General features: G+C 60.5%; 52 protein-coding genes, 4 tRNA genes and 2 pseudogenes (1 of these 58 running past the window's edge). 46 read left to right on the top strand and 12 right to left on the bottom strand.

Features of this window, described 5'->3' with window-relative positions; all coding sequences use genetic code 11:
• From F8N85_RS25955 to F8N85_RS26015, 13 genes are all read left to right on the top strand, one after another.
• On the top strand, positions 1-404 hold a 404-nt coding region (locus F8N85_RS25955; protein WP_150806371.1), incomplete at its 5' end, for a transposase.
• Between the two features lie 394 nt (positions 405-798).
• Positions 799-1,446, top strand: a complete 648-nt coding sequence (locus F8N85_RS25960; protein ID WP_150806372.1) for a TetR family transcriptional regulator C-terminal domain-containing protein — start codon at positions 799-801, stop codon at positions 1,444-1,446.
• A gap of 92 nt (positions 1,447-1,538) precedes the next feature.
• Positions 1,539-2,252 (top strand): response regulator, encoded by a 714-nt coding sequence (locus tag F8N85_RS25965; protein ID WP_150806373.1) that lies wholly within the window; start codon positions 1,539-1,541, stop codon positions 2,250-2,252.
• 5 nt (positions 2,253-2,257) lie between these two features.
• On the top strand, positions 2,258-3,028 hold the full coding sequence (locus F8N85_RS25970) for a substrate-binding periplasmic protein (RefSeq protein ID WP_150806374.1): 771 nt from the start codon (positions 2,258-2,260) through the stop codon (positions 3,026-3,028).
• Entirely contained in the window at positions 3,025-5,301 is a 2,277-nt protein-coding gene (locus tag F8N85_RS25975; RefSeq protein ID WP_150806375.1) for an ATP-binding protein, read from the top strand. Before F8N85_RS25970 ends, F8N85_RS25975 begins: the two co-directional genes overlap by 4 nt.
• 210 nt (positions 5,302-5,511) lie before the next feature.
• Positions 5,512-6,924 (top strand): amino acid permease, encoded by a 1,413-nt coding sequence (locus F8N85_RS25980; protein WP_150806376.1) that lies wholly within the window; start codon positions 5,512-5,514, stop codon positions 6,922-6,924.
• Between the two features lie 368 nt (positions 6,925-7,292).
• Complete coding sequence (locus tag F8N85_RS25985; RefSeq protein ID WP_150806377.1) at positions 7,293-8,084, top strand: enoyl-CoA hydratase/isomerase family protein; 792 nt, start codon at positions 7,293-7,295, stop codon at positions 8,082-8,084.
• Between the two features lie 52 nt (positions 8,085-8,136).
• A complete protein-coding gene (locus F8N85_RS25990) occupies positions 8,137-9,297 on the top strand; it encodes an acyl-CoA dehydrogenase family protein (RefSeq protein ID WP_150806378.1) in 1,161 nt (386 codons plus the stop codon).
• Positions 9,298-9,315: 18 nt separating this feature from the next.
• Positions 9,316-11,415 (top strand): acetate--CoA ligase family protein, encoded by a 2,100-nt coding sequence (locus F8N85_RS25995; RefSeq protein ID WP_150806379.1) that lies wholly within the window; start codon positions 9,316-9,318, stop codon positions 11,413-11,415.
• 10 nt (positions 11,416-11,425) lie between these two features.
• Complete coding sequence (locus F8N85_RS26000) at positions 11,426-13,039, top strand: 5-guanidino-2-oxopentanoate decarboxylase (RefSeq protein WP_150806380.1); 1,614 nt, start codon at positions 11,426-11,428, stop codon at positions 13,037-13,039.
• A gap of 24 nt (positions 13,040-13,063) precedes the next feature.
• Positions 13,064-14,254, top strand: coding sequence for a pyridoxal phosphate-dependent aminotransferase (locus tag F8N85_RS26005; RefSeq protein ID WP_150806381.1), 1,191 nt, complete (start codon positions 13,064-13,066; stop codon positions 14,252-14,254).
• Positions 14,247-15,662 carry an aldehyde dehydrogenase family protein gene (locus F8N85_RS26010; RefSeq protein WP_150806382.1) on the top strand — a complete coding sequence of 472 codons (1,416 nt, stop codon included), beginning with the start codon at positions 14,247-14,249 and terminating at the stop codon, positions 15,660-15,662. Before F8N85_RS26005 ends, F8N85_RS26010 begins: the two co-directional genes overlap by 8 nt.
• A gap of 34 nt (positions 15,663-15,696) precedes the next feature.
• On the top strand, positions 15,697-16,830 hold the full coding sequence (locus F8N85_RS26015; protein ID WP_191636265.1) for an MFS transporter: 1,134 nt from the start codon (positions 15,697-15,699) through the stop codon (positions 16,828-16,830).
• Between the two features lie 459 nt (positions 16,831-17,289).
• Here F8N85_RS26015 and F8N85_RS26025 read toward each other — a convergent pair whose 3' ends face one another.
• Positions 17,290-17,730, bottom strand: a complete 441-nt coding sequence (locus F8N85_RS26025) for an Rrf2 family transcriptional regulator (protein ID WP_128871508.1) — start codon at positions 17,728-17,730, stop codon at positions 17,290-17,292.
• A 176-nt stretch (positions 17,731-17,906) separates the two neighbouring features.
• Between F8N85_RS26025 and F8N85_RS26030 the strand changes: the two genes are divergently transcribed.
• The 6 genes from F8N85_RS26030 (at position 17,907) to greB (ending at position 24,322) form a co-directional block, all read left to right on the top strand.
• The gene (locus F8N85_RS26030) at positions 17,907-19,508 is read left to right on the top strand and encodes an ABC transporter substrate-binding protein (protein WP_150806385.1); all 1,602 of its coding nucleotides are present in this window, start codon (positions 17,907-17,909) and stop codon (positions 19,506-19,508) included.
• Positions 19,509-19,577: 69 nt separating this feature from the next.
• Positions 19,578-20,537, top strand: coding sequence for an ABC transporter permease (locus F8N85_RS26035; RefSeq protein ID WP_150806386.1), 960 nt, complete (start codon positions 19,578-19,580; stop codon positions 20,535-20,537).
• Between the two features lie 3 nt (positions 20,538-20,540).
• Positions 20,541-21,368, top strand: a complete 828-nt coding sequence (locus tag F8N85_RS26040; protein ID WP_150806387.1) for an ABC transporter permease — start codon at positions 20,541-20,543, stop codon at positions 21,366-21,368.
• A gap of 2 nt (positions 21,369-21,370) precedes the next feature.
• A complete protein-coding gene (locus F8N85_RS26045) occupies positions 21,371-23,032 on the top strand; it encodes an ABC transporter ATP-binding protein (protein ID WP_150806388.1) in 1,662 nt (553 codons plus the stop codon).
• A gap of 9 nt (positions 23,033-23,041) precedes the next feature.
• On the top strand, positions 23,042-23,752 hold the full coding sequence (locus F8N85_RS26050; RefSeq protein WP_150806389.1) for an NAD(P)H-dependent oxidoreductase: 711 nt from the start codon (positions 23,042-23,044) through the stop codon (positions 23,750-23,752).
• 96 nt (positions 23,753-23,848) lie between these two features.
• Complete coding sequence (greB, locus tag F8N85_RS26055) at positions 23,849-24,322, top strand: transcription elongation factor GreB (RefSeq protein WP_150806390.1); 474 nt, start codon at positions 23,849-23,851, stop codon at positions 24,320-24,322.
• Between the two features lie 43 nt (positions 24,323-24,365).
• Here the strand turns inward: greB and F8N85_RS26060 are convergent, their stop codons facing one another.
• Both F8N85_RS26060 and F8N85_RS26065 read right to left on the bottom strand, forming a co-directional pair.
• Positions 24,366-26,870 (bottom strand): ABC transporter permease, encoded by a 2,505-nt coding sequence (locus tag F8N85_RS26060; RefSeq protein ID WP_150806391.1) that lies wholly within the window; start codon positions 26,868-26,870, stop codon positions 24,366-24,368.
• Positions 26,870-27,553, bottom strand: a complete 684-nt coding sequence (locus F8N85_RS26065; RefSeq protein ID WP_150806392.1) for an ABC transporter ATP-binding protein — start codon at positions 27,551-27,553, stop codon at positions 26,870-26,872. The genes F8N85_RS26060 and F8N85_RS26065 overlap by 1 nt, the downstream gene beginning before the upstream one ends.
• A gap of 10 nt (positions 27,554-27,563) precedes the next feature.
• Between F8N85_RS26065 and F8N85_RS26070 the strand changes: the two genes are divergently transcribed.
• The 3 genes from F8N85_RS26070 to F8N85_RS26080 all read left to right on the top strand — a co-directional run bounded on the left by F8N85_RS26070 (position 27,564) and on the right by F8N85_RS26080 (position 29,613).
• Positions 27,564-28,169: an arylesterase gene (locus F8N85_RS26070; RefSeq protein ID WP_150806393.1), complete on the top strand. Its 606-nt coding sequence runs from the start codon at positions 27,564-27,566 to the stop codon at positions 28,167-28,169.
• Positions 28,170-28,224: 55 nt separating this feature from the next.
• On the top strand, positions 28,225-28,518 hold the full coding sequence (locus F8N85_RS26075) for a hypothetical protein (protein ID WP_150806394.1): 294 nt from the start codon (positions 28,225-28,227) through the stop codon (positions 28,516-28,518).
• Between the two features lie 129 nt (positions 28,519-28,647).
• The gene (locus F8N85_RS26080) at positions 28,648-29,613 is read left to right on the top strand and encodes a L,D-transpeptidase family protein (RefSeq protein WP_150806395.1); all 966 of its coding nucleotides are present in this window, start codon (positions 28,648-28,650) and stop codon (positions 29,611-29,613) included.
• A 127-nt stretch (positions 29,614-29,740) separates the two neighbouring features.
• Here the strand turns inward: F8N85_RS26080 and oprI are convergent, their stop codons facing one another.
• Complete coding sequence (gene oprI / locus F8N85_RS26085) at positions 29,741-29,992, bottom strand: outer membrane lipoprotei OprI (protein ID WP_003172710.1); 252 nt, start codon at positions 29,990-29,992, stop codon at positions 29,741-29,743.
• A gap of 642 nt (positions 29,993-30,634) precedes the next feature.
• Here oprI and F8N85_RS26090 point away from each other — a divergent pair.
• The 3 genes and pseudogenes from F8N85_RS26090 to F8N85_RS35875 all read left to right on the top strand — a co-directional run bounded on the left by F8N85_RS26090 (position 30,635) and on the right by F8N85_RS35875 (position 33,286).
• Positions 30,635-30,916, top strand: coding sequence for a GNAT family N-acetyltransferase (locus tag F8N85_RS26090; protein WP_150806396.1), 282 nt, complete (start codon positions 30,635-30,637; stop codon positions 30,914-30,916).
• A gap of 441 nt (positions 30,917-31,357) precedes the next feature.
• Positions 31,358-32,425 (top strand): annotated as a pseudogene (locus F8N85_RS35870) (HAMP domain-containing protein); the annotation flags it as partial.
• Positions 32,423-33,286 carry a methyl-accepting chemotaxis protein gene (locus tag F8N85_RS35875; RefSeq protein ID WP_412072511.1) on the top strand — a complete coding sequence of 288 codons (864 nt, stop codon included), beginning with the start codon at positions 32,423-32,425 and terminating at the stop codon, positions 33,284-33,286. The pseudogene F8N85_RS35870 and the gene F8N85_RS35875, both read left to right, overlap by 3 nt.
• A 285-nt stretch (positions 33,287-33,571) precedes the next feature.
• Here F8N85_RS35875 and F8N85_RS26100 read toward each other — a convergent pair whose 3' ends face one another.
• The gene (locus F8N85_RS26100; RefSeq protein ID WP_150806397.1) at positions 33,572-34,342 is read right to left on the bottom strand and encodes a hypothetical protein; all 771 of its coding nucleotides are present in this window, start codon (positions 34,340-34,342) and stop codon (positions 33,572-33,574) included.
• A 366-nt stretch (positions 34,343-34,708) separates the two neighbouring features.
• Here F8N85_RS26100 and F8N85_RS26105 point away from each other — a divergent pair.
• The 4 genes from F8N85_RS26105 (at position 34,709) to F8N85_RS26120 (ending at position 35,121) form a co-directional block, all read left to right on the top strand.
• Positions 34,709-34,784 (top strand) — tRNA-Glu (locus F8N85_RS26105).
• 2 nt (positions 34,785-34,786) lie between these two features.
• Positions 34,787-34,862 (top strand) — tRNA-Gly (locus F8N85_RS26110).
• 104 nt (positions 34,863-34,966) lie between these two features.
• Positions 34,967-35,042 (top strand) — tRNA-Glu (locus F8N85_RS26115).
• A gap of 3 nt (positions 35,043-35,045) precedes the next feature.
• A tRNA-Gly gene (locus tag F8N85_RS26120) sits at positions 35,046-35,121 on the top strand.
• Between the two features lie 145 nt (positions 35,122-35,266).
• On the opposite strand, the gene F8N85_RS26125 is transcribed toward F8N85_RS26120, so the two are convergent.
• Positions 35,267-36,115 (bottom strand): LysR family transcriptional regulator, encoded by an 849-nt coding sequence (locus F8N85_RS26125; protein WP_150806398.1) that lies wholly within the window; start codon positions 36,113-36,115, stop codon positions 35,267-35,269.
• 114 nt (positions 36,116-36,229) lie between these two features.
• Here F8N85_RS26125 and F8N85_RS26130 point away from each other — a divergent pair, with 114 nt between their 5' ends.
• The 3 genes from F8N85_RS26130 to F8N85_RS26140 are packed head-to-tail and all read left to right on the top strand — an operon-like array spanning position 36,230 to position 39,156.
• On the top strand, positions 36,230-37,207 hold the full coding sequence (locus tag F8N85_RS26130) for a hypothetical protein (protein ID WP_150806399.1): 978 nt from the start codon (positions 36,230-36,232) through the stop codon (positions 37,205-37,207).
• Between the two features lie 30 nt (positions 37,208-37,237).
• Positions 37,238-38,233 (top strand): 2OG-Fe(II) oxygenase, encoded by a 996-nt coding sequence (locus F8N85_RS26135; protein WP_150806400.1) that lies wholly within the window; start codon positions 37,238-37,240, stop codon positions 38,231-38,233.
• A gap of 2 nt (positions 38,234-38,235) precedes the next feature.
• On the top strand, positions 38,236-39,156 hold the full coding sequence (locus tag F8N85_RS26140) for a DMT family transporter (RefSeq protein ID WP_412072510.1): 921 nt from the start codon (positions 38,236-38,238) through the stop codon (positions 39,154-39,156).
• Positions 39,157-39,179: 23 nt separating this feature from the next.
• Here the strand turns inward: F8N85_RS26140 and F8N85_RS26145 are convergent, their stop codons facing one another.
• The 3 genes and pseudogenes from F8N85_RS26145 to F8N85_RS26155 all read right to left on the bottom strand — a co-directional run bounded on the left by F8N85_RS26145 (position 39,180) and on the right by F8N85_RS26155 (position 40,612).
• Positions 39,180-39,818, bottom strand: a complete 639-nt coding sequence (locus tag F8N85_RS26145) for a LysE family translocator (protein WP_150806401.1) — start codon at positions 39,816-39,818, stop codon at positions 39,180-39,182.
• 1 nt (position 39,819) lies between these two features.
• Positions 39,820-39,966 (bottom strand): annotated as a pseudogene (locus tag F8N85_RS26150) (2OG-Fe(II) oxygenase); the annotation flags it as partial.
• A 19-nt stretch (positions 39,967-39,985) separates the two neighbouring features.
• On the bottom strand, positions 39,986-40,612 hold the full coding sequence (locus tag F8N85_RS26155) for an alanyl-tRNA editing protein (protein WP_150806402.1): 627 nt from the start codon (positions 40,610-40,612) through the stop codon (positions 39,986-39,988).
• Positions 40,613-40,703: 91 nt separating this feature from the next.
• Here F8N85_RS26155 and F8N85_RS26160 point away from each other — a divergent pair, with 91 nt between their 5' ends.
• The gene (locus tag F8N85_RS26160) at positions 40,704-41,708 is read left to right on the top strand and encodes a LysR family transcriptional regulator (protein WP_150806403.1); all 1,005 of its coding nucleotides are present in this window, start codon (positions 40,704-40,706) and stop codon (positions 41,706-41,708) included.
• 58 nt (positions 41,709-41,766) lie between these two features.
• Here F8N85_RS26160 and F8N85_RS26165 read toward each other — a convergent pair whose 3' ends face one another.
• Together F8N85_RS26165 and F8N85_RS26170 are read right to left on the bottom strand one after the other, a co-directional pair.
• Positions 41,767-42,165: a PA2817 family protein gene (locus F8N85_RS26165; RefSeq protein ID WP_150806404.1), complete on the bottom strand. Its 399-nt coding sequence runs from the start codon at positions 42,163-42,165 to the stop codon at positions 41,767-41,769.
• A gap of 92 nt (positions 42,166-42,257) precedes the next feature.
• On the bottom strand, positions 42,258-44,705 hold the full coding sequence (locus F8N85_RS26170; protein WP_150806405.1) for an acyl-CoA dehydrogenase: 2,448 nt from the start codon (positions 44,703-44,705) through the stop codon (positions 42,258-42,260).
• 247 nt (positions 44,706-44,952) lie between these two features.
• Between F8N85_RS26170 and F8N85_RS26175 the strand changes: the two genes are divergently transcribed.
• The 4 genes from F8N85_RS26175 (at position 44,953) to F8N85_RS26190 (ending at position 48,122) form a co-directional block, all read left to right on the top strand.
• Complete coding sequence (locus tag F8N85_RS26175; RefSeq protein WP_150806406.1) at positions 44,953-45,612, top strand: transglutaminase-like domain-containing protein; 660 nt, start codon at positions 44,953-44,955, stop codon at positions 45,610-45,612.
• Positions 45,613-45,656: 44 nt separating this feature from the next.
• Positions 45,657-46,280: a glutathione S-transferase family protein gene (locus F8N85_RS26180; protein ID WP_150806407.1), complete on the top strand. Its 624-nt coding sequence runs from the start codon at positions 45,657-45,659 to the stop codon at positions 46,278-46,280.
• Positions 46,281-46,413: 133 nt separating this feature from the next.
• Positions 46,414-47,346, top strand: a complete 933-nt coding sequence (locus tag F8N85_RS26185) for an ABC transporter ATP-binding protein (RefSeq protein WP_150806408.1) — start codon at positions 46,414-46,416, stop codon at positions 47,344-47,346.
• Positions 47,343-48,122, top strand: a complete 780-nt coding sequence (locus tag F8N85_RS26190; protein WP_150806409.1) for an ABC transporter permease — start codon at positions 47,343-47,345, stop codon at positions 48,120-48,122. The genes F8N85_RS26185 and F8N85_RS26190 overlap by 4 nt, the downstream gene beginning before the upstream one ends.
• A gap of 21 nt (positions 48,123-48,143) precedes the next feature.
• Here the strand turns inward: F8N85_RS26190 and F8N85_RS26195 are convergent, their stop codons facing one another.
• The gene (locus tag F8N85_RS26195) at positions 48,144-48,659 is read right to left on the bottom strand and encodes a DUF2062 domain-containing protein (protein ID WP_150806410.1); all 516 of its coding nucleotides are present in this window, start codon (positions 48,657-48,659) and stop codon (positions 48,144-48,146) included.
• Between the two features lie 135 nt (positions 48,660-48,794).
• Here F8N85_RS26195 and F8N85_RS26200 point away from each other — a divergent pair, with 135 nt between their 5' ends.
• From F8N85_RS26200 to F8N85_RS26240, 9 genes are all read left to right on the top strand, one after another.
• Entirely contained in the window at positions 48,795-51,029 is a 2,235-nt protein-coding gene (locus F8N85_RS26200) for a DNA internalization-related competence protein ComEC/Rec2 (protein ID WP_150806411.1), read from the top strand.
• An 87-nt stretch (positions 51,030-51,116) separates the two neighbouring features.
• Positions 51,117-51,755 carry a MotA/TolQ/ExbB proton channel family protein gene (locus tag F8N85_RS26205; protein ID WP_191636266.1) on the top strand — a complete coding sequence of 213 codons (639 nt, stop codon included), beginning with the start codon at positions 51,117-51,119 and terminating at the stop codon, positions 51,753-51,755.
• The gene (locus F8N85_RS26210; protein ID WP_150806413.1) at positions 51,752-52,180 is read left to right on the top strand and encodes an ExbD/TolR family protein; all 429 of its coding nucleotides are present in this window, start codon (positions 51,752-51,754) and stop codon (positions 52,178-52,180) included. Before F8N85_RS26205 ends, F8N85_RS26210 begins: the two co-directional genes overlap by 4 nt.
• Complete coding sequence (lpxK, locus tag F8N85_RS26215; protein ID WP_150806414.1) at positions 52,180-53,190, top strand: tetraacyldisaccharide 4'-kinase; 1,011 nt, start codon at positions 52,180-52,182, stop codon at positions 53,188-53,190. The genes F8N85_RS26210 and lpxK overlap by 1 nt, the downstream gene beginning before the upstream one ends.
• A 22-nt stretch (positions 53,191-53,212) precedes the next feature.
• Complete coding sequence (locus tag F8N85_RS26220; RefSeq protein WP_042728811.1) at positions 53,213-53,398, top strand: Trm112 family protein; 186 nt, start codon at positions 53,213-53,215, stop codon at positions 53,396-53,398.
• Positions 53,395-54,159, top strand: a complete 765-nt coding sequence (kdsB, locus tag F8N85_RS26225) for a 3-deoxy-manno-octulosonate cytidylyltransferase (protein ID WP_150806415.1) — start codon at positions 53,395-53,397, stop codon at positions 54,157-54,159. Before F8N85_RS26220 ends, kdsB begins: the two co-directional genes overlap by 4 nt.
• A complete protein-coding gene (locus F8N85_RS26230; RefSeq protein ID WP_150806416.1) occupies positions 54,159-54,623 on the top strand; it encodes a low molecular weight protein-tyrosine-phosphatase in 465 nt (154 codons plus the stop codon). Before kdsB ends, F8N85_RS26230 begins: the two co-directional genes overlap by 1 nt.
• Entirely contained in the window at positions 54,620-55,639 is a 1,020-nt protein-coding gene (gene murB, locus F8N85_RS26235; protein WP_150806417.1) for a UDP-N-acetylmuramate dehydrogenase, read from the top strand. The genes F8N85_RS26230 and murB overlap by 4 nt, the downstream gene beginning before the upstream one ends.
• Positions 55,640-55,761: 122 nt before the next feature.
• Positions 55,762-56,087, top strand: partial view of an NTP transferase domain-containing protein gene (locus F8N85_RS26240; RefSeq protein WP_150806418.1) — the 5' portion only. The gene runs 265 nt beyond the window's last position; 326 of the gene's 591 nt are visible here — the first part of the coding sequence; it begins with the start codon at positions 55,762-55,764; its stop codon lies off the right edge, out of view.

Raw genomic sequence — 56,087 nt, forward strand, 5'->3', positions numbered from 1 at the left:
TGTGTGCATACCGCAAGACGGATGAACAAAGGATGGAAAGCGAGCGCAAGTTACAGAGAACTGCACAAAAAAAGCAAAAACAGAAGCAGCTTCAATCACAGACAGTGGAGGCAGCAGGCTACGTTGTGGTGGTCACGACCTTGGACTGCCTGAGTGCGCAAGAGGTCTTGGCCCTTTATCGGCACCGCTGGCAGGTGGAGTTGGCGTTCAAGCGGATGAAGTCATTGCTAGGGTTATCGCGCTTGAGAAAGAAAAACCCGGAAGGCGCGAAAGCCTGGCTGCAAGGGAAATTATTAGTGGCTTGCCTTATTGAGCGGTTGATCGCCACAGGCGAGCATTTTTCCCCTGTCGAGAGCGAGGGGCATTCAAGAAAACGTGGCTCAGAGGCGTTGTCGCTGGCGTGAAATGGCCTTTATCCATTGGTTGCTTTGTAGCGTGATCAGTCCCCGCTTGTCGTTGTTTACGTGTCTTGAGAAATGGGATTACTTCAGTCGTGCACTGCGCGAATCCCCGCGAAAAAAGCGGGGATACCAGCAAGATGAGCTATGGAGCGAGAGATTTGGTTAGCGCCTATGGGGGCTTGCCCCCGCTGGGCTGCGAAGCGGCCCCAAAACCTGCCACCCCATTGTGTCAGGGAAAACATGTCTTCAGGATTTACGACGGCTTCGCCGCCGAACGGGGGCAAGCCCCCTCGCCACAGGAGCACCCTCGCCACAATCTGCGCTCTTGTTGTACAGTCGTTCAGCTCAGTGGCTGCAAAAGACCAGCCCAACGAACGTTCCAAGGAGATTGATCACCATGACCCAGGAAGCCCGCTTTTCCCGAATGGAGCCGGAGTTGCGCAAGGCCAACCTGATCGAGGCGACGCTGGTGTGCCTCAAGCGCCATGGCTTCCAGGGAGCTTCGATCCGCAAGATCTCGGCTGAGGCGGGGGTATCGGTCGGGTTGATCAGCCATCACTACTCTGGCAAGGATGAGCTGGTGGCCGAAGCCTATATGGCGGTCACCGGGCGAGTCATGAGCCTGTTACGCGACGCCATGGAGCAAGCCGCACCCAATGCCCGTGAGCGTTTGTCAGCGTTTTTTCGCGCGTCGTTCTCCGCCGAACTGCTGGACCCGCAACTGCTGGATGCCTGGCTGGCGTTCTGGGGCGCGGTAAAGACCGCCGAAGCGATCAATCTCGCCCATGAGCATTCCTATGGCGAATACCGCAGCGAATTGCGCAAGGTGCTCAACGATCTGGCTCGGCAAGAGGGCTGGGAGGCTTTTGATGCCGACCTTGCCGCCATCAGCCTGAGCGCGCTGCTCGACGGCTTGTGGCTGGAGTCGGGACTCAACCCCGGCACCTTCACCCCGAGCCAGGGCGTGCAGATCTGTGAAGCCTGGGTCGACGGTTTGCAGGCAGGCGCTCGTCAGCGTTTTCGTTTGCAGACAGAGGGCTGTTGATCGATCGTTCAGCAATAGCTACTCTCTGCCGCTCAAACGCGACAAATTCTAATAAGAAACATGCCCTTCGGGCTTATGCAGGACACCAAGCGATGACTCCTCGGGTACTGATCGTCGACGACGATCCGCTGATTCGCGAACTCCTTCACGCCTATCTTTCGCAAGAAGGTTACGACGTGCACTGCGCCGCGACGGCGGAGCTGGCCGAAACCTTTCTGGCGACCAACACTGTCGACCTGGTGATGCTGGACATCCGCCTTCCGGGCAAGGATGGTCTGACCCTGACCCGCGAGCTGCGCGTGCGCTCGGAAGTCGGGATCATCCTGATTACCGGGCGCAATGACGAAATCGACCGCATCGTCGGCCTCGAATGCGGCGCTGACGATTACGTGATCAAACCCCTCAATCCACGTGAACTGGTGTCACGGGCGAAGAACCTGGTGCGCCGGGTTCGCCATGCCCAGCTGCAACAGCCGGCACCGGCGCTGCGCCAGGTCAAACAGTTCGCGGCCTGGGGATTGGACACTGATCGCCGACGCTTGATCGATGATGCCGGTGGCGAGACCCTGCTGACCCATGGTGAATTCCAGTTGCTCAGTGTCTTCCTGCGCAACAGCGGGCATACCTTGAGCCGCGATCAGTTGATGGATCAGATCCGCAACCGTGAATGGGTACCCAACGACCGCTCCATCGACGTGCTGGTCGGGCGCTTGCGGCGTAAGTTGCATGACGATCCCGCCGAGCCGCAATTGATCATTACCATCCATGGCGCCGGTTATCTGTTCACCGCCAGCGTGGCTGCCTGAACGCTATGTGGCGGCTGCTCTGGCTGTTCTTGGCACTGACGGGTACATCTGCGGCGGCCGAGAAAATTCGCTACTGCGATTATCCGGTCTACCCGCCGATTTCCTGGAGCGACGGCAAACAGGTGCGCGGCCTGGCGCCCAGTGTGGTGAAGAAGCTGTTTGGCAACCTAGGGTACGAGGTCGAGATCGTCGTGCTGGGCAACTGGAAGCGCTGCCTGCTGGACGCCGCCGAAGGCCGGGTCGACGTGGTCCTGGCCTACAGCACGGCGCAGCGTGAACAGAGCATGCGCTTCTCGACGGTGCCGGTGTTGCGTGAAGAGGTCGCGGTGTTCTTCAACCGCCAACACCCGGTGAAGTTCGAACGGCTTGAAGACCTCGGCAATTACCGCGGCGGCCTGCTGTTTGGTGAAAGCTATGGCCTGGACTTCGATCGCTTCGTCGCCCGGCACGGCAATATCGAATGGGTATCCGACAGTCGACAGAACTTCGGCAAGCTGATTCGCGGCAGAATCGACTTCATCACCCATGAGTGGCGCACCGGGCAGCTGTTCGTGGAAAACCTGCCGGGCGCCGCAGACATCCAGGCGTTGCCCCGTTCATTGAGCGTCGACTATTTGCGGATCGCCGTATCGCGCCGTTCCAGGCTGGCCGAGCGCATGCCCGCGATCGACGCCGAACTGCAGCGGATGGTCGACGCGGGCGAGATCGAACGCTGGCTCAACGAAAGCGAAGCCACCTATCGCGACATGATCAAGCTACCGGCGGACACGCAATGAGCCGCGCCAGTCCCGGCGGCCTGTTGCGACGCCTGCTGCTGTTCATCCTGCTGTTCAGTCTGTGCTTCACCATCCTCGCCAGCACCGTGCAGCTGTATTTCGAGTACCGCCGTGAAATGCGCGATATCGATTCGCGCATGGAGCTGATCCGCGCCGGCTACCTGGCAAGCCTGGAGCGCAGCCTCTGGGATCTCAACCAGGAGCAGTTGAATGTGCAACTACGCGGCTTGGTGGATTTTTCCGATGTGGCCCGGGTGCGTTTGCGCAGTCCCGACTTCGACCTGCTGCAAGGCAGCACCGCGCCGGTCGGCCCATTGCGTATCGAGCGTTTCCAGCTGAATTATCAGCCACCGGCCGGCCCGTCGCGGCATCTGGGCGAGCTGGAAGTCAGTATCGATCTGGGCGCTGTGTATCGCCGGTTGTACGCCACTGGCCTGACCAGCCTGTTATGGATGAGCGTGTTCCTCTGCGGTCTGGCGGTGGCGCTGTCGGGGTTGTTCTACCGGCTGGTGACTCGGCATTTGCAGGTCATGGCCGATTTCGCCCGGCGCATTGCCGCCGGTGACTGGCATGAACCTTTGCGCCTGGACAAAAGCAGCACCGGCAGCGAAGACGAAATCGATACCGTGGCTCACGCACTGGATGACATGCGCCGGGCGATTCTCAGCGATATCCACCGCCGCGAAGTCGACCGCCTGGCACTGCAGGACAAGCGCGACGAACTGCAGAAAATGGTCGAGAGGCGCACCGCCAGTCTGCTGCGCGCCAAGGAAGAGGCCGAAGCGGCCAACCTCGCCAAGTCGCGCTTCCTTGCCACCATGAGCCATGAACTGCGCACTCCACTCAATGGCATTCTCGGCATGGCCCAATTGCTTCGCGGCGCGAGCCTCGACGAGCGCGATGGCAAACGCCTGGAAGCGTTGTACAAAGCCGGCGAAGGTCTGCTGACGATTCTCAACGAAGTGCTGTATTTCGCCCGGCTGGAGGAGGGCGAAAGCCATCCGGAGCAGGTCGACTTCTCTCTCGGGCAACTGCTCGATGAGGTACTGACGTTGCTTGAACCGCGAGGGCTGAGCAATGGCACGCAACTGCATTGTCGGATTGATCCGCAGGTCGTCGATCGTTGTCATGGCGCCGAGCAGTTTTTACGCCAGGTGTTGAGTAACCTGTTGGCCAACGCCATCAAGTTCACCGAGGCCGGACACATTACCGTCGACGTCGCGCTACTGACGGCGGGCGATCCGTCCACAGGGCAACGCTTGCGGTTCAGCGTGACCGACAATGGCATCGGCATCGCGGCGTCGGTGCAGGAAAAGATCTTCGAGCGCTTCACCCAGGCCAGCGAAGACGTGGCCCAGCGTTATGGCGGTACCGGGCTGGGATTGGCCATCAGTAAACACCTGGTGCAGCTGCTCGGCGGGCGCATCGGTGTCGACAGCAAGGAAGGGCAGGGCAGTTGCTTCTGGTTCGAGCTGTCCCTGCAACCGGCTTTGGCCGTGGCCCCTGTCACGCGCACCACTTCACCGGTTCAGGCGCTGAGCATTCTGGTAGTCGAAGATGTGGCGTTGAACCGCGAGGTGGTCAGTGGTCTGCTGGAACGCGACGGGCATTGGGTCAGCCTCGCGGAGGATGCCGAGCAAGCCGTGGAACTTTGCCGCCGGCAGTCCTTCGAGTTGATTCTGCTCGATGTGCATCTGCCGGGCTTGAGTGGCGTCGAACTGTGCAAGCTGATCCGCAGCACACCGGGGCCCAATCAACACAGCCGGATCCTCGCCCTGACCGCCAGTGTGCAGCCGGCGCTGGTTCGCGGTTATCTGGATGCCGGCATGCAGGGCATTCTCGCCAAGCCGCTGAAACTCGAAAATCTGCGCCAGGCACTGGCCGGTGAAGCACCTATGCCCGAGCCGGCACCGGACACTCATCCGATGGGCTGGCAGCTGATGGACTGGCAGTTGCTGCACACCCATCGCAGCTTGCTCGGCGAGCAGAAACTTCAGGGTTTGCTGGGGGTGCTGCGCGACTCGATTGCCCAGCACCGCGTGACGCTTATGGAAGCCATTGAAGCCGGTGACTGTACCGAGGTTGCGCATCTGGCCCACCGTTTGGCCGGGAGCAGTGATTCACTGGGCTTTCGCGCCTTGGCCGAGGTCTTGCGGGCCCTGGAAGAGGCGGCACTGAACAACGACACGGCGGCGGTGCAAGCGTTGGTGCCGCGGTTTCATGGGGTGTTGCAGGGTTCGCAAGGGGTGCTGGCGGACGTGTTAAACACCTGAGTACAAAATCGTTACGACTTTTTACAACTTTGATCTTCAGGTTCAACGCGAACTTACATGGCTTTCCAATAATCGGCACAACCGCGCCGGACGCGGTCTTCGAAGCTTATTGGAGATAATAATAATGAACTGCCGTAAAGCTGATCTTTCCCCGCGCGATGACCTCCTGTCATCCACCGCGCACCTTTCCCAATCTTGAGAGGTGCGGTCATGAGCGAATCTATCGAACCTAAAGGCATACAGCTGACCCGGGCCTTGAAAAGCCGACACATTTTCATGCTGTCGCTGGGCGGGGTCATCGGCACCGGGCTGTTCATGGGCTCGGGCGTCACCATCAACCAGGGCGGTCCGATGGGGGCGATTCTGGCTTACCTGGTGGCCGGCTTCCTGATGTACCTGGTGATGGTCTGTCTCGGCGAGCTGTCGGTGCAGATGCCGGTGTCCGGCTCGTTCCAGACCCATGCCACCAAGTACATCGGGCCCGCCACCGGTTTCATGATCGGCTGGGTGTACTGGATGAGCTGGGCGACCACGGTCGGCCTGGAATTCACCGCGGCGGGCATGTTGATGGTGCGCTGGTTCCCGGACATCCCTATCTGGTACTGGTCGGCGCTATTTGTGGTGGTGTTATTCGGGTTGAACGCCCTGGCCACTCGCGCCTTCGGTGAAGCGGAATACTGGTTCTCCGGGATCAAGGTGGCGGCGATCCTCGGTTTTATCATCGTGGGTGTACTGGTGATTTTCGGCGCGATACCGCTGACCAGCGGTGCGCCGGCGCCGATGATGACCAACCTGATCGGCGACTCGCTGTTCCCCAACGGTCTGTCGGCGGTGTTCGCGGTGATGATGACTGTGGTCTATGCCTTTCAGGGCTGTGAGATCATGGGCGTTGCCGCTGGCGAAACCGACCAGCCGGAGAAGAGCATCCCCAAGGCGGTGCGCAACGTGGTGTTCCGGGTGCTGATCTTCTATGTGCTGGCCATCGTGGTGCTGTCGGCCATCGTCCCATGGCAGCAGGCCGGCTTGATGGAAAGTCCGTTCGTGCAGGTGTTCGACATGGTCGGCATTCCTTACGCCGCCGACTTGATGAACTTCGTGATCCTCACCGCGATTCTCTCGGTGGGTAACTCCGGCCTGTATGCCTCGACGCGGATCCTCTGGGCAATGTCGAAAACCGGCATGGCCCCGAAAAGCCTCTCGCCCTTGAGTTCTCGCGGCGTGCCATTGCGGGCGCTGAGCATCACCCTGTGCTTTGCCCTGGTGTCGCTGCTGACCAGCTTCATTGCCGCCGACACCCTGTTCATGGTGCTGATGGCCGTCAGCGGCATGGCCGGTACCGTGACCTGGATCGTGATCGCCCTGGCGCAATATAAATTCCGTCGCGCCTTCATCAGGGAAGGCGGCAAGCTCAGCGATCTGAAATATCGCGCGCCCTGGTTCCCGTTCCTGCCGCTGCTATGCATCGCCTTGTGCTGTTCGCTGTTCGTATTCCTGGCGCTGGACGAGACGCAGCGTCCGTCGCTGTATTGGGGTTTTGGTTTTATTGCCCTGTGCTATGGCGCTTACTTCCTGACGAATCGCAAGCGCCAGGCGGCTATGGCGCAGACACTGCCGACGGTCTAAGCCTGTAAACAAAAAACTAAATGTGGGAGCGAGCCTGCTCGCGATAGCGGACTGACAGTCAACATCACTGTTGAATGTTATGCCGTCATCGTCGGAACGCCGCCCGGAGCAAGCTCGCTCCCACATTTGATCTCTTCGTCCTCAATACCTCGCAAACAGCCCCCGTATTCAGTTGTTCAAAGATGTAACAACTTTTCCGGCGGCTACTCTAAATATCTGGTTTTTTCTTTTAAAAACAATGAATTACTTAAATTTCAGGGCTGTTACACATTCCTTGGCCACAGGATTGCCGCCTTACTGAACAGTCGTTTAGTATGGTCGCCATGTCGCTCCCCCCTCATGCCAAACACAACAATTCGAGGACTCGTATGACTACTCAATCTTCTCTGCTCAGTCAGGTCGAAGCGGGTGTTGCCTGGATCACCCTCAACCGTGCCGCGCAACGCAACGCGCTGGACATTCCGACGCTGAAAAGCCTTCACGCCTTGCTCGATCAATTCAACGTTGATCCGGCGGTGCGAGTGATCGTGCTGACCGGAACCGGTCGCAGTTTCTGCGCCGGTGCCGACCTCGCCGAATGGGCCGAAGCCGAGGCCCGCGGTGCGCTGGAAAGCTACGGCTGGACCGAAACCGCCCACGCCATGATGAGCCGCCTGTACAGCCTCGATAAACCGACCATTGCCGCGATCAACGGTACCGCCGTCGGCGCCGGGATGGATTTGACCCTGTGCTGCGACTTGCGCGTTGCCGCGCAGTCCGCCCGGTTCAAGGCCGGTTACACCAGCATGGCCTACTCGCCGGACGCCGGTGCCAGCTGGCATCTGCCGCGACTGATCGGCACCGAGCAGGCCAAGCGTCTGCTGTTCTTCGATGAACTCTGGGGTGCCGATCGCGCCTTGGCGACCGGCCTGGTCAGCGAAGTCTGCGCCGATGAGCAACTGCTGAGCGTGGTGGGCGAACTGGCCGCGCGCCTGGCCAGCGGCCCGACTTTCGCTTTTGCCCAGACCAAGAAACTGATGCGTGAAGGCGCCCAGCGCAGCCTGCCGGAACAACTGAGCGCGGAACTCGCCGCCGGTTTGCTCTGTGGTCGCAGTGAAGATGGCGCCGAAGCCTTGCGCGCGGCGATGGAAAAACGCCCGCCGGTCTTTACTGGCCAATAAATGCGGCATCGCAGCCCACGAATAAAACGATTATCGAAGAACAGGTAGCGTTATGAATTTCCAGCTGACCCAAGAACAAGAAATGTTGGTGGACGCGGTACGCAGTTTTGTCGCCAAGGAGCTGCTGCCCCATGAAGAAGCGGTCGATCGCGCCGATGAAGTGTCCCCGGAACTCGCCGCACAGATTCGCGGCAAGGCGCTGGCGGCAGGCTTCTATGCCTTCAACATGCCTGAAGAAGTAGGCGGAGGCGGGCTCGACTATCTGTCCCAGGCATTGATCGAACGCGAACTGTCCAAGGTCTCGTGGGCGCTGCATGTGTTCGTCGCGCGCCCGTCGAAAATCCTCATGGCCTGCACCGGCCAGCAGATTCAGGACTATCTGCTGCCGTGCATCCAGGGCGAAAAGATCGACTGCTTCGCCCTCACCGAACCGGGTGCCGGCTCCGATGCCAACGCAATCAAGACCCGTGCCGTACGCGACGGTGACGACTTTGTGTTGAACGGCAGCAAGCACTTCATCAGCCATGCCGGGCACGCCGATTTCGCGATTGTCTTCGCCGTGACCGACACCTACGAACACAACGGTCGCCAGCGCAACGCCGTGACCTCGTTCCTGGTCGACCGGGGCACGCCGGGCATGACTATCCGCCGCGGGCCCAAGTGCGTCAGCAACCGCGGTTATCACACCTACGAAATGTTCTTCGACGACTGCCGCGTCCCGGCTTCCAAAGTGCTCGGCGAAGTCGGCAAGGGCTGGGAAGTGGCCAACGCCTGGCTGACCGCCGGGCGGGTGATGGTCGCCGCCAACTGCGTCGGCCAGGCCCAGCGGGCGCTGGACGTTTCGCTGCAATGGGCGGCGGATCGCAAGCAGTTCGGCCAACCCATCGGCACCTATCAAGGGGTGTCGTTCAAGCTGGCCGACATGGCCACGCAAATCCGCGCTGCCGAACTCTTGACCCTGCACACCGCCTGGAAAATGGATCAGGGCAGCATGACCGACGGCGAAGCCGGGATGGCCAAGTTGTTCGCCAGTGAAGTGCTCGGTCGCGTGGCCGACGAAGCGGTGCAGATTTTCGGCGGCATGGGCTTGATGGACGAAGGTCCGGTCGAGCGCATCTGGCGCAACGCCCGGATCGAGCGAATCTGGGAAGGCACCTCGGAGATCCAGCGTCACATTATTTCCCGCGAACTGCTGCGGCCGCTGCTGCGCTGATCGGGTCGGAGAACGGATATGTCTCAACAGATTCGCGACAACCTCAAACGCCTGCTCGCGCCGCGCCACCTGGCATTCATTGGCGGCCGGAGCATGGCCCGTGCTCTCAAGCGCTGTGCCGAGGGCGGTTATCAAGGCCAGATGTGGCTGGTCAACCCGCAGCACGACAGCCTCGAAGGCGTGCCCTGTGTGCGTAGCGTGGCAGAACTGCCGTGTGGTCCGGACGCGGTGTTCATCGCCACCAATCGCGAGCTGACCTTGACCTGTGTCGCCGAACTGGCGGCCAGGGATGCAGGCGGGGCGATTTGCTACGCCTCGGGTTTCGCCGAGACCGGCGCGCAAGGCCAGGCCATGCAAGACCAGCTGCTCAAGGCGGCCGGCAACATGGCCTTGCTCGGCCCCAACTGCTACGGCTTGCTCGATTACCTGCACAGCTCGGCCCTGTGGCCGGTCGCCCATGGCGGCAGGACTGTGGAGAAGGGCATCGCAGTGCTGACCCAGAGCGGCAACTTCGCCTACAACCTGTCCATGAGTGACCGCTCGTTGCCAGTGGCCTATATGGCTTCAGTCGGCAACCAGGCGCAACTGGGCATCGCCGAGCTGATGGATGTGCTGCTCGACGAGCCGCGCGTCACCGCGATCGGCCTGCATCTGGAAGGCCTGAAAAACGTTCCAGGCTTTGCTCGCGCGGCACACAAGGCGCTGGAAAAAGGTATTCCGATCATCGCGCTGAAAACCGGGGTGTCGCAGATCGGCGCCGAATTGGCCCTCAGCCACACCAGCTCGCTGGCCGGTTCCGATGTGTTGTACGACAGCTTGTTCGAGCGCCTCGGGGTGATTCGTGTCAGTGGTCCGGTGAGTTTTGTCGAAACCTTGAAAGCCGCTGCCTGCGGCAATCTGCCGGCAGGCAACAGCCTGATCGCCCTGGCCTGTTCCGGTGGCGATGCCGGGTTGATTGCCGACTATGCCGAACGCAATGACTTGAGCCTGCCCAAACTCGATGAAAGCCAGCGGGTCGAGCTGGATCAAGTGCTGCCGAGCTACGCCAACCTGGTCAACCCGCTGGATTTCACCACGGCGATCTGGGGTGACCGCGAAGCGCTGGACAAGATGCTCGACAGCGCCCTGCGCACCGAAGCCGACGCCGCAATCCTGGTGCTCGACTACCCCTCGGAGGCCACCGGCGAGCGTAAGGAATGTGACCTGCTGCTGGAACTGTATTGCGATGCGTTGAGCCGTCACGGCAAGACTGGTTTCGTCACCTCGGCCTTTCCCGAACTGCTGCCGGCCAGTGCTCGCGAGCGTCTGCATGCGCGCGGTGTGGCGGCATTGCAGGGCGTCGAGGATGGCTTGGCGGCGTGGGGTCGGATCGCCGGTTATCAGCGCAAGCGTCAGGCCTTGCTCGCGCTGGGTGAGTCGGCGCTGGTGCCGCTCTGCCCGCAAGCGCTGGAAGGCGAGGGGCAACTGCTTGATGAATGGCAATCCAAGCAGGCCTTGCGCGCCTTTGGCCTGCCGATACCGCAAGGCGTGTTGAGCACTCCGGCCGAGGCGCTGGAAGCAGCGAATTCGCTGGGTTATCCACTGGTACTCAAGGCGGTCAGCGCCGAGCTGCCACACAAGACCGAAGCCGGTGCCGTGGCACTGAACCTGCGCGATCCGCAGGCCTTGAGCGACGCCCTGGAACAGATGCGCGCGCGGATCGCCGACTACGCACCGGGCGTCGCATTCGATCAGGTGCTGCTGGAGCGCATGGCAACCCCGCCCTTGGCCGAGCTGATTGTGGGTATCAAGCGCGAAACCTGCTTCGGCCTGGCGCTGGTCATCGGTGCCGGCGGGATTCTGGTGGAGCTGCTCAAGGACAGCCGCAGCCTGCTGTTGCCAACTACTGACGGGGCCATTCGCAACGCGTTGTTGAGCCTGCGCAGCACCGCCTTGCTGCAAGGGTTTCGTGGTCGCGAAGCAGCGGATCTGGATGCGCTGGTGACCGCGATCCGCGCCGTGGCGGACTACGCCTGTGAGAACGCCGGGCAGTTGCTCGAACTCGATGTGAACCCATTGTTGGTCGGTGCCCAAGGCACCACCGCGGTCGATGCGTTGATACGCCTCGGCCAAGCCTGAGGATCTGAGCATGCAAAGCAAAACCTTGACCGGCGGCCAGACCCTGGTGCGCCTGTTGGCCAATTACGGCGTCGATACCGTGTTCGGCATTCCCGGCGTGCATACCCTGGAGCTGTATCGCGGCTTGCCCGGCAGTGGCATTCGCCATGTGCTGACCCGGCATGAGCAAGGGGCCGGTTTCATGGCCGACGGCTATGCGCGGGTCAGCGGCAAGCCGGGGGTGTGCTTCATCATTACCGGGCCCGGCGTGACCAATGCCGCGACCGCGATCGGCCAGGCCTACGCCGACTCGATCCCGATGCTGGTGATTTCCAGCGTCAACCACACGGCCAGTCTTGGCAAAGGCTGGGGTTGCCTGCACGAAACCCAGGATCAGCGCGCCATGACCGCGCCGATCACCGCGTTCTCGGCGGTGGCCTTGAGTGCCGAGGATTTGCCCGAGCTGATCGCCCGCGCTTACGCGGTGTTCGACAGCGAGCGTCCGCGTCCAGTGCATATTTCGGTGCCGCTGGATGTGCTGGCCGCGCCCGTAACGCGTGACTGGAGCAATGAGGTGGTGCGCCGTCCGGGACGTGGCCTACCGGCCGCCGAGGCGCTGGATCAGGCGGTGGCAAAACTGCAGGCGGCACGCCGGCCGATGATCATCGCCGGCGGCGGTGCACTGAATGCCGGCCAGGCGCTCGAGGCCTTGAGCACGCGGCTTGCCGCGCCGTTTTTCAGCAGCGTCGCCGGCAAGGGCTTGTTGCCGCCGGATGCACCGCTGAATGCCGGGTCGACCCTGTGTGTGGAACCGGGCTGGGAGCTGATCGCCGAAGCCGATGTGGTGCTCGCGGTGGGCACCGAGATGGCCGACACCGATTACTGGCGTGAACGTCTGCCGCTGAATGCCGAGCTGCTGCGGGTGGATATCGACTCGCGCAAGTTCAACGATTTCTATCCGTGCACGGTAGCCTTGCAGGGCGATGCGCGGCAAACCGTCGTCGCCTTGCTGGAGCGTCTGCCCGAATCCGCACGCGATGCGAGCACTGCCATTCAAGCCGTCGACACCTTGCGAAAAGCGGTCAAGGCCGGGCACGGCACCTTGCAGTCGATCCATCAGGCGATCCTCGACCGGGTTTCGGCCGAATTGCCGGACAACGCCTTTATCAGCAGCGACATGACTCAACTGGCCTACACCGGCAACTACGCCTTCAGCAGCAAGGCGCCGCGCAGTTGGTTGCACCCGACCGGTTACGGCACCTTGGGTTATGGCTTGCCAGCGGGTATCGGCGCCAAGTTTGGCGCACCGAACCGGCCTGGACTGGTGCTGGTCGGTGACGGCGGTTTTCTCTACACCGCGCAAGAACTGGCGACCGCCGTGGAAGAGCTGGACAGCCCGCTGGTGGTGCTGTTGTGGAACAACGAGGCCTTGGGGCAGATCCGCGACGACATGCTCGGCCTCGACATCGAGCCGATTGGCGTGCTGCCGCGCAACCCGGATTTTGCCGCATTGGGCCGCGCCTTCGGTTGCACCGTGACCCAACCGCAGAGTCTGGATCAATTGCAAAGCGAGCTGCGTGCCGGATTCAGCCGAAACGGCGTGACCCTGATCGAACTCAAGCACGCCTGTGCGCTGGTCGGTTAAACCATCACTAAGGAACAAACCCTCATGCGTTTTTCCGATCTGACCCAACGAATCGACGGTGACGGTGCCGCCGCCTGGGAGATTCATTACCGCGCCCTGGCGCTTCAGGAACAGGGCCAGGACATTCTGCTGCTGTCGGTGGGCGACCCGGATTTCGATACCCCGGTACCGATCGTGCAAGCGGCCATCGATAGCCTGCTGGCAGGCAATACCCACTACGCCGAAGTGCGCGGCAAGCGTGCCTTGCGTGAAAGCATTGCCAGACGCCATCGGCAACGTAGCGGTCAACAAGTCGATGCCGATCAGGTGGTGGTGCTGGCCGGCGCGCAATGTGCGTTGTTCAGTGTCGCCCAGTGCGTACTCAATCCCGGCGATGAAGTGATAGTCGCCCAGCCGATGTACGTCACTTATGAAGCCGTGTTCGGTGCCTGCGGCGCGGTGGTGATTCCGGTACCGGTGCGCTCCGAGAACGGCTTCCGGGTGTTGCCTGAAGACGTCGCCGCACGCATTACCCCGCGTACTCGCGCTTTGGCGCTCAATAGCCCGCATAACCCGTCCGGCGCCAGCTTGCCGCGCACCACCTGGCAGGCGCTGGCCGAGCTGTGCATTGCCCATGACCTGTGGCTGATTTCCGACGAGGTCTACAGCGAGCTGTTGTTCGAAGGCGAGCACATCAGCCCGGCCAGTCTGCCAGGCATGGCCGAGCGCACCGCGACCCTCAACAGCCTGTCGAAATCCCACGCCATGACCGGCTGGCGCGTCGGTTGGGTGGTCGCGCCGCCGTCACTCGCCGGCCATCTGGAAAACCTTGCGCTGTGCATGCTCTACGGCTCCCCGGATTTTATTCAGGACGCCGCGGTGGTCGCACTGGAGACCCAACTGCCGGAACTCGAAGCCATGCGCCAGGCCTACCGCCAACGCCGGGATCTGGTCTGTGAATGCCTGGCCGACTGCCCTGGCGTGCGTGCGCTGAAGCCCGATGGCGGGATGTTCGTGATGGTCGACATCCGCGAGACCGGGCTCAGCGCCCAGGCTTTCGCCGACCGCCTGCTGGATCGACACGGAGTCTCGGTGCTGGCCGGTGAAGCGTTCGGCCCGAGTGCCGCCGGGCATATTCGCCTGGGGCTGGTACTGGGCACCGAGCCGCTGCGCGATGCCTGCCAGCGGATTGCCCGCTGCGCCAATGAATTGATGGAGATACAGGTCGATGCGTAATTATCGCGGGCTGTTTATTGATGGTGCCTGGCAGCGGCCTTCCGGTCAGGGCCTGGCCCAGGTGATCAATCCGGCAACGGAGCAGGTCGCGGGCTCAGTGCCGTTGGGCGACGAACATGACGTTGAACGCGCCGTGGCCGCGGCCCGACGGGCTTTCGGTGCATGGTCGCGAACCTCGTCCAGTGTGCGAGCGGCTTACATCCGCGCACTGGTCGAGCAGCTGCGAGCGCGGGCGGACGAGATGGCGCAGGTGATCACCGCCGAACTTGGCATGCCGGTGCAATGGTGCCGCTCGGTGCAGGTCGAGGGGCCAATCGCCGGGTTGGAACAGTACATCGAAATCGCCTCGCTGATGGATGAAGTACGCGAGGTCGGCAACTCTTTGGTGATTCGCGAGCCGGTGGGTGTCTGCGCCTTCATCAATCCATGGAATTACCCGCTGCACCAGTTGATCGGAAAACTCGCGCCGGCGCTGGCGGCCGGCTGCACAGTGGTGGTCAAGCCAAGTCAGGAAACCCCGTTGCATGCCTTCCTGCTGGCGGAAATGATCGAGGCTATCGGTCTGCCGGCCGGGGTGTTCAACCTGGTCAGCGGGCCCGGTTCCAAGGTCGGTGAAGCTTTGGCCAGGCACCCGGATGTCGACATGGTCTCGTTCACTGGCTCCACCGGCGCCGGCGTTCGCGTGGCCCAGGCGGCAGCGCCTTCGGTCAAGCGGGTCTGCCTGGAACTGGGCGGTAAGTCGCCGTTGCTGATCGGCGAAGATGCCGATCTGGCCGCGGCGGTGCGCTACGGTGTGCAAGACGTGATGATCAACTCCGGACAGACCTGCACTGCCCTGACCCGCATGCTATTACCCGCGAGCCGCTATGCCGAGGCGCTGGAGCTGGCACTGGCAGAGACCCAAAGCCTGCGCATGGGCGATCCGCTCGACCCGCAGAGTTTCCTTGGCCCGATGTGCTCGGCCGCGCAACGGCGGACCGTGCGCGAGTACATTCAAGTCGGTCAGCAAGAGGGCGCGCGGCTGCTGTGTGGCGGTGAAACGGCCGACGAGTTCGAGCGCGGTTTTTACGTCAAGCCAACGCTATTTGCCGACGTCGACAATCGGATGCGTATCGCCCAGGAAGAAATCTTCGGTCCGGTGCTGTGCCTGATTCCCTATGCGGATGAAGTTCAGGCCATACAAATCGCCAATGACTCGCCGTTCGGCCTGTCCAGCGGCGTATGGGCCGGTAGCACTGAGCGTGGGCTCGGGCTGGCGCGGCAGATGCGCGCTGGGCAGTGCTTTATCAACGGCGCGGCGTTCAATTATCAGGCGCCGTTTGGCGGCTATAAACAGTCAGGCAATGGTCGCGAGTGGGGTGAAGAAGGGCTGGCCGAGTTTGTCGAAGTGAAAGCGATGCAGCTGTGATCTCGCCGTGAACGCGCGCGGGCCGCAGGCCTTTATGGCGTTGTACCTGGCCACCCTGCTGTTGCAGGTGGCCGCGGGGTTGCTCAATTCCTGGGTCGCCTTGCGCATGGTGGCGCTGGGCAATAGCGGTCTGGTAATTGGCTCGCTGATGGCGGTGAATGCGCTCGGGCTGGTAGTCGGTGGGCTTAGCGGCTACTGGCTGGTGGCCCGCCTGGGTCATGTGCGGGCCTTTGCCTTATGCGGCGCGCTGGCGATCGCGGCAAGCCTGGGCCATGACTTCAGCAACTGGTTGCCGCTCTGGCTGTTGTTACGGTTTCTGGTCGGGTTGGCGCTGATGACCATGTACATCGTGCTGGAAAGCTGGCTCAACGAGCAGGCCCCCAATGGACAGCGGGGCAGGGTGTTGGCCTGGTACATGACCGCCTCTTTCCTCGGGTTGATCGGTGGCCAGCTGGGTCTGAGCCTGGATGGCGCGGCCAGTCGGGCGTTGCTCGACCTGGTAGTGATCTGCTTCGCCCTGTGTCTGGTGCCCGTCAGTTTTACCCAGCGTCTGCCGCCGACCAGCGTTACACCGCAGGCCCGGCTGCGACCGCTGGGGTTTGTGCGACGGATTCCCCAGGCGCTGTTGACGATCCTGCTGACCGGGCTGCTTTCCGGGGCCTTCCATGGCCTGGCGCCGGTTTACGCCAGCCAGCAGGGGCTGGATCCAGGGGCGGTCGGGCTGTTTATGGCGACCTGCCTGGCGGCTGGATTGTTGGCGCAGTTCCCGTTGGGGCTTTTGTCCGACCGTTTTCCCCGGCCGCGATTGATTCGCTTGTTTGCGCTGATTCTGGCGTTGAGTTGCTTGCCGTTGCTGTGGACGCCGGTCAGCCTGCCTTTGTTGCTGGGCTGTGGTTTTGCGATCGGGCTGGTGCAGTTCTCGCTGTACCCGCTGGCGCTGGGCCTGGCCAATGACCGGGTTGAAAGCCATGAACGGGTGTCGCTGGCGGCGACCATGCTCGTGGCTTTCGGTTTGGGCTCCAGCATCGGTCCGTTGTTTGCCGGGGCGGCGATGGAGTTGTTCGGTGGGCGGGCGCTGTATGGCTTTTGTGCGTTGTGCGCGGTGATGCTCGGTTGGCTGGTGCGTGAGCCACGGACGCAATCCTGCGTTGAAACAGCGATCCCGTAGATGTGTGTGGGCTTTACCCGCGAAGGCGGCCTGACAGCCGGCCTGGCTCTTGAGGGTGTACATATCCATTTCTGCGGTAACGGCCACTTATGGTTTCGCTTTTACAGCGACTCCCTTTGGCAATCGCCGGAGTGCCGGCCCAGCCCAAAGGAAGCAAAGGTCTCGTCCCGAGCGTACGGCACCTCGCCAAGGCTCGGTGTTCCCTCGCTCCGGCGTCCATCAGGGGGCGCCGCAATGCGGCGGAGTCAGCTGCGCTGACGGCGCTTCGCGCCCCCCTGATGAACGCCTCCACTCGGCCTGCCGAAGGGGCGGGTAGATCAAAAACCAGATCAAAAGCCAAAGCGAGGCGGGCTGACAGCCGACCTGTTTTCCGGCGCACGCGATGCCCTTGTAGGAGCTGCCGCAGGCTGCGATCTTTTGATCTTTGCAGTGCGACGCCACCCAAAAGATCGTCCGATATCAGGCTCTATCGCGGTTTTCCAATGGGGTATCGAAGGCCACGAACAACTGGTCGGCGGTGATGCTTCCAAGATCCAGGCGCATGTTGTTTTCCAGCATGGCGAACAGCCGGGTGAACACTTCGAAGACCTTGCAATGGTCTTCCATGCCGGAGAACGGGTTGTCGATTTTCTCGGCGATCAGCGAGCTTTCCTGCACCGCGTCATAGACCTCGCGCAGGGTGATTTCATTCGCCGGTCTGGCCAGGGTCAGCCCGCCCTTGGCGCCGCGATAGGACTTGAGAATGTCGGCCTTGACCATCTGCGAAACCAGGTTGCGCACCCGTGTCGGATGGGTCTTTACCCACTTGGCAATGGTTTCGGTGCGCAGCTTCTGCGGTGCGTTGGCGGCAACGAACGACAGGATGTAAGAAGCGGTGATCAATCGGGTCGACTGGCTCATGAGGCGAAAGGCTCCCTGTAAAAACCGGATTATTCCATCGATGAAAAATACCCGTCAGGGCATGGAATTTACGTTGTGAAGTCGTTAATGTATTTGTTACGGTAACAATTAGGAATACTAGCAGCTTCGGTAGGACCTTCGAATCATTTTCTCTGCTACTGATCAGGGGCAATGCAATGAGCGATAACAAAAACAAGATTACTCAAGCAATTCATGAGTGCAATCTCCCCCGACGGGATTTCCTCAAAGGCAGCGCCGCCGCCGGTCTGGTGGCCGCTGCGTTTTCCATCGGCCTGCCGTTCGGGGCCTTTGCCCAGGAAGCGACGCCGAAGCCGGGCGGTGTGCTGCGCCTTGGCCTGGCGGGTGGCAGCACCACCGACTCGCTGGACCCGGGTTCCTGGAGCGATACGTTCACCTTCGTCGGCTTCTCGGCGGTGTACAACACCCTGAGCGAAATTGCCGTGGATGGCACAGCGATTCCCGAGCTCGCGCAGAGCTGGGAATCGTCGCCGGATGCGCGGATCTGGACCTTCAAACTGCGCCAGGGCGTGACCTTCCACAACGGCAAGAGCCTGACCGTCGAAGACGTCGTGGCGTCGATCAATCACCACCTGGGCGAGAAGTCCACCTCGGCGGCCAAGACCGTTCTCGGGGATGTCGCCCAGGTGCGCGCACAGGGCACCGATGCGGTGGTCTTCGAGCTGCATTCGGGTAACGCCGACTTCTCCTATGTGGTGGCCGATTACCATTTGGTGATCATGCCGAGCAAAGACGGTGTTGCCGATTGGCGAGCGGGGGTCGGCACCGGCGGTTATCGCCTCAAGGCATTCGATCCGGGCGTGCGCATGGCACTGGAACGCAGCCCCGATTACTGGAAACCAGGCCGGGCGCATTTCGCCAGCGCCGAGTTGATTGGCATTGCCGACGGCGCGGCGCGGATCAATGCGCTGGTCACCGGGCAAGTCGATGTGATCAACAAGGTCGACCTGAAAACCGTGGCGCTGCTCAAGCGCAATCCGAACATGGTGATCGAAGAAACCAAGGGCGCGCAGCACTACACCTTCCCGATGCTGTGCGACAGCCAGGACTTCAAGAACAACGACATCCGCCTGGCGATGAAATACGCCATTAACCGTGAAACCCTGCTGGCTTCGATACTGCACGGCTATGGTCTGGTCGGTAACGATCATCCGATCCAGCCCGGCAGCCGCTTCATCAATACTGCTCTGGAGCAGCGCAGCTATGACCCGGACAAGTCGCGTTTCCACCTGCGCAAGGCCGGCGTCGAGTCGCTCAAGGTGCGCCTGCAAGCGTCCGATGCTGCTTATACCGGCGCGGTGGACGCCTCGGTGTTGTTCAAGGAGCAGGCGCGCCAGGCGGGGATCGATATCGATGTAGTGCGCGAGCCGGCGGACGGCTTCTTCTCCAACGTTTGGATGAAGCAACCCTTCACCACTTCGTTCTGGTACAGCAGCCTGACCGCCGACCGTATGTTCAGCATTGGTTACGCCAAAGGCGCTGCCTGGAACGAAACCCATTGGGACAACGGGCGCTTCAACCAGTTGCTGAACGCCGCCCGAGGCGAGATGAACGATCCGCTGCGCCGCGAGATGTACAACGAAATGCAGGCGCTGTGCCGCGACGATGGCGGGGCGATTGTGCCGTTGTTCGCCAGCTCCGTGGCCGCCCGCTCGAAACGCGTCAGTCATGGCGAACTCACCGCACCGTACGGCGAACTGGATGGTCTGCGGGTCATCGAGCGCTGGTGGCAAGCCTGAGCATCTGATCGTTGATGGCCGACCTGTGCGCAGGTCGGCGATCCCTGTGCAATCCCGGAGGATTCTGCGGTGAATAGTATTTTCAAGTTGCTGTTGCAGCGTCTGGCCCTGGGCCTGTTGTCGCTGTTTGCGGTGTCGGTGATTATTTTTCTGGCGGTCGGCATGCTGCCGGGCGATATCGCCCAGGCCATGCTCGGGCAGTCGGCGACGGCCGAAACCGTGGCGGCCTTCCGTGCCCAGCTGGGGCTGGACTTGCCGCCACTTACCCGCTTTGTGCAGTGGATCTGGCAACTGCTGCAAGGTGACCTCGGGGTCTCGCTGGCCAACCAGCGGCCGATCGCCGAGCTGATCGGCACGCGGTTGGGCAATACGCTCAGTCTGGCGGCATTGGCGGCACTGGTGTCGGTGCCGTTGGCGCTGGTGCTGGGGATGCTCGCGGCCTTGTACCGCAACAGCTGGTTCGATCGCCTGCTCAACACCTCGGCACTGAGTGCGGTGTCGTTCCCGGAATTCTTCGTCGCCTACCTGTTGATTCTGCTGTTTGCGGTGAAGCTCAACTGGTTCCCGAGTATCTCCAATCTGGCGCCGGATGCGTCCTTCGGCACGGTGCTGGAACGTTCGGTGCTGCCGGTGGCGACCCTGAGCTTGGTGGTGATCGCGCAGATGATGCGCATGACCCGCGCGTCCTTGATCAACCTGCTGGCCAGCCCCTATATCGAAATGGCCCGGCTCAAGGGCATCAGTCAGTCGCGGATTATCTTCCGGCATGCCTTGCCCAACGCGCTGGCACCGATCGTCAACGTGGTGGCATTGAACCTCGCGTACCTGGTGGTCGGCGTGGTGGTGGTCGAGGTGGTGTTCGTCTATCCGGGCCTTGGCCAGTTGCTGGTGGATTCGGTGGCCAAACGCGACATTCCGGTGGTCCAGGCCTGCAGCCTGATCTTTGCCGCGACCTACATCCTGCTCAATACCACGGCCGATGTGCTGTCCATCGCCAGCAATCCACGCCTGATGCATCCGAAGGGGTAGAACATGAGCCTGCTCAAAGAACTGGTCCGGGCACCGCTGAGTGCGAAGTTCGGGATTCTGGTCATCGTTGTTTACATCCTGGTGGCGCTGTTCGCTCCGGTACTGGCGCCCTATGGCGAAACCGAAGTGGTCGGCGAGGGCTTTGCACCCTGGAGCGGGCAGTTCCTGCTGGGTACCGACAACCTCGGGCGCGACATGTTCAGCCGGCTGGTGTATGGCGCCCGCAACACCCTTGGCATCGCCTTTCTCACCACGGTGCTGGCGTTTCTGCTCGGTGGTTTTTGCGGTTTGATCGCGGCGATCAAGGGCGGTTGGGTCGATCAAGGTTTGTCGCGAATAGTCGACATCCTGATGGCCATTCCGCAACTGATCTTCGCCTTGCTGATTCTCAGTGTGGTCGGCACCACGGCCACCTCCCTGGTGTTGGTGATCGCGCTGCTGGATGCCACCCGGGTGTTTCGTCTGTCACGAGCGGTGGCGATGAACGTGGTGGTTCAGGACTTCGTCGAGGCGGCGCGGCTGCGGGGCGAGGGCTTGTGGTGGCTGGTGACCCGTGAAGTGCTGCCCAACGCCGCCGCGCCGTTGATTGCCGAATTCGGCCTGCGTTTCTGTTTCGTCTTTCTGTTTATCAGTGCGCTGTCATTCCTCGGCCTGGGCATTCAGCCACCGACTGCCGACTGGGGCAGCATGGTCCGGGACAACGCGGTGCTGATTACTTTCGGCGACATCAGCCCGCTGCTGCCGGCTCTGGCAGTGGCGTTGATTACGGTAAGCGTCAACTTCGTCGTTGACTGGATGCTGCACAAATCCAGCGGCCTCAAGGAGTGCTGAACATGCACAAACCCTCGCATAACAACGACCAGCCGCTGCTGGAAATCCGCGACCTGCATATCGAAGGTCATTACGAAGACGCCTGGCATCCGCTGATCAAAGGCATCGACCTGACGCTGCAACGCGGCGAGGTGCTGGGCCTGATCGGCGAGTCGGGTGCTGGCAAGTCGACCCTGGGCCTGGCGGCCATGGGTTATGCCCGTGACGGCTGCAAGATTACTGGCGGCTCGGTGCGCTTCGACGGTATGGAACTGTTGCAGGCCAAGCCCGAAACCCTGCGCAAACTGCGTGGGCTGCGCATTGCTTATGTGGCGCAAAGTGCCGCGGCATCGTTCAACCCGGCGCATCGGCTGATCGATCAACACGTGGAAACGGCGGTCAACAATGGTGGCATCAGCCGCGCTCAGGCCGAAGCCGAAGCGGTGGAGCTGTACCGCGTACTGCGGCTGCCGAATCCCGAGCAGATTGGCCAACGTTATCCGCATCAGGTGTCGGGTGGGCAACTGCAACGGGTGATGACCGCCATGGCCATGGCCTGCCATCCGGACCTGATCATCTTCGACGAACCGACCACTGCCCTCGACGTCACCACCCAAATCGAAGTGCTGGCGGCGATTCGCGACGCGGTGGCGCAATTTGGCAGTGCGGCGATCTATATCAGCCATGACCTGGCAGTCGTCGCGCAAATGGCCGACCGCATCATGGTGCTGCGCCACGGCAAGCTGGTGGAGGAAGCCGAGACCCGCAAAATGCTCCGCGACCCGCAGGAGGACTACACCAAGTCACTGTGGGCAGTGCGCAGTTTTCGCACCGAACCCAAGCCGTGCCCGCAACAGGAAGTACCATTGCTGGAGTTGCGCCAGGCCTGCGCCAGCTACGGTCATCAGCCGGTGCTGCACGATGTTTCGCTGAGCCTGTATCGCGGCCAGACACTGGCAGTGATCGGTGAGTCCGGCAGTGGCAAGAGTTCGACGGCGCGGTTGATTACCGGCCTGCTGCCACCGACTTCCGGTCAGGTGCTGTATGGCGGCGAACCCCTGCCGGCGGACTTCCGTCAGCGCAGCAAGGAGCAGTTGCGACGGGTCCAGATGATCTACCAGATCCCGGACACCGCCTTGAATCCTCGTCAGCGGATCGTCGACATCATCGGTCGACCGCTGACGTTTTACCTCGGTCTGAAGGGCAAGGCCCTGCGCACGCGGGTCGCCGAGTTGCTGGAAATGATCGAGCTGGATCCGGCGACGTTCATGGAGCGTCAGCCCCGTGAGTTGTCCGGTGGGCAGAAGCAACGCATCTGCATTGCCCGGGCGCTGGCGGCCGATCCGCAGTTGATCATTTGCGACGAAGTGACCTCGGCACTCGATCAACTGGTGGCCGAGGGCGTTCTGAAGTTACTCAATCGTATTCAGCAGCAGCTCGGTGTCGCTTACCTGTTCATTACTCACGATGTCGCCACCGTGCGAGCGATCGCCGATGAAGTGGTGGTGATGCAGCGCGGAAGGGTGGTCGACCACGGCTCCCGCAGCGCGATCTTCACCCCGCCGCATCAGGACTACACCGGCCTGCTGTTTTCATCCGAACCGGAAATGGACCCGGACTGGCTGGATCACCTGCTCGCCCAGCGCGCTGGCCAACCAACGCCTTCCAAGCTTGAAATCGTCTAAGGAATTGCCATGAAAGTACTGATCGTCCACGCCCATCCCGAGCCAAACTCTTTCACCGCCGCCCTGCGCGATCAAGCGGTAGCAACCTTGAAGGCCCAGGGGCATGAAGTGCAGGTCAGTGACCTGTATGCGATGAACTGGAACCCGGTGGCCAGCGCCGAGGACTTCTCCTCACGGGAGAATCCGGACTATCTGGTCTATGCCCTGGAGCAGCGGCTGGGTGTTAAAAGCCAGTCGCTGGCGGCGGATATCCAGCAAGAACTGGACAAGCTGCTGTGGGCCGACCTGCTGATCCTGAACTTCCCGATTTTCTGGTTCTCGGCGCCGGCGATACTCAAGGGCTGGATCGACCGGGTACTGGTATCGGGAGTCTGCTACGGCGGCAAGCGCTTCTATGATCAGGGCGGGCTCAGCGGCAAGAAGGCGCTGGTGACGGTGACCCTGGGCGGCCGCGAACACATGTTCGGCGACGGGGCGATTCATGGCCCGCTGGAGGACATGCTGCGACCGATCCTGCGCGGCACGCTGGCCTACGTCGGCTTCGAGGTGTTGGAGCCATTCGTGGCCTGGCATGTGCCCTATATCAGCGACGAGGCGCGCAAGGACTTCCTGCAGAGCTATCGGCAGCGCCTGGAAAACGTCGCCGATGATCAGCCCATCGAGTTCCCGCGCCTGTCGCAGTTCGATGAGGCGCTGTATCCATTGGCCAGGAACGCTTGAGCGGTATCTGGAAGAAGAAAATGCTGCGAGCTCCGGGTTTGCAGCAAACTTTCGGGTGGTAAGCTGGCCTGCGCACCAGGAACAGCGAGTAGTCCATTGAGCACGAAAATAATCACGAAGGAGGGCCATGAGGCCCTGAAAAAGGAGCTGGATTACCTTTGGCGAGAGAAACGTCCCGACACCACCCGCAAGGTCACTTGGGCGGCTTCCCTGGGCGATCGAAGCGAGAACGCCGACTATCAGTACAACAAGAAGCTGCTGAGGGAGATCGACCGCCGGGTCCGTTACATCCGCAAGCGCCTGGAAGACATGCGCGTGGTGGAGTACTCACCCGAGCAGGAGGGGCGGGTGTTCTTCGGTGCCTGGGTCGAGATTGAAAACGAAGCCGGTGAAACCAAACGCTTTCGCATCGTCGGCTACGACGAGATTTATGAGCGCATGGATTACATCTCCATCGATTCGCCCATGGCGCGTGCGTTGCTGAAAAAAGAGGTCGGAGACGACTTCGTTGTGCCGACTCCCCATGGCGACATGGAGTGGTGGGTGAACAAGATCGAATACATCAAATAGATTGTCGCTCGGGCCGGCGCTCATGGCGCCCGGCCCGAACCCGTCAACCCTCGCGCAGCACGGTCAGCGGGCTGGCGTTCAAGGCCCGTCGCGTGCCGAATACCCCGGCACCGCCCACCAGCACCGCGCCGATCACCGGCAACAGCAGCAACCACGGATGCGGGTGCCAGGGCAGATCGAACGCAAAGCGGTAAAGCACCAGGCTCACCAGCTCCGAACCGAGGGCTGCCAGCAGGCCGCTGACCGCACCCAGCAGACCGAACTCGATACGCCGCGCCTTGACCAGCAGTTGCCGCTCCGCGCCCAGGGCCCGCAGCAGGGCGCCTTGACGAATGCGTTCATCCAGGGTCGCCTGCAAGCCGGAAAACAGCACTGCCATGCCCGCCGCGAGCACGAACAGCAACACATACTCCACCGCCAGGGTGACCTGGTCGAGAATGCTGCGCAGCTGTGCGAGCAAGGCTTCGACCTGAAGAATGGTCACTGCCGGGAACGCCCGCGACAGGTCGATGATTTGCTGGTCGTGTCCGGCGGCCAGATAGAAGCTGGTCAGGTAGGTGGCAGGCAGATCCTTCAAGGTCCCCGGCTGGAAGATCATGAAGAAGTTGGGCTGGAAGTTGTCCCAGTTGACCGTGCGCAGACTGCTGACCACGGCTTCGCGATTAACCCCGCCGACGGTGAAGATCATGTGATCGCCCAGTTTCAGCTTGAGGCTTTCGGCCACTTGGGCTTCGACCGAAACCCCCGGTACCTCGCCCGAAGGCTGTTGCGACCACCAGGCGCCTTCGGTGATGGCGTTGCCCGTCGGCAGCTCGGCCGCCCAGGTCAGACTCAGATCGCGCTGAATGGCGCGGTCGCCACTGGATTCCTTGCTGACGATTTGTTGCACCGGTTCGCCATTGATGCTGATCAGCCGCCCCGGTACCACGGGATAAAGCGGCGCCGAATTGGCGGACAGCTCTATCAATCGGGTGGTGAAGGCTTCTTTATCGGCCGGCAGGATATTCAGCGCGAAATAGTTGGGGGCGTTTTTCGGCAACTGATTCTGCCAGGTGTCCAGCAGCTCGCCGCGTAGCAGGGCGATCAAGCCCATCGACAGTAGAATCAGACCGAATGCCAGCGATTGTCCGGCTGCCGCCAGCGGATGGCGCAGCAACTGGCCCAGCCCCAGGCGCCACGGTAGCGGCGCGCCCGCCAGCAACCGGCGCAGGCTTTGCAGTAACAGTAGCAACAGGCCGCCGAGCAGCAGCGCGGCAACCACCCCGCCGCCGAGCAGGGCGAAGGTCAGCAGCAGGTCCAGGCTCAGCCGCCACATGATCAGTGCCAGCGCCGCCAATGCCGCGCCATAGACCATCCAGGTGCTCGACGGGATAGGCAGCAAGTCCCGGCGCAATACCCGTAGCGGAGGAACACGCCCCAGGGCCGCCAATGGCGGCAGGGCAAACCCGGCCAGGGCCACCAGTCCGGTGCCGATCCCGGCGAATGCCGGCAGCAGCCCACCCGGCGGGACATCGTTCGGCAGCAGGTCATGTAACAGGTAGAACAAGCCGTGCTGTGCCAGCCAGCCGAGCAGGGCACCGCAGAGGCTGGCCAGCAGCCCGAGCACGGTCAGCTGCACACTGAACAACAGCAGGGTTTCCCGGCGCGACAATCCCAGGCAGCGCAACAGCGCGCTGGCATCGAAGCGTCGGGTGGCGAAGCGTGTGGCGGAAAGCGCGACTGCCACGCCGGCAAGCAACACCGCTACCAGGCTGGCCATGTTCAAGTAACGTTCGGCCTTGCCCAAGGCTCCGCCGATCTGCCGATTGCCGTCGCGGGCGTCCTGCAATCGCTGGTTGGCGGCCAGGCCGGGTTCGATCGATTTGCGATAGCTTTCCAGCTCGGGTGCCGCTCCGCGCCAGAGTTCACGGTAGCTGACCCGACTTCCGGGTTGCACCACGCCGGTGGCTTCGAGGTCTGCCAGATTGATCAGCACCCTCGGCGTCAGGCTGTAGAAATTGCCGGCGCGATCCGGTTCGTAGGTGAGCACCCGGGTCAGGCGCAGGGTTTTCACGCCTACATCGATGCTGTCACCGATTTTCAGATTCAGCGCCGGCAACAGCCGGGCCTCGGCCCAGGCTTCACCGGGTTTCGGGCCGCCGCCGACTATTTCCGGGGCGTAGGGGGCATCGGCACTTTTGAGCTCGCCGCGTAACGGGTAGGCGTCGTCGGCGGCTTTGACACTGGAAAGCTGGATGCCGTTATCCGTGGCGATGACGCTGGAGAACTCGACCACCTTGGCATGTTCCAGGCCCAGCTCGATGCCGCGTTGAATCTGTTCCGGCCGCGCTGGCGAGCTGCCTTCGAGCAGCAGGTCGGCGCCGAGAAACTCGGTCGCGCGCAACAGCATGGCACCGTTCAGGCGAGCGCCGAAATAGCCGATGGCGGTACTCGCCGCCACCGCGACCAGCAAGGCGAAGAACAGCACCCGCAGTTCGCCGGCGCGGGCATCGCGCAGTAATTGGCGGATGGCGAGGCTGAACAGGCGCAACAGCGGCAAACGTGCCATCAAGGCTCCAGGGGGACGACCAGCAGGCCGGCTTCAAGGCGGATCAGGCGTCGGCAGCGATGGGCCAGGCGTTCGTCGTGAGTCACCAGTACCAGGGTCGTGCCGCTTTCTTTGTTGAGGTCGAAGAGCAAGTCGCTGATGCGCTCGCCCGTGTGGCTGTCGAGATTGCCGGTCGGCTCATCGGCGAACAGCACGGTGGGTTGCGCGGCAAATGCACGGGCAATCGCCACCCGTTGCTGTTCTCCACCGGAGAGCTGGCGCGGCGAGTGACTCAGGCGTTGCCCCAGGCCAACCCGTTCCAGCAGCTCCCTGGCGCGTTCGCGGGCGTCCTTGCGGCCATCCAGTTCCAGCGGCAGCATGACGTTTTCCAGGGCGTTGAGGCTGTCGAGCAGCTGGAAGGACTGGAACACGAACCCGACATGCTCGGCCCTGATCCGCGCGCGCTGATCTTCGTCGAGGATGCTCAGGGCCTGACCGGCAAGCACCACTTCGCCGCTGCTGGGCAGGTCGAGACCGGCGAGCAGGCCGAGCAGGGTGGATTTACCGGAACCGGAGGCACCGACGATGGCCAGGCTGTCGCCCTGGTTCAGTTCCAGGCTGAGTTCGTGCAGGATGGTCAGTTCACCTTCCGCGCTGGGAACCACTTTGCTAAGGTTGCGCGCTGTGAGAATGCTTGCGCCCATGGAGAGTCCGATGCGTGTGTGGTTGTTGAGTGCTGGCCTGGCCCTGATTTGCATGGCCCAGAACGCAGCGGCGGGTACTGTCCTGATCGTTGGCGATAGTATCAGCGCGGCTTTCGGCCTGGATACCCGCTTGGGCTGGGTATCCCTGCTCGAGCAGAGGCTCAGGAGCGAAGGTTTCACCGCTAAAGTGGTCAATGCCTCCATCAGCGGTGACACCAGTGCGGGCGGCCAGGCGCGCCTGCCTGCGCTGCTTGCAGAGCATAAGCCGCAACTGGTGATCCTCGAACTGGGTGGCAATGACGGCTTGCGTGGTCAGCTGCCAACGCAATTGCAACAAAATCTTGCGTCGATGATCGACAGCTCCCGGGCCAGCGGTGCCAAAGTGCTGCTGCTCGGCATGCAGTTGCCGCCTAATTATGGTGTGCGGTACACCCAGGCTTTTGCCGAGGTCTACCGCAAGCTCGCCGAGGAGAAAAATATCCCGCTGGTACCGTTTTTTCTCGAGGGTGTGGGCGGCAACCCCGAGCTGATGCAGGCCGATGGCATTCACCCGGCGGCCGTGGCCCAGGGCAAGTTGCTGGAAAATGTCTGGCCGACGCTAAAACCGCTGCTTTGACACTTTTCTACAAGCAATCTTTCGGCTAAGGTGGCGCCCCGATTTGGAGCCCCCGATGCCGCGTCCCGCCTGGTCCCTGTTTGCCTACCAACTGATCGAGCCTGATGAACAGCTGGATCTGTTCGCCTGCCAGGAAGTCCGGGTGCATCTGGTGACGCGTCAACTGGAACTGGGCGGCTCGGCCGACCGTACGCTGTGCGGCACCTTGTTGCCGGCTCAGCCGCGCTGGTCGCCCGTCGACCGCACGGTTTTCCAGGACCAGCGCCTGTGTTCGCTGTGTCGGGCGATCCTCGAGTCGCAGAAGCGCGGCACCTCGCCGATCTGGCCGGAATTGCGTTTCGAGCTGTAACCTGGCGCCTTAGGGCGCAGCCTGTACCGGCTGTGTGCAACCCGGGCCTCGTCGCCTTGGCTCCCGAAGCGGCGGTTGGCGGTGTACAATCCTTTTTTTTACCCGTTGATCATGCGAAGGATTTTCCGGATGTTGCCGCGTTTTCCTGCCGTCACCCGCTGCCTGTCTCTTGCCGCACTGTGTGTTGCCGGCCCCGTTGCAGCCCTGGAGCTGCCTTTACCGCCACCGGGCGAAGATATCGTCGGTCAGGTGCAAGTGATCAAGGCCAAGTACGAAGATACCTTCGCTGACCTGGGCACGACCTACGACCTGGGCTATCTGGAAATGGTTGCGGCCAACCCGGGTGTCGACCCATGGTTGCCGGGTGCGGGCACCGAGGTGGTGCTGCCGACGCGTTTCATCCTGCCGTCGGGTCCGCGTGAAGGCATCGTGATCAACCTGGCTGAATACCGCCTGTACTACTACCCCAAAGGCCGGGACGTGGTTTACACCTTTCCGCTGGGTATCGGTCGTGAAGGCTGGGGCTCGCCGATTGCTCACACCAGTATCGTCGCCAAAACCCCCAACCCGACCTGGACCCCTCCGGCCTCGATCAAGGCCGAGCACCTTGCCGATGGCGACCCGTTGCCAAACGTCGTGCCGGCCGGTCCGGACAATCCGCTGGGGCCGTTCAAGTTCACTCTGGGCACTCCGGGTTACCTGATCCACGGTTCGAACAAGAAGTTCGGTATCGGCATGCGTACCAGCCATGGCTGCTTCCGTATGTTCAACAATAACGTGCTGGAAATGGCTGGCATGGTGCCAGTGGGCACTTCGGTGCGCATCGTCAGCGATCCGTACAAATTCGGTATCAGTGGCGGCAAGGTCTATCTGGAAGCGCATACGCCGCTGGATGACAGCGGTAATCCGTCGGTCGTCGACAAGCACACGGCGGTGATCAATGCCTTGCTCAAGCGCGAAGACCTGGCCAATAACGTGCGCATGAACTGGGATGTGGTGCGTGATGTGGTGGCCGCTGAAGACGGTCTTCCAGTAGAGATTGCCGTACCGGGCAGTGCGCCCATGGTCACCAGCGTGCCGATCGATCTGCAATAGTAACGGCTTGAAAACAGCCCGCCGCAGCTTGACAGCTACGGCGGGTTTTTTATTGTCGGCAGAAATGCCGTGCAATAAAAAAGCCGATCCAAGAATGGATCGGCTTGATAACAATCCCGAGGGACTATTACTTGCGGCTAGCTTTTTCCAGCATGCGCAGAGCACGCTCGTTAGCTTCGTCAGCAGTCTGTTGTGCTTTTTGAGCAGCAGCCAGAGCTTCATCAGCTTTACGATAGGCTTCGTCTGCACGGGCCTGGGAGCGAGCTGCTGCGTCTTCAGTAGCAGTCAGACGTGCTTCGGTTTCTTTAGAGACGCTGCTGCAACCGGTAGCCAGAACTGCGGCCAGAGCCAGAGCAGAGAATTTCAGAACGTTGTTCATCGTGTTCCCCTTCAAGGACTTTCTATTAGTAGCGATCTCCTCAGAGTGAGGAAATAGCCGGCGTACATACTACCCATTACTTGTAGTAAGTAAACTGAGTTGGCGCAAGAAGCAGTAAAAATTCTAAGCCCTGATTCTTTTTCGAGCAACTATTCATTAATCTGTATAAAAAGTATGCAGCTGTGAGGCCCGCGCTGGGCGAGCCGCTACTATGTCTAGCATAAGCTGGCGCTGCTGTCCGGGGTTGTTTCAGATTGTTGATGAAAGTCGGTCTTTATTGATCGGTCTACACTTTTGTTCGGAATCTGCGGGGCGCTTCACGTATCTTTGTTCCTGTAGAGGTGACTTTAAGAAGGGGCGTTCGTCTTAAGACTCAACATCCGGCAATGCAGGCTGTCGACCAGGCAATCCCGGGTCGGGTCGCCTCTACGCGTACCGCGCTGTACCCCCGGGAGCTACTCGATGACGAGCGCGCCTTGAGCAATTTCAGCAATAGTGCCTACTATTTGAAACGTGCTCGGCTGTGCGAGATCGGTAAGCTCTTCTCGGTGTCCAGACAGGCACGGGGTGGCGTAGATGTTCCTTCGCCGGAAAAACATCGGTAAGGTAGGGGTCAGAATTCAAGACCCGCGAGGAGTAGTGATGAGCGAGGCGTTGTCCATCCACCATGACCAGGCCGGTCATCAGTTCGAGACCAGTGTGGACGGTCATCGTGCCTACCTGACCTATATGGACCTGGGTAAGCAGACCCTGGACATCTATCGGACGTTCGTGCCCAACGCCCTGCGTGGTCGCGGAATAGCGGCTGCGCTGACCGAGCAGGCTCTCGAGTACGCGGAGCAAATGGGCTACACAGTGATTCCGTCGTGCTCCTATGTGGAACGCTACATGGAGCGTCACCAGCGGCATGCCGCGAAACTCTGATCCGGCATGCCGGTAATCCCGGGCTTGTCCGGCATTGTGGTTTATCTGAGCGTAGCGGCCTGTGATCCAGGGTCATTGATCTATAAAGCGCCCCGAGCCTTGTTGGCCCGGGGCGTTTTGTCATGAAAAAATGCCTCGCCCTCGCCAGCGTTTGAATCAGGGCGTCGCTATACCACCCGGCAGGTCGGCAAAAATGGCCTGCACCCATCTCCAGAGAGTCTGGGCGATTTTTCGCGCCACGGCGCTGCCGGATCGACCTCGACCATCCTGAAAACGACGTTAGCGTAGCTTTTTGCCATTATTCAGACGCCAGAGACTTGTGCTCAAGGGCAGCCCATTGCGAATCTGCATGACTAGAAAATGGCCTTTGCGCCATTGGGCATTGGATGGGGATTGAGCGCAATGATTTCGGCCGTGCAAGGACGTTTTGCCAACCTCGGTATGGCGAAAAAACTGGGAGTCGGGTTTGTTCTGGTGTTGCTGCTGACGGCAGTGGTGGCGGCCATCGGCGTATGGTCCCTGCAAACCATCAGTCAGCGCTTCGATGGCCTCAAGCAAATGTCAGCGCTCAATAGCAGCCTGCTTAAAGTGCGCTTGCTGGAGCAGGATTATGCCTTGCATGGCGATCCGAAAACCGTCGATGCCTTACACGAAGGCGTTGATGGTCTGATCGCGCTGGCGACGCAACTCAAGGCGCAATCGACCGCCAATGTGCCGGTGATGAACGATGTCGAGCAAGCGCTTGGCGCCTATAGAAAAAGTTTCGATGAGTTCGTCGAGCTGGCCCAGGCCAAGGACCTGGCGCTGGAAATGGCCAGCTGGTCGGTTTCCAGTGTCGCTAACAACCTCGATGTGCTCCAGGCCGGTCTGGCCGATGATGGCACCTACACGCTGAAGGAATCCCAGGGCAAGGAGGGCGCTGAGTTTATCGAACAGGCCAATCAGGTCAGTCAGGTCTCCCGGCTGATGCTGCAGGCTATGAATGAAGCACGGGTGCGTCTGGACCAGAGCCGCAAGGGCGAGGACGAGAGTGCAGGACAAGGCAAGATCGAACAGGCCGAGCAGGCGCTGGCTCAGGCCGAGCAGCTCAAGACGGCGGTCAAGGATGCGGGGTATCAGACTGTCCTCAACGAAGTGGCCGGACATATCGCCAGTTTCAGCGAAAAGCTGGGCGAGTACACCGGTTTGCTGGCGCAAGAGAAACAGGTCTACCTGCAACTGCATGAGCGCGCCGCACAAGTGGTCGAGCGGGTCGATCAGGCGTATGCGGCTGAAGACCGGTCGATGCAGGTGGAGCTTAAAAACAACTCGATGCTGATTGTCGGCTCGTCGGCTCTGGCGCTGCTGGTCGGATTGATCGCCGCCTGGGTGATCACCCGGTTGATCGTTGCGCCGCTGCGTAGCGTCATTCATGTCGCGCAACAAATAGCAGCGGGGGATCTCAGCGCGACGGTCGAGGTCACCCGACGTGACGAAATCGGCCAACTGATGCTGGCGATGCAGCAAATGGGTGCGGGGCTCAGCAGCATTGTCAGCGGCTTGCAGGCCGGCATCGAGCAGTTGGCGAACTCTGCCCAGTCGCTGTCGGCGGTGACCGAACAAACCAATCTCGAAGTCAGCAGCCAGAAAGAAGAAACCGACCAGGTCGCTACCGCGATGAACCAGATGACTGCCACTGTGCATGATGTGGCACGCAACGCCGAAGAGGCCGCGCAGGCAGCCCAGAAGGCCGACGACAAGGTTGAGAGTGGTCAGCAGGTGGTCCGCCAGAGTATGCAGCGCATAGAGCAGCTGGCGGATTCGGCCACCTCGGCCAGCACCAGCATCGAAAGCCTCAGTGCGGAAATTCAAAACATCGGCACCGTGCTTGGGGTTATCAAGAGCGTGGCCGAGCAAACCAACCTGCTGGCGCTCAACGCGGCCATCGAAGCGGCGCGTGCGGGTGAGCAGGGCAGGGGCTTTGCGGTGGTGGCTGACGAGGTCCGAGCGCTGGCCAAGCGTACTCAGCAATCGACCGAGGAAATCGAGCGGCTGGTGAGCGCCTTGCGCTCGGCGGCGCAGGCTTCGGTGCAGCAAATCCAGAGCAGCGGCGAGCTGGTCAAACTGGCGGTCAGCGATGCTTTGCAGACCGAAAGCGCGCTGGGCAGCATTGCCGCGGCAGTGTCGATGATCCAGCAGATGAACCAGCAGATCGCGGCAGCTGCCGAAGAGCAAAGCTCAGTGGCCGAAGAGATCAACCGCAGCGTGACCAGCATCCGCGCCAGTGCCGATCAATCGTCCCTGGCGATGCAGGGCAACGCCGCATCCAGTGTCGAACTGGCACAGTTGGGGGCAGAGCTGAAAGGGATGGTCGGGCATTTCCGGTTGTAGGGTGCGAGCTTTGGATTAGGGTAGGAGCAGTCATTCAAGACATTACGCGAACCGTAGCAGCTGCCGAAGGCTGCGTTCGGCTGCGCAGCAGTCGTAAAATCAGGCACTTCGGTATTCCAGACAAGCCGTGCAGGCAGGATTTGCGACTGCTTCGCCCGAACGCGGACCGAGCCGAACGCAGGCTTAGCCAGCTGCTACGACATCAGGGTTTGCTCGCGATATAGGTAGTCCGGTCACGCAGTCGCCGCTAGCCGCACGAATGGCTCGCGCGGCGAGCTGCACCGCTTAGTCGTATATCGCTTTCTTCTTCCAGTCAGCATCGGCCTCAACGGTCTTCAAACCTTCAGACAGCTCGTTGACTTCATCTTCCGCCGGCTGGATGTTGGTCAGTACCATCGAGTTGGCTCGCGCCAGCAGTTTCTCCAGGTACTTGAGTTGCTCGGAGTAAACCACCGGATCCGGCTGTTTGCGCAAGTACTGCACGCCACGTTCGAACGCCAGGCGTGCCTGGCCAGGTTGTTCCTGTTGCAGGGCGTGTTGTCCGAGGTTGTTGAAGAATTCGATATGCAGCAGTACCAGAATGTGACGAATCTCTTTGACCCAGTGCTTGGCCTCGTTGGTTGGCAGAAAACCATCTTGTGCCGCCCGAGTTACCTGGCCGTGCAAGGCCTCCAATAGAAAGCGTACATCCTTGGCCTTGGCTTCAGTCTGGATCGGTGCCGGCGGATTGTTGACCGGGATCGACTCGCCCTGGGCGATCAGCGCATTGAGTTCGGCTACCCGCGCCTTTGCAGACGCGTCGGACTTGTTCAGGTGCAGCAAACGCTGAGTGACATTAAGTTCCAGGCGGGTCAGCAGCAGCTTGAGCGCCGGCGTCATAAACTGACCGGGGAAGGTCTCGGTGATTTCCCCGCAACGGCGCAGGCGATCATTGAGTTCGACCTTGGTGCGGGCCTTTTCCAATTTGTTGTTTTCCACCACATGGTTCATGTAGCCAATGGCGATCAGTATTACGATCCCGGCTATTACTAGCAGGGTGATCATGAGTGGTGTCACCGTTAAGACCTCTTTATAGGGTTCGCGTGCAAGTCGAGTGTAGTGGCTATGTATATAAGCGCATAGGTTCGTGCGACGAGTTGAGCCGAACCGAGCCTTGCGCGGGGTTGGGGTTTCGTTTTGTATGGGTACAGATTGCCATCATCCGTGGGCATGGACTATAGCGTCTTGTCAGGTGTCGGAATACAGGCGCCAGATCCTGGACGCCGCAATGCCTGAAACGGCGCTCTAAAGGGTAGCGAAGTCATTGATTTAAATAAATTTATATCTGGGGGTTGACGACCTCCCAATCCATCCATAGAATGCGCGCCACTTACAGCGTAAAGCACACAGCGAAACGCAGTAAGTAGTGAATGTTGTACGTGTGTCCCCTTCGTCTAGTGGCCTAGGACACCGCCCTTTCACGGCGGTAACAGGGGTTCGAGTCCCCTAGGGGACGCCAATGCGGGAATAGCTCAGTTGGTAGAGCACGACCTTGCCAAGGTCGGGGTCGCGAGTTCGAGTCTCGTTTCCCGCTCCAATTTTAAACAGCGTTGCTTTCGGGCAGGGCTGAGTGAAACCAGAACCAAATCTTCGGATGCGGATCTGGGCTCCGAAACACACACCATGTGTTCCGGATAGCGTGTCCCCTTCGTCTAGTGGCCTAGGACACCGCCCTTTCACGGCGGTAACAGGGGTTCGAGTCCCCTAGGGGACGCCATTTGCGGGAATAGCTCAGTTGGTAGAGCACGACCTTGCCAAGGTCGGGGTCGCGAGTTCGAGTCTCGTTTCCCGCTCCATTTTTACAAAAACGCCGCTCTCTGAGCGGCGTTTTTGTGTGTGCGTAATTTTGCTCCCGGTTTGAACAAGACACTATAAAAAAGCCCGCCAGTTATGCTGAGCGGGCCTTTTGCGTTGTAAGCGTGGCGAGCGCAGGTTTCAACCTCAAATGCTGAAACCAACCTTGACCTGTTCATGCAGGTGCAGCGCCAGATGGTTGCTGCTGTCGGAAAGCAGGTAAAGGTGATGAACGGCAAGATCAGGCAGCGCCACCCCAGGGATTGTTCGGGTCAAACCAGCCGTCATCCGGCTTTCTTCGATCATCCCCACTGCCAATCCACTCAAGACGCAGGCTTCGACGGCAGGCGAGCTGGCGCTCTCGAGCATGATCCGATAGTAAATGCCGTGTTCTTTCAGTGCGCGAACGGCCGATTCGCGATAGGGGCAGCCGGTCAGTTGCACAGCAATCGGCAGGGGTGATTGCTCAGGGGGCTTGAAATGTTCGGCGACCACCCAAACCGGCTGGATATCACCCAGTCGTTCGCCTTGCTCCAGAGGCTGTGCACTCACCACCAAAGCCAGATCCACTTGCTTGCGGCTGAACATCGCAAAGAGTTCACCGCTGGATCTGGCGTCGACTTCCAGTTCCAACAGCGGATTGTCGGCGATCAGCATGGGTAGAAAATCGCGCATGAATGCCGCCGCATAGGAGTCGGGCAAGCCAAGGCGAATCCTGCCTTGCATGCGTTGCGGCGTCAGTGAGGCCAGCAACCGGTCGTGGCTCTTGAGGAAGTCTGTCGTCTCCGTCAGTAGTTTCTTCCCATACATGGTCAATTCGACGCCCTGGTTATTGCGGTTGAAGAGCTTTTGCCCAACCAGCGCCTCAAGCTTGTGGATCTGAGTGGTGATGGTTGAGGCGCTGCGATGAACATGGTTCGCCGCCTCTTTAAAACTCCTGAAGCGTGCCACCGCGTGAAAGGTGCGCAATAAATCGATATTCAGTCGTTGGCTCATGATTCCACTTTAGTGAAGTACTTGTACATATTATTCAAATTTACAAAAGAATGCTCTCGACCTAGTCTTCGGTCAACCAAGGACGTACGACATTTCGAACAAAAAGGGAGCGTCATGGAAATCAACGATCTGGTTGTCGAGACTTTGAAAAGTGCGCACGGTCTGTCTGGTCGCATATGGACGATTGAAAACGCTGAGAAATATTCAACCTTGTCTGCGAATGTGTCGGACTCCCATCAGCGGATCAGCGAAGAAATCTTCTCACTGATGACCTCGCTCAATACCGAAGGAATGACACGTGCAGATTTGTGTGCGACGCCCAGTGGCTACGGTTCGCTGAACCAGACGCTCCGGGCGGTTGCCGGTGACCTTGTCGCTCTGGTGGGACAAGACCGATTGCACTATGTGGAGTTGGGGCCAGAGCCGGTAAAGACCTCGGTGCTCATCGGCTACCTGCTCGAGAATGGCGTGGAAGCGCAGGACTACACGGCGATTGATATCAACCATGCATCGCAAGCCGTGATGCGTGATGCGCTAGAGCCGTTACTCCCCACCGCGCAAGGCTTCAGCTATCTCGCGAAGGACTTCCGTAATCTGGAGCGCCAGCATATTGAGCGTGGGCAGGACGTGACCCTGATTACGATGCTGGGGTTTCAGGAAGGTAACGAGTTGCCGGGCACCATCGGCGACATCATTCGAAGCATGGGTGGCAAGCGGACCTATGTGCTGTCCGAGATGCAGCTGTCAACGCCTGGGGGCGACGATCATATCCACCGTTTCTATGAGCATGCTTGCATGAGCCGATTTTCCGATTTGATCGGTTTGAAAATGGGCTTCGAGAAGCGTGACAAGCATCGGATTGTCGTTTCCGAAATTGAACATGACGATGATCGATACCGAGTGGCAGCGACTCTTCTACCGGTCAGCGATGGTTGTGAGGAGGGGTATCTGTTGACCAATGTTTGTCTCAAATACACACGCGAACAGTTCATGCGAGTCAGGCAGGAATACGGTGGCTATAAGGTTATCGGCGAATATTGCAGTGGTGATGGGAGCGTGATTTACCAGCTATCAGAATGCTATCTGGCTTGATGATCCCCGTACCGAAGTGAGGCTACGAACATGGCTAGAGAGAGCGATCTTCCTGTATTCGCGCAAGGCGTGGAGCGCATCAAACTGGCGTTGCGGGCATCCTGTTTGCCAGCATCGAAGCGCAAGCGGCCGGAGGCGTTCCTGGATACCCTGAAGGGTTGGGACGACAACTATTTGAACAGCACTTCACCGATGGCAGGCTATGCCAGAAGTCTTGCCGAATTCGGCTATAGCACTTCACCCATCCATGTCGCCTCACCTGACCAATTGACGGCAGTCGCGGAGGTTGGAGGGTTGTTTTCCGAGCAAGGGATGATGGAGTTGCGGCGGGCCTGCTACCAGTTGGAGGCTGCTTCCACCACCAGCAACTGGATCATCTCCAATCGAGCGCGGGCAGCGACCCGGTCTTCAACGTTGATCCGTGGAATGATGAATAGTCGAGCATTCTTGCTGGCAGTTTCCAGGATTGCAGGTGTGCCGCTGGTTCCGCATCCGTTGCTGAATGCTCGTTCGCAGGTCAACTACTTCTATCCACCAGAGACACCAGGCGACCAGGCCCAGATTGGCATGTGGCACACCGACGGCACGAGCTTCGTACTGAATATTTTGTTGTCTGACCCAAGCGAGTACGAAGGTGGGGAGTTTGTCTACTTCGAAGGACCAAGCGAACAATTCGATTCCCATGATTTGGGTGGCCGGCTGCGCAAAAGTCAGGTCAAGGCGTGTGGTGATGCGGTGTACATCCATGGGAGTCGAGTGTTTCACGGTGTGCGCCCAGTGATATCGGGGCGGCGCATGTCGCTGGTGTTGTCGTTCCACTGTCCTTACACCGCCGAAGACGTGAACAAGTTCTGGCATCTGGCATCCGATGATGGAGTTCTGGCCACCGTCAGACCGTGGGTGAGACTTAAGCGGGATCTGTTTGTGCCAGCGTCGGAGCAGTTTCGTCAGTTAGGAATCGAGCCGATTACATTTGCCGAGGTCGCCGCCGGCCACAAGCACCACAACCTCAAGGGATACAAGTAAAGGTGGCCGACAAAAAATTGAGCGCCAGGCCGGTGAAACTGCTGCTGTTGCAGGCTGTGTTTGTACTGTCGTGGAGCTCGGGGTTTATCGGCGCCAAGCTGGGGGCACAAACTGCTGGAGCGTTCAATCTGCTGTTCTGGCGCTTTGTGCTGGTGTCTGTCTGTTTGGCGTTGTTCCTGAATGTCAGGCTGATAAAGATCACTTGGTCTGAAATCAAACATCACGCCGTAATCGGTTTTCTTTCGCAATTTCTGTATCTGAGTTGCGTCTATGTCGCCATCCAGAACGGATTGCCGCCGGGCATCGCTGCAATCATTGCCGCCTTGCAGCCGTTGATGACGGCGGCGCTGTCTTCGGCCAGTGTCACGGAGAAAAGCGGTGGATGGCAGTGGCTGGGATTGATGATCGGCTTTGTCGGGGTGTCGATCGTTATCTCCGGGCAGTACGTGAATACTGGCGCCGAAGTCGGTTTGGTCATGTATTTGTTGCCTTTGGTCTCGGCCTTGGGGCTGACAATGGCGACCCTGTATGAGCGCCGATCCACACTGGTTCAATCCCGGCGCAGTGATCTGAGTGTATCGCTGTTTATCCAGTCGCTTTTCACATTGCTGGGCTTCGGCATGGCGGTGTTCTATACCGACTCTCTGCGGATTCCCAGCGAGCCAGAGGTGCTGATCTCGGTAGTCTGGTTGACCGTGTTCTCTACCTTTGTCGCCTACCTGAGCCTGTGGATGCTGTTGCGTGAGATGACCGCCACGCATGTGGCGGTATTGGTCTATCTGGAACCACCGGTGACCCTGGTCTGGGCGGCCCTGGTATTTGGCGATGTCATCTACGCATCCACCTATGTGGGGATAGCTGTGGTGGTAGCGGGACTGATTCTGGTACGGCTCAAGCAGCCGGCTATTGGATGCACTACTTGAAACTCAGTGCAGTCCCACAACAATCACATCGACAGAATCAAACGCCCGGCGAACAGAATCAGGATCACGCCCATGGTTCGCTCGAACCAGTGGCCCATGCGCATGAACAACAGCCGCACCTTCGCGCTGGAAAAAAACAGCGCGACGATGATGAACCACAGTGCATTCACAAAGCACATCCAGACCCCGTAAAGCGCCTGAATCTTCAGCGGAGTCGAAGCGCTGATCACCGTGGTGAAAATCGCCAGGAAAAATAGCGTGGCCTTGGGGTTGGTGGCATTGGTCAGGAATCCGGTCATGAAGGCTTTGGGCAAGGTCTGGCGTTCCAGTTGCTCCGGCAGGGCATTGCCGCCTTCAACCGCGGTTTTCGCTTTACTGCGCAGCAGGCTGATACCGAGATAGAGGATGTAGGCGCCACCCACCACCTTGGCGACGCTCAGCAGCCAGGGTGTGGTATGCATCAGCGCGCCAACCCCGAGCAAGGTGTAAAGCACATGCACCGATATGCCAGCGCCGATGCCGATGGCCGTGCACAGTCCGACGACTCGACCGTAACGCACGCTCTGGCGGATGGTGACCGCGAAATCCGGCCCGGGGGCGACCACCGCCAGAAAGTGGATCGTCGCCAATGCGAGAAACTCGCCCAGGTAGTTCGAAAGCATTTCAACTCCAGTAAGTAAGGGGCGAAGCGTTGCCCCGATAGCCGACAAAAAAAGACAGGCTCAAACGCTCGTCGGCCACACCCGGGGTAACCGAGTGCATGCGCCGCGAATTGAACATGATGAAGTCACCCGGCTCCGGGCGGAATTGAGCGTCATCGTCCGAAGGGTCAGTCCACGCTGTAGTGAACCGAGAGGGTTCCCTTCCTCTGCGAGAGGGAAGTGATCTTGACCGTGCCCAGTTCCTGCAGGCGCCGTACATGGGTGCCGCCACAGCCGTAAGCGGGCAACTCGCCGAAACCGATTTCCCGGGAGCCTTCGCGCAGGGAAATCAAGCGTGGCAAGTCATCGGCAATCCACTGATTCAAGCCGTTCTGGACGGTCTCGACGTCAAACTCCCGGGGAGTTTCTCCTGGCTTGAAAGACACTCGTCCTTCGCCGGGCCAGTGGTGGGCTTTGATCGGGGTCCAGCCGAAGGTTTCGGCGAAGTGACCGATCAAATGGCCAGCTGAATGCATTCGGCTGTTGAACTGACGGCGTTGTTCATTCACTTGAATCTGGACCATTCCCGGGCTTACCGGATGGCTGACGTAGTGGACGATCCGGTCCGGTTCCTGAGTGACGCGCAGTACCTGACTTTCGCCGATCCAGCCGGTATCAAAGGGTTGCCCACCGCCTTGGGGGTGAAAGAGTGTCGCGCGCAGGACCACTGCACATTCATTCTCGCAGAGCGTGCATTCCAGGACTTCCACGTTGGCTTTGAGGTCATCGCTATGGAAAAAGAGGCGCAGTGTCATATTTTCCATGCCTTGTTGAATTTCTGTTTTTTATTATAGGCAGGGAGGAATTGCGTGATAATCCGTTCAAACATCAATGGACTTTTGCGTTGTGAGCATAAATCTACCGCTGCCCTTATTGGGTGAAATGGCGATTTTCGTCAAGGTTGTCGAAACCGGCAGCTTCTCGGAAGCCGCTCGGCAAATGGGCTCGTCACCTTCTGCGGTGAGTCGCAGCATCTCGCGGCTGGAGAAGGCCCTGGCCACTCGACTGCTGCAACGCACCACCCGCAAGCTGCGGCTCAGTGATGGTGGCGAAGAGGTGTTCAAACGCTGCCAGGAGATGGTCAGTGCGGCCAGGTCCGTGATGGAGATCAGCGGCCAGTACACCGACGAGGCCGAGGGCCTGGTGCGGGTGAGTGTGCCCAAGGCGGTGGGGCGGTTTGTGATTCATCCACATATGCCGGAGTTTTTGCGCCGATATCCCAAAGTCGATGTCGAGCTGCTGCTCGAAGATCGTCAGGTCGACTTGATCGATGACAACGTCGATCTGGCAATCCGCATCACCGATCGACCTCCGGCCGGGCTGGTCGGACGCCAGTTGCTGACCATCGAGCACTTGCTCTGTGCCACGCCGCGGTACCTGGCGGAACACGGCACACCGACTCATCCCCATGATTTGCTCAACCACAGCTGTATTTATCTGGGTGAAACCCCGAGCGACGCGCGCTGGAAATTCAAGAAGGGCACCAAGTCGGTGACCGTGGGCGTGCGTGGACGCTATGCGGCCAATCACACGGGCGTGCGGTTGGGGGCGGTGCTTGAGCATATCGGGATTGGCAGTTTGCCGTACTTCACTGCGCGCCATGCGCTGGAGCAGGGACTGATCGTGCAGGTGCTGCCAGACTGGAGTTTCCTCGCCTCGTATCATGGCGGCGCCTGGTTGTTGCATTCACCGACGCGCTATATGCCGCCGAAGCTGCGGGTACTCATCGACTATCTGGTGGAGTGCCTGGAGAAGGAGCCGACCCTGAGCAAACCTGGAAAGGCGGCTGGCGACAAAGATGTGCGAACGTACGAGCTGCCGGAAAGCGATGGGGGACTCTTCAAGCAATAAACAATAAAAAAGGCCCGCCGGTTTAACCGGGCGGGCCTTTTGCGTTTCCGATCGTGGATCAGTGCTTGCTGTCCTGATTCGACATCGACAGCAGCTGCTTTTCCTGATTCCAGTCGAAGGGTTCGTCGTTTTGTTCGGCTTCATAACGACGATCTTCAAGGGCCTGGTACAGGTCGATCTCATCGTCGGGCATGAAGTGCAGGCAGTCGCCGGCGAAGTACCACAGCAGGTCACGTGGCACCAGGTGGGCAATCTGCGGATATCGGGCGATGACCTGGCAGAGAATGTCCTGGCCCAGGTATTGGCTTTCGATCGGATCGACCGGCAGTAGCAGCATCAGTTCGTCGAAGCGTTCGAGGAACAGCTCGTGGCTTTCTTCCGGAACCTGTTCGGCTTCACCCAAGGCGACCAGGATGCTGCGCAGGTGTGCGAGCAGGGCGAGAGTGTGGTCGAGCATAACGGGAGTCCTCTAGAACTAAAGCAAAACGGGCGCCAGAGTATATAACTCCGGCGCCCGCTTTACATAATTGAACAGCTGTACGGGTTGGCTTAGCGGATTTTGCCCTCGCCGAGCGTCAGTTGCTCCTGGGCAAAATCATCGACATCGATGACTTTGCGCCGCGCCGCTTCTGCCTCGCGTAAAGTCTGGGCTTCACCCGGCTGCAAGACGCCAGCCTCCAACGCGGCGTCGATCACAGATTCCCCGGCAACGGGTTTGAGCTGGCCGCTTTTGAGGGCTAAATGCAGTTTTTTCTGTAGCGGTTGCACGGCACTCAGCAGATTGCAGGCGTGTTGCAGGGCGCCGACCGGATCTTGCGCCGATTGCGGGCGATAACAACCGCCGAGCAGCTCTTCGAGGGTCGGATCGCCTTTGGCGCGACCGATCACCGCGGCCACTTCGGCCCCCAGCTTGTCCGACGGACCTTTGTGCCGACGGCCGAACGGGAACACCACCACCCGCAGCAGACAGCCGAGTACCTTGTTCGGGAAGTTGCTCAGCAGTTCGTCCAGCGCCCGTTCGGATTGACCAAGGCTTTCTTCCATGGCCCAGGCGAACAGCGGATACATATGCTCCGGTGAGTCGAGGTCGTGGTAACGCTTGAGCGCGGCAGAAGCCAGGTACATGTTGCTCAGCACATCACCCAAGCGTGCGGACAGGCGTTCGCGACGTTTCAGTTCGCCGCCCAGCAGCATCATGCTGAGGTCGGCGAGCATGGCGAAGGCGGCTGCCTGGCGGTTGAGGGCACGGAAGTAACCCTGGCTGAGCTTGTCCCCCGGTGCGCGGTCGAAATGCCCGAAGCCCAGGTTCAACACCAGGGTGCTGGCGGCGTTGCTCACGGCAAAACCGATGTGCTTGAGCAGCAAGCCATCGAATTCGATCAGCGCCTGCTGTTTGTCTTCGCGGTCGGCGAGGGCCATTTCCTTGAGTACGAACGGGTGGCAGCGAATCGCCCCCTGGCCGAAGATCATCAGATTGCGCGAGAGAATATTCGCACCTTCCACGGTGATGAAGATGGGTGCACCTTGCCAGCTACGCCCCAGATAGTTGTTCGGGCCCATGATGATGGCCTTGCCGCCATGAATATCCATCGCATGGCTGATGCACTCGCGCCCCCTTTCGGTCAGGTGATACTTGAGAATCGCCGAGAGCACCGAGGGTTTTTCGCCCAGGTCGACCGCGCTGGCGGTGAGCATCCGCGCACTGTCCATCAGCCAGGCATTACCGCCGATTCGCGCCAGTGCTTCCTGAATCCCTTCGAAGGCTGACAGCGGGACGTTGAATTGCTCGCGCACCTGGGCATATTGGCCGCTCACCAGACTGGTGAACTTGGCTGCGCCGGTGCCGACCGCAGGCAGCGAAATCGAGCGCCCGACCGACAGGCAATTCATCAACATCATCCAGCCTTTGCCGAGCATCTCCTGGCCGCCAATGAGGAACTCCAGCGGGACGAAGACATCCTTGCCGGAGTTCGGACCGTTCATGAACGAGGCACCCAGCGGCAGGTGGCGGCGACCGATCTCCACGCCGGGGAGGTCGGTCGGAATCAGCGCGAGGCTGATGCCCAGGTCTTCTTCGTCGCCCAGCAAGTGATCCGGGTCATAGGCCTTGAAAGCCAGGCCGAGCAAGGTGGCCACCGGGCCGAGGGTGATGTAGCGCTTTTCCCAGTTCAGGCGCAGGCCGAGGGTTTCCTGGCCTTCCCATTCACCTTTGCAGATCACCCCGGTGTCGGGCATCGCCCCGGCGTCGGAGCCGGCCAGTGGACCGGTCAATGCAAAGCACGGAATGTCGTCGCCGCGGGCCAGCCGCGGCAGGTAATGGTTGCGTTGTTCGTCGGTGCCGTAATGCAGTAACAGTTCAGCCGGGCCGAGAGAGTTGGGCACCATCACGGTCGAAGCCAGGTCGCCGCTGCGGGTTGCCAGCTTCATCGCTACCTGGGAATGGGCGTAGGCCGAGAAGCCTTTACCACCGAATTCCCGGGGAATGATCAGGGCAAAAAAACCATGCTGCTTGATGTGCTCCCAAGCCGCTGGCGGCAGGTCCATGGACTGGCCGATCTGCCAGTCGCTGACCATGGCGCAGAGCTCTTCGGTAGGGCCATCGATGAACGCCTGTTCCTCTTCGCTCAGTTGCGCTTTCGGATAAGCCAGTAGTTTGTTCCAGTCCGGACGACCGCTGAACAGCTCGCCATCCCACCAGACGGTACCGGCATCAATCGCGTCGCGTTCGGTTTGCGACATGGGCGGCAAGGTTTTCTGAAACCAGCTGAACAGCGGCGCCGTGAAATATTTACGGCGCAGGTCCGGCAGCAACAGAGGCGCGGCCACCGCGGCGAGCAGCACCCAGAAAATCAGTAACAGCCAGCCTGGTGCATGGCTGAAGGCGCCCATCGCCAACAGGTAGACAGCGACCACGCCCAACGCGGGCAGAGGCGCGATGCGACGATGTGCCAACCAGGCAATGCCGACCACCAGAACCAGTATCCACAACAGCAGCATATTCAATCCTCCGTGAAACCAGGGGCAAAACCACCCTCAGAGCTTAGACGGCATCCGTGGAAAGGGTGGTAAGAGCGATGTGTTTGAATTTGTAGGAAACATTGGGTGAAATTTGACGGTTATCGCGACGGCGGACTGTTGAGATCGTCCGCAAACAGCGCGGCAAGCGCTGATATTTGGCCGAAACGTCGTTAACTCTGTGCTGGATGTATCGCTAGACTCGTGGCTTCCCCAGGAGATTTTTCTCATGCACGAGTATCTGAGTCCCGGCCGCTTCATCGATAGTGACCACCCAGCGCTGGTGGAGTTCGCCGAAACCCATCGCGGCAGCAGCCGTGATCCGTTCGAACAGGCAATCAAGCTTTATTACGCGGTACGCGAGAGCGTGCGCTACAACCCCTACACCTTCAGTCGCGACCCGCAGACCTTGCGTGGCAGTTATGCACTGGCGAGTGGTGAAAGCTATTGCGTGCCCAAGGCCACCTTGCTCGCCGGCTGTGCCCGACATTGCGGGATCGCCGCACGAATCGGCCTGGCGGATGTGCGTAATCACCTGTCGACGCCGCGCTTGCTTGCGCTGCTCAGAAGCGATGTATTCGCCATGCACGGCTACACCGAGCTGTATTTGCAGGGCCGTTGGGTCAAGGCTACGCCGGCGTTCAACCAGCAGTTGTGCGAACTGTTCGATGTGGCGCCACTTGAGTTCGACGGGGTCAACGACAGTGTGTTCCACCCGTTCAATCGCCAGGGCGAACAGCTGATGGAGTACCTGGTGGATCACGGGCAGTTCGCCGATGTGCCTGAAGCGTTTTTCTTCGAGCATCTGCAAAAATGCTATCCGCATTTGTTCAGCGATCAACTGCCGGCTTCGCTGGGTGATATGCAGACTGATTTAAGCTGCGCCTGATCCGGCGTAGACTGCCCCGGCATTCATCTATCTAAGGAGTGGTCATGCTGAAGATCTGGGGTCGGAAAAATTCGTCGAATGTCAGGAAGGTACTCTGGTGCGCCGAAGAGCTCGGCCTGAGCTACGAGGCGGTGGATGCGGGCGGCGCTTTCGGGGTGGTCGACACGCCCGAGTACCGGGCGATGAACCCCAACGGCCGAGTCCCGCTTATCGAAGATGACGGGTTCGTACTTTGGGAGTCCAACACCATCGTGCGTTATCTGTGCGCCAGACATGCCGCTGACTCGGTCTGGTATCCGGCGGACCCGCAAACACGTGCCGCTGCCGAAAAGTGGATGGACTGGACCACTTCAACCTTTGCCGACCCCTTCCGTCAGGTGTTCTGGGGCGTATTGCGCACCCCGGCGGATCAACAGGATTGGGTCAGGATTCATGCGGCGCGCGATACCTGTGTCGAGTTGCTATCGATGGTCGATCAGGCGCTGGCCGAGCAGCCGTACCTGTCCGGCGCAGAGGTTGGCTTGGGTGATATTCCCCTCGGCAGCTTCATTTATGCCTGGTTCGAAATGCCCATCGAGCGCCCGCCAATGCCCCATCTGCAAGCCTGGTACGAGCGCCTTCAGCAACGCCCGGCTTATCGTAAAGCAGTCATGACCGCGTTGACTTAATACTGACTATCAATACAGGTGACTGTACTTGTGCGGCGTCGCCAAGCACCATTGGTCTTGTGCGCCGCCGTTGTATTGCGCGCGGTCCGCCCTTATCTCTAACTTTCTTCCCTTCCTGGTGCGTAAATCCGATATGAGTTCCGCTCTGTCCATCCGGCAGCTAACCAAAACCTACGGCAACGGTTTCCAGGCCCTGAGTGGGATCGATCTGGATGTCGCCGAAGGTGATTTTTTCGCCTTGCTCGGCCCCAACGGTGCCGGCAAGTCCACCACCATCGGCATTCTCTCGACCCTGGTGAACAAGACCAGCGGCACGGTGAATATCTTTGGTCATGACCTCGACCGCGAGCCCGCCGCGCTCAAACGTTGCATTGGCGTAGTGCCGCAAGAGTTCAACTTCAACCAGTTCGAAAAGACCTTCGACATCGTCGTGACTCAGGCCGGCTACTACGGCATCCCGCCCAAAGTTGCCAAGGAGCGAGCCGAGCAGTACCTGACTCAGCTCGGACTGTGGGACAAGCGCGATGTGCCGTCGCGTTCGTTGTCCGGCGGCATGAAGCGCCGGTTGATGATCGCCCGGGCGCTGGTGCATGAGCCGCGTCTGCTGATCCTCGACGAACCGACGGCCGGGGTGGATATCGAACTGCGGCGCTCGATGTGGACCTTCCTCACCGAGCTGAACCAGAAAGGCATCACCATCATCCTCACCACCCATTACCTGGAGGAGGCTGAGCAGCTGTGCCGCAACATCGGCATCATCGACCACGGCACCATCGTCGAGAACACGAGCATGCGCCAGTTGCTCAGCCAACTGCATGTCGAGACCTTCCTGCTCGACCTGAAACACGACATGAAGGTCGCACCGCAGCTGATCGGCTATCCGAATCGCCTGGTCGACAACCACACCCTGGAAGTCCAGGTCGATAAAGCGGTGGGCATCACCGCGCTGTTTGGCCAACTGGCGGCGCAGAATATCGAAGTGCTGAGCTTGCGAAATAAAACCAATCGCCTCGAGGAGTTGTTCGTGTCCCTGGTGGAGAAAAATCTGGCGAAGGTGGCGGTATGAGTTCCGAGCTGCAGCCCAACCTCGTTGCACTGAATACCATCGTCTACCGTGAAGTCCGGCGCTTTACCCGGATCTGGCCGCAAACCTTGCTGCCGCCAGCGATCACCATGGTTCTGTATTTTGTGATCTTCGGTAATCTGATCGGTCGGCAGATCGGTGATATGGGCGGCTTCACCTATATGGAGTACATCGTGCCCGGGCTGATCATGATGTCGGTGATCACCAACTCCTACGGCAACGTGGTCTCGAGTTTCTTTGGCAGCAAATTCCAGCGCTCCATCGAAGAACTGATGGTCTCGCCGGTTTCACCGCACACCATTCTGATTGGCTACACATTGGGTGGCGTGTTGCGCGGGCTGATGGTCGGGGTGATCGTGACGCTGCTGTCACTGTTCTTCACCGATCTGCAGGTGCATCACCTGGGCGTGACCATTCTGGTGGTGGTACTGACGGCGACGATCTTCTCGTTGCTGGGTTTCATCAACGCAGTGTTCGCGCGCAACTTCGATGACATCTCGATTATCCCGACCTTCGTGCTGACTCCGCTGACCTACCTGGGCGGGGTGTTCTACTCGATCAGCCTGTTGCCGCCGTTCTGGCAAACGGTATCGCTGGCCAACCCGGTGCTGCATATGGTCAACGCCTTCCGCTACGGCATCCTCGGGGTCTCGGATATCAGGATCAGCGTGGCCATTACTTTCATGCTGGTGGCAACGATAGTGCTGTACGTCGGTTGTACCCGGTTGCTGGTCAGTGGCCGCGGGATGCGCACGTAGGAGCTGAACCTGCGGCAGCTCCTACGTGCGGTTTTTCTTGCGTTTCTTCCATTGCCGGCCGACCCACCAGCGCCAATAGACCATGGTCAGGCAATAGGCGAGGGCGCCCAGCACCAGGCCGGCGACTACCGAGCCGAGCAGGAAGGGTTGCCACAGAGTCGACAACTGCCCGCTGATCCACTCCCAGGTCAACTCGTCAGGCAGGGTTCTGGCGGGCGCGTTCATTAGCCAGGTGCCGATCTGATAGGTGCAAAAGAATACCGGCGGCATGGTGATCGGGTTGGTCAGCCAGACCAGGCTGACGGCAATCGGCAGGTTGCCGCGCACTGAAATGGCCAGAAACGCCGCCAGCAGCATTTGCAACGGAATCGGTATGAACGCGGCAAACAGGCCGACGGCCATCGCCCGTGCCACCGAGTGGCGATTGAGGTGCCAGAGGTTCGGGTCATGCAGCAGCTTGCCGAGAAAGCGTAAGGATTTGTGTTCCCTGATGCTGGTCGGGTCTGGCATGTAGCGTTTGAATAGGCGCCGGGGCATAGGGCTTCTCGGTCGGTTCAGGCGGTCAGTATGCCCGGATTCTGCCGAAGGCAAATTCAGACTTTGTGACAATTAATAAAACGGAGTGCCTGCAGGTCAGCTAATCCAAGAGGGTGATTGCTCAAGGATGGTTGTATGCGCACAGGGATGTTCGCGCTCGCGCTGGGTCTTCTGGCTTTGCGGTTTTTACCGTGGTTGCCGCCGGTCGGGTTGTTGCTGATGCTGCCGGTAGTGGCGCTGATGCTGTTACCGTTTCGCACTTATCCACTGGCTTTTTTTCTGCTCGGTCTGACTTGGGCCTGTTTCTCGGCACAGTGGGCACTCGATGATCGTCTGTCGGCCAGTCTCGACGGCAAAACGCTGTGGCTTGAAGGGCGGGTGACGGGTTTGCCGCAGAACAGCGGTCGGTCCGTGCGCTTCGAGTTGCTGGACGGGCAATCGCGGCGGGGCGCGCTGCCCCGCCGAATGCGCCTGAGCTGGCACGGTGGACCGCCAGTCAACAGCGGCGAACGCTGGCGCCTGGCGGTCAAGCTCAAGCGGCCCCATGGTTTGCTCAATCCCCATGGCAGGGATGACGAAGCCGGCTTGCTGGCCAGGCGGATCGGTGCCACTGGATCGGTCAAGGACGGTCAATTGCTGGTTCCGGCGCAGTGGGCGTGGCGGGACCGAATCCGCCAGCGCTTGCTGAGTGTCGACGCCAACGGCCGCGCCGGTGCCCTGGCCGCACTGGTGCTGGGCGATGGTTCCGGCCTGACCACGCAGGATTGGCGCGTGCTGCAGGATACCGGCACGGTGCACTTGCTGGTCATTTCCGGTCAGCACATCGGTTTGCTGGCCGGCTTGATCTACGCCTTGGTCGCCGCTCTGGCACGTTACGGTTGCTGGCCCGGTAATAGGCCCTGGCTACCCTGGGCGTGCGGTCTGGCATTTTCAGCGGCGCTCGGCTATGGCCTGTTGGCCGGTTTTCAGGTTCCGGTGCAACGGGCCTGTGTGATGCTCGGCCTGGTATTGCTCTGGCGGTTGCGCTTTCGCCACTTGGGGGCCTGGTGGCCGCTGCTGTTGGCACTGAACGGGGTGTTGATTCTGGAACCCCTGGCCAGCCTGCAGCCGGGGTTCTGGCTGTCCTTCGCCGCGGTGGCGGTACTGATTTTTACCTTCAGTGGTCGACTGGGCGCCTGGCAGTGGTGGCAGGCCTGGAGTCGTGCCCAGTGGCTGATCGCTATCGGTTTGTTGCCAATGCTGCTGGTGCTTGGCCTGCCCGTGAGCCTCAGTGGGCCGCTGGTCAATCTGCTGGCAGTGCCCTGGATCAGTCTCGCGGTATTACCTCTGGCCTTGCTCGGCACCGCTTTGCTACCGGTGCCGTATCTCGGGGAAGGGCTGTTGTGGGTAGCCGGTGGCCTACTCGACGGTTTGTTCCAGGTTCTGGGCCTGATGGCCGCGGGTCTGCCGGCCTGGGTCCCGCAGGCGTTGCCGGTCTGGGCATGGGCGCTGAGTGCATTGGGATCGATACTGCTGCTGTTGCCCAAGGGCGTACCGCTGCGACTGCTGGGTTGGCCGATGCTGTTGCTGGCAGTTTTCGCGCCAGGGGAAAAGGTGCCGGCGGGCGAGGTGGAGGTCTGGCAACTGGATGTTGGTCAGGGTCTCGCCTACATCCTGCGAACCAGACACCACGCGATGCTTTACGACGCCGGTCCGCGTTTTGCCGAGCATGACCTGGGAGCGCGAGTGGTATTGCCGACCTTGCGCAAACTGGGTATCCGCGAGCTGGATCTGCTGCTGATCAGCCATGCCCATGCCGACCATGCCGGTGGCGCCGTGGCGGTGCGGCGTGGGTTGCCGGTCAAACGGGTGCTCAGTGGCGAACCGGGTGACCTGTCTGGAGTGCTGCAGGCCGAGCCTTGTGTGACTGGCGAAAACTGGGAATGGGACGGGGTGAAATTTTCCCTCTGGCAATGGTCGGCCGCCGGAGACAGCAACCAGCATTCCTGCGTGTTGTGGGTCGAGGCCAGGGGCGAACGCCTGTTGCTGGCGGGAGACATCGATGCCCGCGCCGAACGGGCGCTGCTCAAGAGTCCCCTGGCGCAACCGGTGGATTGGCTGCAGGCGCCGCATCACGGCAGTCGCAGCTCGTCGTCCCGGGAGTTTCTCGAGGTGTTGCGGCCCAAGGCTTCGTTGATCTCCCGGGGGCTCGGCAACAGTTTCGGCCATCCGCACCCCGAGGTGCTGCAACGTTACCGCGAGTTGGGCATTCAGGCCTATGACAGCGTGGAACAAGGCGCGCTGCGTTTGCAGCTCGGGGCTTTCGAGGAGCCCCGGGGATTACGCGACCAACGGCGCTTCTGGCGTGAGGCACCGCCCTGGAACAGGTAAAGGGGGCAGGGCGCATGCGACATACCGTACTTCGGTGAGTCGACCCCCTATGGTAGAGTGACGCACTTTTTCGAGGGGACTGTCACTGTGTGGGAATTGGTCAAATCCGGCGGCTGGATGATGTTGCCGATCATTCTGAGTTCCATCGCGGCCCTGGCCATCATTGCCGAGCGCCTGTGGACCCTGCGGGCCAGCCGCGTCACCCCGGATCATTTGCTCGGACAGGTCTGGGTCTGGATCAAGGACAAGCAACTCAATAAGGACAAACTCAAGGAACTGCGCGCCAACTCCCCTTTGGGCGAGATCATGGCCGCGGGCCTGGCCAACTCCAAACATGGCCGCGAGATCATGAAAGAGTGCATCGAAGAAGCCGCCGCGCGGGTGATTCATGAACTCGAACGCTACCTCAGCGCACTGGGCACCATCGCTGCCATGGCGCCGTTGCTGGGGCTGCTGGGTACGGTATTGGGCATGATCGATATCTTCAGCGCATTCATGGGCTCGGGAATGAGCACCAACGCCGCGGTGTTGGCCGGTGGTATCTCTAAAGCGCTGATCACCACGGCCGCAGGCTTGATGGTGGGTATTCCAGCGGTGTTCTTCCACCGTTTTCTGCAGCGCCGGGTCGATGAACTGGTAGTGGGCATGGAGCAGGAAGCGATCAAACTGGTCGAGGTGATACAAGGCGACCGTGACGTGGATCTGGTCGAGGGCAAAAAAGCGTGAAATTCCGCCGCAAACCGCGGGAGACGATCGATATCAACCTCGCGTCGCTGATTGACGTGGTGTTTATCCTGCTGCTGTTTTTTGTCGTCACCACCACCTTTACCCGTGAAACCCAGTTGCGCGTCGAACTGCCGGAAGCAGTCAGCGGCTCGCCGGCCGAGGATCAGCAAGCCAAGCACCTGGACATCGCCATCAGCGCCGACGGGGTGTTCAGCCTGAACAATCAGCTGCTACCGAAAAGTGACCTGGCCAGCCTGATGGAGGCCTTGCAGAAGGAGTCCGCGGGCGATACCACATTGCCACTGTCGATCAGCGCTGACGGCAAGGCCCGGCACCAGGCCGTAATCATAGCGATGGATGCGGCTGGCAAGCTCGGTTTCAGTCACCTGCGCATGACCACCGTCGAGGCGGCGCCGACTCCCTGATGGCACTTTCCGATCGTTTGCTCGCCGCCTGGTATGCCGGCCATCCTGCGTTGACGGTATTGCAGCCGCTGGAATGGCTGTATCGGCGCGTGGTGAGGCGCAAGCGTGCGCGCTTTCTGGCCGGTGAAGGTGAGATCTACCAGCCGCCGGTGCCATTGGTGGTGGTCGGCAATATCACCGTGGGCGGTACTGGCAAGACTCCGCTGATTCTCTGGTTGATCGAGCACTGCCAGCGCAGTGGTCTGCGGGTGGGCGTGGTCAGCCGCGGTTATGGCGCCAGGCCACCGCACCTGCCGTGGCGGGTCGAGGCCGAGCAAGCGGCTGAAGTCGCCGGTGACGAACCGCTGTTGATTGTCCAGCGCAGCGGCGCGCCGCTGATGATCGACCCGGATCGCAGCCGCGCCGTGCAGGCGCTGTTGGCCAGCGAGCCGCTGGACCTGATCCTTTCTGATGACGGCATGCAGCATTACCGCATGGCCCGCGACCTTGAGCTGGTGCTGATTGATGCGGCCCGCGGCCTGGGCAACCGGCGCTGTTTGCCGGCGGGACCCTTGCGCGAACCGATCGAGCGCCTGCAGAGCGTCGATGCCGTGCTTTATAACGGCGCCCCGGCCGATCGCGACGACGGCTTTGCCTTCCAGCTCAAACCGACGGCCCTGGTCAATCTGCTGACCGGCGAACGTCGCTCGCTGGACCACTTCTCCCCCGGGCAAGCGATGCACGCGGTGGCCGGCATCGGCAACCCGCAACGTTTCTTCGACACGCTCGAAACGCTACACTGGCAGCCAGTCCCGCATGCTTTTGCCGACCACGCCGAGTACAACGTGCAGGCCTTGACCTTCATGCCGCCATTGCCGCTGGTCATGACCGAGAAAGATGCGGTCAAGTGCCGTGGGTTCGCGGCAACCGACTGGTGGTACCTGGCAGTCGACGCAGTGCCGTCCGCGGCCTTCGTGGCCTGGTTCGATACGCAGTTGATGCGCTTGTTGCCGGATCGTCTTTTGCCTTAACGCTTTTATCCAGGGAATTTTCATGGACACCAAATTGCTCGACATCCTTGCCTGCCCGGTCTGTAAAGGTCCGCTGAAGCTCAGTGCCGATAAAACCGAGCTGATCAGCAAGGGTGCCGGTCTGGCTTACCCGATTCGTGATGGCATTCCAGTGATGCTCGAAAGCGAAGCCCGCACCCTCAGCACCGACGAGCGACTGGACAAATGACCACAGCCTTCACCGTCGTCATCCCGTCCCGTTTCGCCTCCACCCGCCTGCCCGGCAAACCGCTGCAGATGATCGCCGGCAAGCCGATGATCCAGCATGTCTGGGAGCAAGCCTGTAAAAGCAGCGCCCAGCGAGTCGTAGTAGCCACCGACGATGCGCGCATTGTCGAAGCCTGCAAGGCGTTCGGCGCCGAAGTGGTGCTGACCCGCGAGGATCACAACTCCGGTACCGATCGCTTGGCCGAAGTCGCCACGCAATTGGGCCTGGCCGCCGATGCCATAGTGGTCAACGTGCAGGGTGACGAGCCGATGATTCCACCGGCGCTGATCGATCAGGTCGCAGCCAATCTGGCAGCGCACCCCGAAGCGCGCATGTCGACCCTGGCCGAGCCGATCGAAGACGTTGAAACCCTGTTCAATACCAATGTGGTCAAAGTGGTCAGCGACCTCAATGGCCTGGCGCTGACCTTCAGTCGCGCCACGTTGCCCTGGGCCCGGGACGACTTCGCCAGGAGCCGCGAGCAATTGCCGGCCGGCGTGCCGTATCGCCGACATATCGGGATCTACGCCTACCGCGCCGGTTTCCTGCATGACTTCGTCAGTTGGGGTCCGTGCTGGCTGGAAAACACCGAGTGCCTGGAACAGTTACGCGCACTTTGGCACGGCGTGCGGATTCACGTCGACGATGCAGTGCAAGCGCCGCCGGCGGGTGTCGATACCGCTGAAGACCTCGAGCGCGTTCGGCGCCTGCTGGAGGCTTGATGCGGGTTCTGTTTGTCTGCCTGGGCAACATTTGTCGTTCGCCTACGGCAGAAGGCGTGTTACGCCACAAATTGCGTGAGGCGGGGTTGGCGGATCAGGTGGAAGTCGCTTCCGCCGGCACCGGCGAATGGCATGTCGGCAAGGCGCCGGACAAGCGCAGTCAGGCCGCGGCCAGGTTGCGTGGCTACGATTTGTCTGCCCAGCGTGCCCGGCAAGTGAGCCGCGCCGACTTCGCCACCTACGACCTGATTCTGGCGATGGACCAGAGCAACCTGCGCAACCTCCAGGCCCTGCAACCGTCCAAGGGCAAGGCTGAGCTGGACCTGTTCCTGCGTCGCTATGAATCGATGGTGGATGAAGTGCCGGATCCTTATTACGACGGCGATCAGGGTTTCGAGCAAGTGCTCGATTTGATCGAGCGCGCTAGCGATAGGTTGGTGCTCGAATTGAAGGGACGGTTATGAGCTTGCAACTGCAACCCCAGGTTTCTCTCAAACCGTTCAACACCTTTGGCGTTGATGTCCGTGCGCAGCTGTTTGCCCAGGCGCACAGCGATGCCGATGTCCGCGAAGCGCTGGCGTATGCGACTGAGCAAGGATTGCCGCTACTGGTGATTGGCGGTGGCAGCAACCTGTTGCTCACCGCTGATATCCCGGCGTTGGTGCTGCGCATGGCCACCCGCGGCATCCGTCTGTTGAGTGACGACGGCAGCCAGGTGGTGGTTGAGGCCGAGGCCGGGGAAACCTGGCACCCGTTCGTGCAATGGACCCTGGAGCAGGGACTTTCGGGTCTGGAGAATCTCAGCCTGATCCCTGGCACCGTGGGCGCTGCGCCGATGCAGAACATCGGCGCCTACGGTGTCGAGATCAAGGACGTGTTCGCCGGTTTGACCGCGCTGGACCGCCAGACTGGCGAGTTGCGGGATTTCAGCCTGCAAGAGTGCGACTTTGCCTACCGCGACAGTTTGTTCAAGCACGAGGCCGGGCGTTGGTTGATTCTGCGGGTGCGTTTTGCCTTGAGTCGGGCCGAGCATCTGCACCTGGAATACGGCCCGGTCCGTCAACGCTTGACTGAGCAAGGCATCAGTCATCCGACTGCCAGTGATGTCAGCCAGGCCATTTGCAGCATTCGCAACGAAAAACTGCCTGATCCGGCAGTGCTCGGTAATGCCGGGAGTTTTTTCAAGAATCCGTTGGTAGCGGCGGCGTTGGTTGCGGAGCTTAAAACCGAGTACCCCGACCTGGTGGCTTATCCACAGGCTGACGGACAAATGAAACTGGCTGCCGGCTGGTTGATCGAGCGCGCTGGCTGGAAGGGCTTTCGTGAGGCGGACGCCGGTGTACATCGGCTACAGGCGCTAGTGCTGGTCAATTATGGCGCGGCGACCGGGCTGGAGCTGTTGCACCTGGCGCAACGAATCCAGAAAGACATTGCCGAGCGCTTTAAGGTCCAGCTGGAGATGGAGCCCAATCAGTATTGAGCTAAGCTAAAAGCATGAATTCAGAGCCCTGCAAACCTTCCCTGGTGGCAGGGCTTTTTTGTTAATGCCGGAAATCTGTGTACTGGCGAGGTGCTGCTCAGTGCCGTGGGCGAGGAGGGTGTATGAACGAACCGATTGGCGTGATCGTGCTCGCCGCCGGGCAGGGCAGTCGTTTTCGCCAGGTCGCCGGGGCGCAGAAGGACAAGCTATTGACCGACTGCACCGGCCGCGATGGCGGCGTGCGGTCGGTGATCGAGCAGGTCTTGGTCAATCTGCCGGCCAGCCTTGAGAAGCGCCTGTTGGTGACTACTGAGGATCGCCCGCAAGTGATTCGCATGGCCAAGGCCTATGGCTGCGAGATCGTGCTGCTGGAATCGACCGGCATGGGAGACAGCATTGCCGCCGCGATGGCTGCTTGTCCGCAGCTCAGTGGCTGGCTGGTGATGCT

It is taken from the genome of Pseudomonas fluorescens, assembly GCF_902497875.1.
GTDB lineage: Bacteria > Pseudomonadota > Gammaproteobacteria > Pseudomonadales > Pseudomonadaceae > Aquipseudomonas > Aquipseudomonas fluorescens_BR.

What these genes read in the sequence shown, in the direction of transcription:
- F8N85_RS25960 (WP_150806372.1), top strand. Translation starts at nt 799, where the DNA reads ATGACCCAGGAAGCCCGCTTTTCCCGAATGGAGCCGGAGTTGCGCAAG.
- F8N85_RS25965 (WP_150806373.1), top strand. Translation starts at nt 1,539, where the DNA reads ATGACTCCTCGGGTACTGATCGTCGACGACGATCCGCTGATTCGCGAA.
- F8N85_RS25970 (WP_150806374.1), top strand. Translation starts at nt 2,258, where the DNA reads ATGTGGCGGCTGCTCTGGCTGTTCTTGGCACTGACGGGTACATCTGCG.
- F8N85_RS25975 (WP_150806375.1), top strand. Translation starts at nt 3,025, where the DNA reads ATGAGCCGCGCCAGTCCCGGCGGCCTGTTGCGACGCCTGCTGCTGTTC.
- F8N85_RS25980 (WP_150806376.1), top strand. Translation starts at nt 5,512, where the DNA reads ATGAGCGAATCTATCGAACCTAAAGGCATACAGCTGACCCGGGCCTTG.
- F8N85_RS25985 (WP_150806377.1), top strand. Translation starts at nt 7,293, where the DNA reads ATGACTACTCAATCTTCTCTGCTCAGTCAGGTCGAAGCGGGTGTTGCC.
- F8N85_RS25990 (WP_150806378.1), top strand. Translation starts at nt 8,137, where the DNA reads ATGAATTTCCAGCTGACCCAAGAACAAGAAATGTTGGTGGACGCGGTA.
- F8N85_RS25995 (WP_150806379.1), top strand. Translation starts at nt 9,316, where the DNA reads ATGTCTCAACAGATTCGCGACAACCTCAAACGCCTGCTCGCGCCGCGC.
- F8N85_RS26000 (WP_150806380.1), top strand. Translation starts at nt 11,426, where the DNA reads ATGCAAAGCAAAACCTTGACCGGCGGCCAGACCCTGGTGCGCCTGTTG.
- F8N85_RS26005 (WP_150806381.1), top strand. Translation starts at nt 13,064, where the DNA reads ATGCGTTTTTCCGATCTGACCCAACGAATCGACGGTGACGGTGCCGCC.
- F8N85_RS26010 (WP_150806382.1), top strand. Translation starts at nt 14,247, where the DNA reads ATGCGTAATTATCGCGGGCTGTTTATTGATGGTGCCTGGCAGCGGCCT.
- F8N85_RS26015 (WP_191636265.1), top strand. Translation starts at nt 15,697, where the DNA reads ATGGCGTTGTACCTGGCCACCCTGCTGTTGCAGGTGGCCGCGGGGTTG.
- F8N85_RS26025 (WP_128871508.1), bottom strand. Translation starts at nt 17,730, where the DNA reads ATGAGCCAGTCGACCCGATTGATCACCGCTTCTTACATCCTGTCGTTC.
- F8N85_RS26030 (WP_150806385.1), top strand. Translation starts at nt 17,907, where the DNA reads ATGAGCGATAACAAAAACAAGATTACTCAAGCAATTCATGAGTGCAAT.
- F8N85_RS26040 (WP_150806387.1), top strand. Translation starts at nt 20,541, where the DNA reads ATGAGCCTGCTCAAAGAACTGGTCCGGGCACCGCTGAGTGCGAAGTTC.
- F8N85_RS26045 (WP_150806388.1), top strand. Translation starts at nt 21,371, where the DNA reads ATGCACAAACCCTCGCATAACAACGACCAGCCGCTGCTGGAAATCCGC.
- F8N85_RS26050 (WP_150806389.1), top strand. Translation starts at nt 23,042, where the DNA reads ATGAAAGTACTGATCGTCCACGCCCATCCCGAGCCAAACTCTTTCACC.
- F8N85_RS26060 (WP_150806391.1), bottom strand. Translation starts at nt 26,870, where the DNA reads ATGGCACGTTTGCCGCTGTTGCGCCTGTTCAGCCTCGCCATCCGCCAA.
- F8N85_RS26065 (WP_150806392.1), bottom strand. Translation starts at nt 27,553, where the DNA reads ATGGGCGCAAGCATTCTCACAGCGCGCAACCTTAGCAAAGTGGTTCCC.
- F8N85_RS26070 (WP_150806393.1), top strand. Translation starts at nt 27,564, where the DNA reads ATGCGTGTGTGGTTGTTGAGTGCTGGCCTGGCCCTGATTTGCATGGCC.
- F8N85_RS26075 (WP_150806394.1), top strand. Translation starts at nt 28,225, where the DNA reads ATGCCGCGTCCCGCCTGGTCCCTGTTTGCCTACCAACTGATCGAGCCT.
- F8N85_RS26080 (WP_150806395.1), top strand. Translation starts at nt 28,648, where the DNA reads ATGTTGCCGCGTTTTCCTGCCGTCACCCGCTGCCTGTCTCTTGCCGCA.
- oprI (WP_003172710.1), bottom strand. Translation starts at nt 29,992, where the DNA reads ATGAACAACGTTCTGAAATTCTCTGCTCTGGCTCTGGCCGCAGTTCTG.
- F8N85_RS26090 (WP_150806396.1), top strand. Translation starts at nt 30,635, where the DNA reads ATGAGCGAGGCGTTGTCCATCCACCATGACCAGGCCGGTCATCAGTTC.
- F8N85_RS35875 (WP_412072511.1), top strand. Translation starts at nt 32,423, where the DNA reads ATGGGTGCGGGGCTCAGCAGCATTGTCAGCGGCTTGCAGGCCGGCATC.
- F8N85_RS26125 (WP_150806398.1), bottom strand. Translation starts at nt 36,115, where the DNA reads ATGAGCCAACGACTGAATATCGATTTATTGCGCACCTTTCACGCGGTG.
- F8N85_RS26130 (WP_150806399.1), top strand. Translation starts at nt 36,230, where the DNA reads ATGGAAATCAACGATCTGGTTGTCGAGACTTTGAAAAGTGCGCACGGT.
- F8N85_RS26135 (WP_150806400.1), top strand. Translation starts at nt 37,238, where the DNA reads ATGGCTAGAGAGAGCGATCTTCCTGTATTCGCGCAAGGCGTGGAGCGC.
- F8N85_RS26145 (WP_150806401.1), bottom strand. Translation starts at nt 39,818, where the DNA reads ATGCTTTCGAACTACCTGGGCGAGTTTCTCGCATTGGCGACGATCCAC.
- F8N85_RS26155 (WP_150806402.1), bottom strand. Translation starts at nt 40,612, where the DNA reads ATGACACTGCGCCTCTTTTTCCATAGCGATGACCTCAAAGCCAACGTG.
- F8N85_RS26165 (WP_150806404.1), bottom strand. Translation starts at nt 42,165, where the DNA reads ATGCTCGACCACACTCTCGCCCTGCTCGCACACCTGCGCAGCATCCTG.
- F8N85_RS26170 (WP_150806405.1), bottom strand. Translation starts at nt 44,705, where the DNA reads ATGCTGCTGTTGTGGATACTGGTTCTGGTGGTCGGCATTGCCTGGTTG.
- F8N85_RS26175 (WP_150806406.1), top strand. Translation starts at nt 44,953, where the DNA reads ATGCACGAGTATCTGAGTCCCGGCCGCTTCATCGATAGTGACCACCCA.
- F8N85_RS26180 (WP_150806407.1), top strand. Translation starts at nt 45,657, where the DNA reads ATGCTGAAGATCTGGGGTCGGAAAAATTCGTCGAATGTCAGGAAGGTA.
- F8N85_RS26185 (WP_150806408.1), top strand. Translation starts at nt 46,414, where the DNA reads ATGAGTTCCGCTCTGTCCATCCGGCAGCTAACCAAAACCTACGGCAAC.
- F8N85_RS26190 (WP_150806409.1), top strand. Translation starts at nt 47,343, where the DNA reads ATGAGTTCCGAGCTGCAGCCCAACCTCGTTGCACTGAATACCATCGTC.
- F8N85_RS26195 (WP_150806410.1), bottom strand. Translation starts at nt 48,659, where the DNA reads ATGCCCCGGCGCCTATTCAAACGCTACATGCCAGACCCGACCAGCATC.
- F8N85_RS26200 (WP_150806411.1), top strand. Translation starts at nt 48,795, where the DNA reads ATGCGCACAGGGATGTTCGCGCTCGCGCTGGGTCTTCTGGCTTTGCGG.
- lpxK (WP_150806414.1), top strand. Translation starts at nt 52,180, where the DNA reads ATGGCACTTTCCGATCGTTTGCTCGCCGCCTGGTATGCCGGCCATCCT.
- F8N85_RS26220 (WP_042728811.1), top strand. Translation starts at nt 53,213, where the DNA reads ATGGACACCAAATTGCTCGACATCCTTGCCTGCCCGGTCTGTAAAGGT.
- kdsB (WP_150806415.1), top strand. Translation starts at nt 53,395, where the DNA reads ATGACCACAGCCTTCACCGTCGTCATCCCGTCCCGTTTCGCCTCCACC.
- F8N85_RS26230 (WP_150806416.1), top strand. Translation starts at nt 54,159, where the DNA reads ATGCGGGTTCTGTTTGTCTGCCTGGGCAACATTTGTCGTTCGCCTACG.
- murB (WP_150806417.1), top strand. Translation starts at nt 54,620, where the DNA reads ATGAGCTTGCAACTGCAACCCCAGGTTTCTCTCAAACCGTTCAACACC.